This is a genomic window from Bacillus sp. REN10 (assembly GCF_016820555.1).
Taxonomy (GTDB): Bacteria; Bacillota; Bacilli; order Bacillales; family Domibacillaceae; genus Bacillus_CE.
Genome location: NZ_JADHDW010000005.1, coordinates 115344 through 173014, shown reverse-complemented (window position 1 = coordinate 173014; position 57671 = coordinate 115344). Strand labels below are relative to the sequence as shown.

Here is a 57671-nt window from a genome sequence, read left to right as displayed (position 1 = left end):
GAGAGCTGGAATGAGACTAATTCGAATAGTAGCAGTCCGTTTTTTTGCTGAACGCTTTTTTGATCAGGCAGCGCAGACCGCATACTACTTACTGTTGTCTGTCGTTCCTTTTTTAATTTTTATGCTGTCTGTCATGAGCTTTTTTCCGATCAAGGAAGGAGATATTTTAGGCTTTATTGAACCTTATGCGCCGGGGAATACATATAACTTAATTAAAGAAAACGTCCAAGCCATTGTGGCAAAAGGTCAAGGGCAGACGATTTCGATTAGTTTTCTTTCCACCTTTTGGCTATCTTCGATGGCAATTCAATCACTTGTTCGCTCGTTGAACGATGCGTACAATATTGAGCGGCGACTTTCTTTTTTCACTGGGCTATTCCGAGATTTAGGAGTTACCTTGATCTTTATGTTTCTAGTGCCGTTTTCTTTTATGATTCCTCTTTTAGAGCGGCTTCTTCATTTATTACTCTCTACAGAAGTGATTGGTACGATTGAAGGGGTGGCGCCGTATTTTAAAATTTGGACGGTTGTAAAGTGGATACTGGGAACGCTGTTTTTATTTTTCTTTTTTATTCTTTTTTATAAAATTTTGCCCAATGATAAACAGCCGCTTCGATGTGTACTGCCAGGTGCTTTATTTGCCGCTATCAGTTGGCAAGCAGCATCAGTACTGTTCGGAGAATATGCCAGTTCCGTGAACTATACTCGCATTTATGGACAGCTCTCTGGGATCATTATTTTAATCTTGTGGTTTTATCTATCCGCTGTTGTGTTGCTTCTTGGAGGGTTGATGAATGCAGAGTATGAGAAGATGAAGCGACTGCCTAAACGAATAAAAGCGTGACTCCCGACATGATCGGGAGTCACGCTTTTATTTTATTGGTAGAAATACCATTGATGTTCGAATAGTAATTCTGCTGTGTTGTTAAAGTTGATACGTTGTTTTACTTCGCTAGGAGAGAAGTAGAAAGCCACTGTTTTTTTCTGTTTTGGTTTAAGAATCACGTTTTTGTATTCGCGGAATGAAGTAGATTTAGCTACAAGTGTATCGTTGATATGAAGTTCATATTTACCTTGGATGCCAAATACTTCGTTTGCTGTGTTGTTGAACAGCTGTACATTCATTTTTAAGCGACCATCTGACTGTAACTGTGTGCCAGTGACAGTTGCTTGAACACCTAAACGGAATTGTGGGTTCAATGCGCGAGCGATGAAAGCGGAATACTCTGCACGGTTCATCACTTTGTTTGGAAGGAAATTACCTTTGCTATCGCCTCTAGCTATTCCGATGTATGCCAAAGATTGAACATATTTGTAATACCATGCATTGCTTCTCACATCTTTAAAATTAGTAGATGAAGCATAGCTAAATCCAAAACTTTCGGTTAAGATTTTCGCTGTTTGGGCTCTTGTTAGTTTATCGTTTGGCTTGAAATACGTGCTTTTGCTAAAAACACCGTAGTTAGTTAATACGGCAATCGCATTGTAAGCCGGATGAGATGCTGGCACATCGCGGAATCCAGGGTTTGGAGCGGACTGCTTATCTACCCCTAAAGCTCTTGCTAAAATAACAGCTGCTTGCCAACGAGTGACAGGATCATTCACACCGAACTTCCCGTTTTTATATCCTTGAATAATGCCTTTTCTTACAAGGAAATCAATTTCTTTTTTTGCCCAATATGTACTTGGGACATCTCGGAAAGTGGTGGAAGCAGCTGCTTCAAATGTTGCTTCTTCATCGCTATAAACAGATGTACCGCTTAAATTTCCTTGGAAAGTTGCCGCTGAAGGAGCAGTTACAGGAATGAAAAGCATGATGGCTAAAGCGGCCATTAATAAAGATTTAAAGCCTTTCTTCAATTATAAACACCTCTCAATTTTTAGAATTATATTCACAATTACTTTAACAATAGATGCAAACTTAATCTACAAATTTTTTCAAAATAGTAATATTTAACTATTTTTATAGAGTGACAAGATGTGCGGTGGAAGTATGACGTCCGTTATTTCCTAATTAGTTGTAATTTCAATTTAGCTAATGCTTGTTTCCGCCACTTTTTTACGGCAGAAGGGGAAACATTTTCGCATGTAGCAATTTCAGCGATTGTCATATTTTCATAAAATGTACGAATCAGCCATACTTTTTCTCGATCGGAAAGGGAGAGAGTATAAGTGAGTAACATTTCGAGTTCGAGTGATTGATCTTTTTGCTGATCGGGTACGTCCTGCCATAATAGTTGGTCAGTATAGACGACTTGTTCTTCTAGCTGCTTTGCTTTTTTTAAGGCGTCCATCATCCGGCCTTTTATATAGGAGTAGGCGATCGTTGAAAACGCTCCTTTTTGTGGCTCATATTTTTCATAAGCTTCCCAAAGGGCAATTCGTCCAATTTGCTGAAATTCATCTTCATCTTTGTAAATATGCAGTGATCTCATAATATGACGGATCATTGGTGAAAATTGATGATAAATGTTCTCAAAATTCTCCACTGTGATCTTCCTTAATGGCAGCGCGCTGACCGTAAATTCCCGGGTTAACCCAAGAATAGCGGAATTTTCTTAGGGTGGCGAAGGAGTAAAATAGGGGAAAGCTAAAGAGTTCAAATGTATATTTTTACCTATTTTTACATGTTTGCTCTAGATTAAAGTTACAAAATCGTTTTTTTGCACAAGCAATACAAAAAAGCCTTGTTCTTTTTATTGAACAAGGCTTTTTGGGTTGTGATTACCAGGTAAGTAAACACCTGTGAGCGCTCTGTTTTTATGCAGAACTGACTAATGGAACAATACTCTATGACTCTGCACTTTCGTGAACTTCCTTATGGCTTAACATATAGGCAATACAGTTTCTTACACGATCTAGTTGTTTGAAATAGACATGAGGAGAACAATTTAAGGATAATTTAATCCCGTTTTTAAAATAAACGACCATTTTTCCTTTAACTGAAGCATGCGCTTGTACATGGCGCGGAAAGATCCAGCAACAGCCATACTGTTCTGGTGAAGTTGTAGGAAAGGTATAAATCAGTTCTTCGTGGCAGATCAATAATGGTGTTTTTTTTTGGTAGTTTAATTGTTTACGAGTGGCTTGAAGCCGACCTTCGTAGGTAAATAGACGGTGTAAACAAGCTTTGTTTAACAGTTGTTTCGCTGTTTCTTTGGTGTGGTACGTTCCTTTCTCATCATAAATCATCGTATGGAAACGATCTGGATGATGTTCCACAAGCAACATTGTACTTATAGATGGAATGTAACTCTCAACAAAAACCATTCGAAACGCCTCCCTCTATGTAATCGATACCATAGTAATCAATAAATGTAAATAATTACAAAAGATAGTGTTAAAAATATGTAAATTTTTAAAAGGGTATGTATTATATAAATCTAAATTGGTTTTCCAATACGATCACACCCTATCTAGTTAGAAAAACGATTATTGACTCCTACTCGCTCTGTCTCTATGAAACGATGGGGAAAGCTTGCTTTCTCCATCGTTTCATAGAGACAGGCTACCTTTCAGCATAGCTGAAAGGCGTGTGAGACCACGACGGTCTCACACGAGTAGGAACCAATAATCAACATTCTTATGTCGATGGAACAAGTTGAACATATATAGATGAATTATGCGTATATGAATAATTTATGCAGTTTGTCATTTTTTATAGGAGTATAACTGTTTATTAATCAGAAAATTCTTAATTGGTATAATTTTTGCATTAGTTTTTGGAGCGTGTTTTTTTAAGATTGCTAAGGGGGTTGTTACATGTCAGGTTCAAAAGAAATGAGCAGATCGTTAACACTTATTCCGGTAGTACTGTTTGGATTTTCATTTATGGCGTTAGCGACGGTATTTAGTACGTATGGTATTGCGGCTGAAATTTCTAATGGCATGGTGCCAGGAGCTTATGTGCTAGCGATGGTCGTCATGATGTTTACTGCTTATAGTTACGGACAAATGTCCAAAGCTATTCCATCAGCAGGCTCCGCTTATGCCTATACACAAAAATCGATCAATCCTTATGTTGGATTTATGGTTGGCTGGGCGATATTGATGGATTATTTGTTTATTCCAATGGTGAATTACCTATTGTTCAGCATTTTCTTCTCAGCGGCTTTTCCCGCGATTCCACCGTATGTATGGGTATTAGGGATGTTGTCGCTAGTGACATTTATCAATATTAAGGGAGTGAAATTGGCTGCTAAAGCGAACGCTTTTATCACGATTTTTTCTCTTCTGTTTATCGTATTGTTTATTGGTTTATCGATTAAAGAAATTCTTGGTGGAACAGGCAGTGGTACATTGTTATCGCTAGAGCCATTCTATAATTCGGACAAGCCTTTTTCTTTTGTAGTAGCAGGAGCGGCTCTTCTATGTTTCTCGTTTCTCGGATTTGATTCAGCGACGACGTTTGCTGAGGAAACAGTCAATCCGAAAAAGACTATTCCGCGTGCCGTGTTTATTATTACGTTAGTTGGTGGGTTTGTATTTGTAAGCGTTTCCTATTTTGCGCAGCTTGTATGGCCAGACTTTAGCACATTCACGAATGCAGACTCTGCTGCGCATGAAATCATTGCCCTTGTCGGTGGAAAAGTATTTACTTCCTTGTTCCTTGCTGTTTATGCAGTCACCGCATTTGGTTCAGCCATGTCGTCGCAAGCGAGTGCTTCTCGTGTTCTTTATGCGATGGGGCGGGATGGTCAGCTGCCGAAAAAATTCTTTGGAGCACTTCATGCCAAATATGAAACACCAGTGAATAATATTTTAGTCATTAGTGCCTTCTCCTTGCTTGCATTATTTTTAAGTTTAACGCTTGTGGCGTCATTTATTAACTTTGGAGCGTTTCTTGCATTTACATGTGTAAACATTGCGGTGATTGCTTATTATTTTATTCGAAAAAAAGAGCGTTCATTGATGGGGACGATTATGTATTTGATCATTCCGCTGATTGGGGCTGGTCTTGATTTATGGTTGCTTATTAATCTAGACATTCATTCAAAGGTGCTCGGCAGCATTTGGTTCGCAATTGGCTTCATTTATATGCTCTTTTTAACGAAAGGATTTAAGCAAAAGCCGCCTGAATTAAAGTTGTCATTGGATCATTCATGAGGGAGGAAAGGGAATATGATGAAAGCAGATATGATTTTATTGAGTGAGGCTGTTTTTACAGGAGTAAGTGATCAACCAGAGCCATTAGCCGTAGCGGTTAGAGGAAATAAAATAATAGAGGTTGGCGCTAAGGAAGAGGTACTCGCTCTTAAAGGGGATCATACCGAAGTAATAGATGTTGGGGATCAACTGATCATGCCGGGTTTCCATGATGCACATATGCATATTATGCTTGGGAGTTTGTTCAGTCATTATAGTGTGTCTTTAGTGGAGGCAAAGTGTAAAGAAGAGGCGATTGCCAAAGTAAAAGCATATGCGGATGAGCATCCGGAAGAGGCGTGGATTGTCGGTACTGGATGGGATCATACCGCTTGGGGAGAAAAGGATTTCCCTACTCGTTATGAATTGGATCAAGTGATCGCTGATCGTCCGGTTGTTCTGTTACATGCAGAAGGGCATTACGGTTGGGTAAATTCTATTGCTCTTGAACAAGCGGGAATTACGAAAGACACAGAGAATCCGGATTATGGAATTATTTATAAAGATGAAGCGGGGGAGCCAACGGGGATTTTAATTGAAACGGCTATTTCTTTGGCGACAGATTACGCGTATGATTTCTCAAAAGAAAGACTGCGTAATATGGTGGAGCAATTTTTGCAGCATGCCGCGGAGTTGGGAGTCACTTCTGTGAATGATTTGTATGCTAGCCGAGCTCATGAAAAATTAGAAGCTTATGAGGTGTATCAACAGATTGAAGCGGAAGGGCGCCTAACGACGAGATTCCATCTGTATCCGCCATTAAATGGGGACATTGAAAAAGCGAAGAAGTTACGCGAACAGTATCGTTCTGATAAATTACGGTTGGCTGGATTAAAGCAATTTATTGATGGGGTCGTGACAGGCTACACGGCTTATATGCTTGACCCATATGAACAGCGTCCTGATACAAGAGGAGAAACGGCTTATAGAGAAGAGCAGCTAGCGCAATGGGTGGAAGAAGCGGACAAAGAGGGGTTTCAAATTCGTTTTCATTCTATTGGTGATGGCGCTGTTCGAATGGGGTTAGATTTATATGAAAAAGCACAGAAGAAAAATGGCAAGCGAGATGCTCGTCATGCCCTTGAGCATATTGAAGTGGTGGCACCAGAGGATATTCCGCGTTTCAAGGAGCTTGGCGTTATGCCTTCGATTCAGCCATATCATATGGCGTTAATGCCTCGTGAAAGTCATACGACGCAAGTGAGCGAAGAGAAACAAGCGTACATTTATCCGAATGCTTCTCTCGTACGCTCTGGAGCGGTTGTTTCCTACAGCAGTGACTACCCGATCGTGCCGCTTGAACCGATGATTGAGATTTATCATGCCGTGACGCGTAAAGATTTTACATTGCAAGATACGTGGAATGAGCAAGAAAAAGTGACGATGGCTGAAGCGTTAAAAGCTTACACAAGTGCTTCCGCCTACAGTGTTTTCCGTGAACATGAGCTTGGAACATTAGAAAAAGGAAAATTAGCGGATATCATCGTCCTAGATCGCAACTTATTTACGATACCAGAAGACGAAATTCCAGAAACGAAAGTCGAGCTGACATTAGTAGATGGGGAAGTTGTTTGGCGTCAGTCACAAGTAGCTGTGCAGAAATAAGTCAAATGATTGGGCTGTTTCAAAAGATCATACTAAAAAAGCCGACCAAATTTGGTTGGCTTTTCGAGTTTAGTGTATCGTTATTCGTTGTGCTAAATCGTTCCAGCATAGTGTTGGTCGTGACAATTTTTTAGGTCGAGTTCTCCAGATAGGATGGCAGGGAGGGTCTCATCAAGACCGACGTTAGCTTTGCGAATAATGCGGATGTCGCTTTTATGTAGTGCTTGTTCGGTGAGGTTCCCTTTGTAAGAAATAATTTCTCGTCGATCATCACTGGTAGTAAGGATATAGGGGATGGCTTGTTCCAACGGTTTGTCCAACCAGTACCGAGTAAATTTTGAAGCGAGATCATCTTTTTCAAACATCCCTAGGAACTCCCCTTGGCGAATTAATAGAAGGTAATCAGCGAACTTGCGAATATCGTGAAGCTGGTGGCTTGTAAATATAATCGTTCGTTCCAGATGTTCATCCATTAACTGCACCATTTCGTCAATCACTAATTTTTGCGCCATTAAATCAATTGCGGCCATCGGTTCGTCAAAAATCATTAAATCCTGTGGTTGAGCTAACGTTAAAGCAAGCGTTAATTTTTTTTGCACACCTTGCGAAAGCTTATCAAATCTCTTATTTAATGGAATGTTTAGCTTATCAACATAGTGAGAGAATCGTTCCTCATCAAAAGAGGAAGAAAAACGAGCAATAAGTTTTTTTATTTCCGATCCTTTTAAGCCACTGCATCCAGAGACTGTTTGAGGCTGATAAGCGATTCGTTCTTTCCAACTGCTGTCCCCTAAAATTCGATCCTGATCAAAAAGCTGGATATGGCCGCTGTCTTCTTTTGCTAGTCCCATAATCATTTTTAATAGTGTACTTTTGCCAGCGCCGTTATCGCCAATAATGGCGACAGAGCTTCCGGCCGGAATGGCGACGTTCATAGGTCCAAGTTTGAATTCCCCAATTTGTTTACATACTTGCTCTAATTTAATGCTGTTCATATTAACCTCTCCTTTCTTTAATGATCAGAGTGAACATGTGCTCAATATCCTGTATGGAATAATCATGTTGCAATCCTACTTCAATGGCCCGTTCGATTGCTTGATTTACTGTTTTTTCTTTTACTTCTTCTTTTACCGCTAGTGCTACATCTGCCACAAAAGTTCCTCTCCCTCGAATCGTTTCAATGAATCCTTTTTGTTCCAAATCATTATAGGCTCTTTTCGTAGTAATCACGCTGCATCCTAGTTCCTTCGCTAGCACTCGTATGGAAGGTAAAGCGGTTCCGGCGGGCAATTGCCCTCCAGAGATCAACGCCTTCACTTGAGCTTCAATTTGATGATAAATCGGTTCCCGACTGTCTTGGGAAATGTGAATGGGCAATGTCATGGAGCATTTTCTCCTTTACAAATAATCTATGGTTCGGACTTTTTTAACGGAGTACCGATACCAGTAAAGATAGCTTCCGATTGTGAAAAGTGTGGCCAATACTAGTGTAACGATTGGGTAATTCTTGATGAGAAAAATAGAGCCTTCGACTAAGCTTATTCTTATATAAAAATAGTAAGCTACAGTCATCGCTAAGATGGATCCGTAGATGATAGTTGAAAAGATGATCATTTTTGTCATGGATATGACATCCCCTACATCGCTGGCTGAGAGGAGAAAGCTCACCATTAGACCAATCAGGAGCCAAAGAAATAAGAAAATGATAGATTCCCCTATGGATAAGGTGGAACTCAGCTTCGAAGGCGTAATGAGAAATATACTAACTAAGATCAAGTTTGTAACGACTGATAGAACAAAGTTAGAAAGAAAGCGGCTTTTTAAGAGTACGTCTTCTGAAATAGGTTGCTCCTGTAAAAAGTTGAAAGAATGACAGCCCCAAAAATCTCCTGACACCCTTGTTAATTGGTATTCCTTTGAGCGTAAGGAATACGGCAGAGTGGTGATAGCGACAACAAAAACAAAATCAAACAAGATTTTTGTCGCCATGTTCTCGGAACCATTTGACAAGCCAATTAAAAAGACGAAGTAACCAAGTGTACATATCACTAGTTTGAATGGTCCGGTCATTTTGAATAGTTCAAACCGACTCAACCACCAAGCATCACGCCAAACAGAATTCATTTAAACAACCTCCTACTGTTTATGTGTATATATTGTTATACACACATATTAAATGAATACTTTGGAAAAATCAACTATTTTTTGGTGAAGACTTCTAGCTCATTAATATACTAAAAGATCTAGAAATTCTCTCTACTGCTTTTACTTTGGGAAATATCAGATTATTTCTTCTTTTTTATGTAAAGGAGTGGTATAATCTTTCAAATAAATATTTTTCATCACGTAAGTTAAACAGTGAGCAAGGAGTGGAATTTGGATGAAGGTTTGTAAATTTGGCGGAACGTCTGTAGCGAGTGCAGAGCAAATTAAAAAAGTAGCAGCGATCGTCGGGGACGATGCGAAGCGCAAAATCGTTGTTGTGTCTGCCCCTGGAAAACGCTTTAATGATGATATTAAAGTAACGGATTTACTAATTAATTTGGCAGAGGCGTCTCTTTCAACAGGAGAAGCGGAGAAAGAGTTACAAGCGGTTGTGGATCGTTATGCAGATATTGCCAAGGGACTTGACCTTGATGAGCATATTGTCAAAGTCATTGAAGAAGATCTTCGTGGACGGTTAACAGTCAATCGCGATAATCGTGACTTATTTGTGGATCAGCTGAAAGCGAGCGGAGAAGATAATAATGCGAAGCTGATTGCTGCCTACTTTTCTAGCATTGGCATGGAAGCAGAGTATGTCAATCCGAAAGATGCTGGGTTACTTGTGAGCGATGAGCCGGGTCGTGCGCGCGCTTTGCCAGAAGCCTATGAGAATTTAAGCAGCTTGCGAAATCGCAAAGGTATTGTTGTGTTTCCTGGCTTTTTCGGCTATTCACGCGATGGTGTCATGATGACGTTTGCCCGCGGAGGTTCTGATATTACAGGGTCTATTTTAGCAGCGGCCATTGATGCGGAGTTGTATGAAAACTTTACGGATGTGGATTCGGTGTTTGCCGCTAATCCGAAAGTGGTGGACAATCCTGTGGAAATTAAGCGCATGACGTATCGGGAAATGCGTGAGCTTTCTTATGCCGGCTTTTCCGTTTTCCATGATGAAGCATTGATGCCAGCTTTCCAACGGTCTGTGCCGGTGTGTATCAAAAACACAAACAATCCTTCAGCGGAAGGAACCATGATTGTGGCGGAACGTGAATATTCGAACAGTCCAGTGATCGGTATTGCAGCAGATGGCGGCTTCTCAACGATTTATGTCAGCAAATATTTAATGAACCGCGAGCTCGGATTTGGCCGCCGTTTATTGCAAATATTAGAAGATGAGCATATTTCTTATGAGCATACGCCATCCGGCATTGATGATTTATCTGTAATTGTACGGAGTCATCAGCTAACGCCAGAGAAGGAAGCGCGAATTATTTCAAGATGCCGTGAAGAATTGTTGGTGGATGATGTACATGTGGAACATCATTTTGCGATGGTTGTACTTGTTGGAGAAGGAATGCACAACACACGCGGTTTAACGGCAAGGGCAACAACCGCGATTTCCCGTGTGGGAGCGAATATCGAAATGATTAACCAAGGATCATCCGAAGTCAGCCTTGTGTTCGGAATTAAAGAGAAAGACACAGACAATGTGTTAAAAGAGCTGTATAAAGAATTTTTTAGTACGAGTATTGTATTAGGAGTGTAACGCCTAAAAAACCAGTGTGAAAGGAAAGTCTTTCATCACTGGTTTTTTTGTGTTTGGCAGTGGGGGTTGGCGGCTATTTTCGTGCTTGCTTGGGTGATTGTTGTTAAAATATTGGCATGTTCTTGCGTGTTCACCATGTATTTGGCTGCCACATACGGTCGATATTTATCATCGACGACATACATCGGCGGAAGATGGTTAAGGGAAAGAGCCAATAAGTCGTCTAGGCAGCGGTCGCAGCGGCAAGTTAGCTTTAAGGTGTCTTTATGCTCGGCAATGATCGCTTTCACAATATCCTCCATGGCATTTTTGACGGTCATGTAATATCCTCCGTTTATAATTATTTATCCCCCATTAACGGTCTGTAAGACTCCCATCTCCACAAGGCAGAAGAAATACGGACGTGCAAGTGGGAGAAGCAGAAAACCTCGCTGATTGAACTTTCACTCTATTATATCGGAAGGAAAGAAAAACGTTAAGTTTCTGACTATTCTTTAGGATTCACCTGTTCACAGGTAATGTTACAGTAAAGCTAGCCCCTTTTTGTGGCTGGCTTTCGGCAGTGATCGTTCCTTTATGCGCTTTGATGATTTCTTTAGCAATTGATAAGCCTAAGCCGGTGCTCTGTTTGTCTGTGCGAACAGGCGTCGTGCGATACATATGTTCAAATAGTTTATCTGTATTTTCTTCTGAAAAGCCGCAGCCATTATCTTTCACCCGGAAGGAGACCGTCTTGGCATCTTTCCAAACAGAAACTTCTACCATTCCGCCAGCAGGAGTGAACTTCACAGCATTTGATAATAGATTGGAAAAGATCTGTTCGATGCGGGTAGGATCCAGTAGGACTTCATGTCGCTTGCCCTTTTCTAATGAAGAGTGATAAACAAAGGTTAACTTTTCTGCTCGAATTTGTGCTTCATACGATTGGAACAATGTGTACATGTATTCTTTAAAATCAACGCGCTGAAAATCAAAGGAAAGCTGTTTTCCTTCCATTAATACAAGTTCCTTCATATCAGCCAGTAATGTCTCCATAAACTGTACTTGATTATACAAGCTGGCTACATACCTTCGCTCATTTAACGGAATAATGCCATCTAACATGCCTTTTGCTACTATCTTTTGTACAGACAGCGGAGAAGACAGATCATGGGAAATTAATGAAATCATACGAGTTCTAGCACTTTCCGATTCTTCTAGCTCTTGATAAGCTTTTTCTAATTTTAACGTTCGTTCCTGTACTTTTTTCTCTAATTGCTTATTTAACACATTCAGCTCATTAGATAGACGCTCGGCTATCGCATAGGAATGAGAGTACCTAGCTGCGTTCAAAGTCACATGAATAATGACAAAACAGAGAAGACCTAACGGAGCAATATACATGCCCTCTAATAGATCGAGCCGAATGAATATATCATTAGTTATGCCGTAAATAATACACATCAAACCAACAACATTCCAGTATCCTTCAATGACTCCTTGTTGAATCGAACGAATGGACAGGATAAGGATGTAAATAAATGCACAAAGCACGAAAAAGGCAAAAGGCAATTTTGTGTATGTAAATATGCTCGATGGCAAAAAGGCAGACATACATGCACTAATGAAACAGACGGCAGTCACTATTTTCAAATATAATGGTTTCAACGGCTGGTGTAATACCGAGTGAAAATATTTATAAAAAGCGATAAAGAGGAGAAAGGTACTGACATGTTCAATTCGCAACATCGTTGTCCAATTTAAAAACGGGAAAAGAAGGCCAAGTTGAATATTGCCTGTCGTTGAAGTTCGAATCGCTACGGCTAAGCAAATCAGGCCAAAGTAAAGAGACGATAAATCGTTGCGGCGTTTTAAATAAAAAACCATATGATAAATGGCTAGAATCAGCATACCTCCAATAATGAAGGCTTCTTTCATCATCCGTAAATTATATTCAGTCAGTACAGTTGTTTTATCACCAAACTCAATCGCTTTCCATAAACCTGTATGATAGAACATATAATTAGCTGTTAAAATATCAATTTGCAAAACATCTTGGGTGGGTTGATAAGCAATAAAGGATGGGCGATTTTCTGGGAAGTAGTCTTTCCTGGATGTTGCAATTATCCCGTTTTTATAGAGTGTTTCTCCGTTTACTTTAAATACATAACTCGATCCGATCTCCGGAAGGTAAAAAGCGAAACGTTTTCCGACATCCTCTGGGCGTAATTTCATGGTTAAGCGGTAGTTGGCGTAACCGTTTGGAGGAATATCCTTGCCGTTTCGTTTATAATTTGTCCATTCATTTGGCACCTCCACATAAATGGGAGACTGACCACTGAAATCTTTCCATGAAAAGGCCCATTCACCATGTAGTCCGATCACTGGTGTTTTCTCAAATGAATGCTGTTGAAGGTCCAATATGCCTTTTTGTGCGTTTAAAGGGACATGAGAAGGGTGAATAAGCTGGCTGCACATAAATAATAGAAGCAATAAGATGACGGTGACGTAAATATAGGCTCTTCTTCTTTTCATGGCACAAGCTTATACCCAAAGCCTCTCACCGTTTGAATATAACGGGGCTTTTTAGGTGTGTCTTCAATTTTTTTACGCAGATTACTGATATGCACAAACACGGTATTGGCATCGCTTTCAGAATCAAATCCCCAAATAGAGTTAAACAAATGTTCTGAACTAAATACCTTATTCGGGTGCTGGGCTAAGAAGAATAGCAACTGCTTCTCTTTCGCATACAGTTCAATAGGAACTCCATCTTTTCTTACTTCTATACTTTCTAAATCGATGGTCAGATTGCCAAACGTCAACGAGTGGTTTTCTGTTTCATCCACATGTCTTCTTAAATGCACTTTGATCCGTGCAAGCAGCTCTTGAGGGTCAAAAGGTTTTGTCATATAGTCATCAGCACCGCTGTCAAAGCCTTGTAACTTAATCGCAGTCTCACTAAATCCAGAAATAAATATTACTATACCATTATATTGTTTTCGATATCGTTTCGCTAAAGCGAGACCGCTTTCTCCAGGAAGCTGGATATCAAGCAAAATCAAATCCGGTTGAAAAAGCTGGATATCTTCCCAGCCTTTTTCAGCGTTCTCGGCCCAATGAGCTTCGTATCCAGCGGCTTTTAAGTACATAAGACTTACTTCAGCAAGCGTTGCTTCATCTTCTATTAACAGGATTCGCTTGCGCCTCATTGTATGACTTCCTCTCTCGTTAAATTTTTACTATAATACTACCAAATTTTCGCAATATGACGAATGGTATATTTGAACTAAAAAGAAAAAGACTAACCTAAATAGTAAGCTATCTCTACATGAAGATAGCTCATTCAAGGTTAGTCTTTTTCTAATTTTTCTATGCCTCCAATAAAGCGAACTTATTGAGGGAGCTTGTCCAAAATACTTGATTGGTTACGGTGAAGTCTGTGAGACTCTTGATATGATTTGCGCAACTCTTTTGTTTGTAAGCGCTCTTTTATTTTCGGTAGTACAACTGCTAGCAATACGCCGTAAGTAATTAATTTCTTTGCATTCATCTTTCTTCATCCCCGTTCCTCATAGTCAGTACAATTCCTTCTCCATAAAACCTGCATAATAGAAAGGCACTATGCTTTCAGATTAGAGCTAAAAAGATCTTCTGTACGATTATAACATATTTAATCATCTAATGAAATTGAAGTAATGGAATTCAATGTAAAAAAATCATGTTTTTGAATAATGAGTGTATAAACGCGGTTTTAGGTAAATTAACATCTTTTTTACAATATATTCACAGTAAAAATACAAACTTTATCTAAAATGTGAAAAGATGTGTTTTTTGATAAGGAGGAAGTTATGAATAATAAATCTGTTTATATGTTAGCCCTTGCCGCTTGTTTATCTGTTTCAACGTTCGCATCAGAAATAGCTGCTGAAGGGACGGTGGAGTCTGAACAAACACCTGTATTAGATGCTCAAAAGAATCCCCCATTACTTATTACGGAGTTGGTACCGAATACGACGAATATACCTGGTACTTCAAGCGACGCCTATGAGTTTATTGAAATCTATAATAATAGTGATCAGTCTGTATCATTGAAAGACTATCAATTAATTTATCGCTATCCGGATGGAAGTAAACCAGATGCAGCATGGATATTTAAAGAAGATAAAACAATTCCTGCACAAGGCACGATCGTTGTTTGGGTGAAAAATGACGAAAATACTGAATTGACTCTAGCGGACTTTAACAAACAATTCAACCGTCAATTAACAGAAGATCAATTGACGACGGTGGAGTCAGCTGGAATGGCGAATGGTGCAGCGCGGACGTTAGTGATTGCGGATACATACAATAATGAATTATCGGAAGCGAGTTATTCAAAAGAGCATGTACAGGAAAATAACGGTATTCAATATCAATTATCTGCGGATCAAAAGAAGATGGCTATCATTAATCATGACCAACTAGCAACTCCAGGAGAGGTTTCAGCAGAGCAAGTGCCGCAAGAACCCGTACATACTGTGAAGGATACGAAAGCTCCTGTTATTGAACATACGTCTGTCACTTCCATTCAAGCAGGAGAAGATATTCAGTTGAATGCTCAAGTGACAGATGATCTAACAGTAAAAAATGTAAAAGTGACGTATCGTTTGAATCAAGATAGCCCTTGGAAAGAAGTCAATATGTCTACTGATACACAGTCACCTAATACCTATAAAGCGACGATTCCAAAAGAAGAGATTATAGGACAAGAAATCTTTTATCAAATCCATGCATTTGATGGGATGAATATAGCCAAAACTGCCGAATTTAAAGTAGCAGTAGAAGAACTGGCGTATGATTCGCAGCAAGTGCCGGAATTGTTGGTGACAGAAATCGTGCCTGACTCTGCTAATGTTGGCGGTTTGGACGGGTATGAATTGATCGAGGTGTATAACAATACGACAGAAACGGTGAACTTGAAAGATTATAAGATTCGTTACCGTTACCCTGCAGAAGGTCCGGGTGCTGATTTAATTTGGGGGCCAGAAAAAGAAGATCTCCTGTTGCCATCCGGAGAAACGATGGTATTTTGGATTATTAACGGAGCGAATCAAGCTAAAACAGTAGCTGATTTTAACCAGCATTATGGTGTGGATTTAATCGAGAACGAAAATATTGTTAAGGTGTTTTCTGGCGGAATGGCCAATAGCGGCGCTCGCGGGATTGCGGTTGCTACCAATACAGGAAAAGATGTTTCTGTAGCTTACTATAATGATGAAGGAACGAAAGATGATACAGTAGCTGATAAAGGGATTTTCTATACATTTCCAAAAACACCGGGTGATACAGTGATGAAGAAATACAGCAGCGGGACAGAGGCGGCGACACCGGGAACAGTAGCAGGGAATCAAGCGCCGAGTCAAAAGGTGAAGCTGCCGATTGATAACGAAACACCTGCTGTATCAGACATAACAGATCCAGCGCCTGTCTCTGAAATGAATGATATTCAATTGACATTTGATGTAAAAGATAATCGCGCTGTGAAAACCGCTCGTTTATTTTATAAAACGAACAAGGATTCCAATTATCAGTCTGTTGATTTAACAGAAAACTATGACGATAAACTATATCACCATACGATTTACTCTCCTAGTTTAATAGGAAAACAATCTGTCGAATATTATTTGGTTGTTTCCGATGGAGTTAATGAATTAAAGACGGAGCCGAAGAAGATTTCTATTTTGCAAGACCAACAGCAAACAGGAATTGGGTTGAATGTCGAAAATGATTCTTTATTAAATAAGACGGCTTTAATTAAAGCTTCTCATCCAACAGAATTTACGAAGACGAAGCTTTTCGTTGATGGAAAAGATGTCACATCAGAAACGACAACGGCTTTAGCAGAACCTGCCTATTTTGCTTTTGATGTGAAGAAAGTTAATCTTTATTTTAAAAACGGTGTCACCATCGGCGATGAAGCACTACATATTTTCGATGATACGATTGATACATATGTCACGAAAACTGTGCCAATTGATCCGAAATACTTTGAGCAAGGAAAGGATGCGGTGATCTCCATCCGCTCCGGAACGAAGGTATCTCCTTTTGATCAAGAATCGGAAGAAAACCGCGATGATTTTTATGTGAAAAATGTCCGGCTCGTTTTGCGAGATGGAACCGTTATTTATGATCCTGCTTATAACAATCCGGAGAAAGAAATTTCAGTAGGAGATGGGGCATCAGCTAAGCCTGTCATTGACTTCTCATTTAAAGTGCCAGATGAGAAATTTATTGCCAAAGCTTACAAATGGGATACGACGAAGGTGAAGGATGGTGCTCACATCGTTGAAGCTACAAACGGTACAGAGAAGTCAAAAGTGAATGTTCTTGTGGATAATCTTGCCCCTGTACTGACATCGACAGTGGAAGAAGGAAAAGAATATAAAGGTTCTTTCACCATTAATGTGGAGGCAAAAGATGAATTATCGGGTGTGAATAAAATAACGGCAGAGTTAGATGGTAAAGAGATTGCACTACCATTTGAAACATCCTCTGCCAAGTTAGAAGCAGGCAAGCATACGTTAAAAATGACAGCGGTCGATCAAATCGGCAATGAGACTACTCAAGCTGTTACATTCCACGTCGCAGAAGAAAGACCGTATAAACCAGAAGCAGTGAACCCAAAAGACGGTGCGACAAATGTTTCCACTTCTACTAAATTAAAAGTGAAGGTATCTGACCCGACAAAGGATGATCTCGACGTTGCTTTCATGAAAGGATATAAGTATAAAGCCAATGAAACGGATCACGTGTCTGTATATGAAAACAATGTGGACCGTGAACCGCCTAAAGAAATGATTCCAAGCGGAGAAACAGCTGTGTCAGAAGTTGATAAGCTAGCGGCGGCGGATCAGCAATATGTAACGACGAAGTCAACCGATCAATTTCCGTATCAGCGCTTTGAAGTAAAAGTGGATGAAGAGATGAGTGAAAACGATGAAATTGAGCTGAACTGGGAAGGAAAATCATTAATTGGCCGAAAAGTCTCCATGTATGTATGGAATTACAAAGTGAACAAATGGGAGCTAATGGAGTGGAAAGTAGCTGAAAATGATCAAAACTTTAAACTAACTGGTACAGTAAAAGGTGCTGACTACGTAAAGGATAAAAAAGTACAGGTCATGGTTCAAGATGAAATTGCTTCAACGACTCAATTTGATTATTCTTTTATTTGGATGTCCGATACGCAATATTACTCTGAAAGCTATCCTCATATTTTTAAGAAGATGACAGAGTGGACTGTTGCTCAAAAAGAAGCGATGAATATTAAATATGCATTTCATACGGGAGATCTCGTGGATGAGGCGGATCAGGAATATCAATGGAAAAATGCCGATGAATCGATGAGGTATTTAGATACAGGAAATGTTCCATACGGTGTGTTGGCTGGGAACCACGATGTTGGCCATAAAACCGGCGATTATAATGAATACGGAAAATATTTTGGAGAAGCTCGTTTTAAAGATAAAGATTATTACGGAGAATCTTATAAAAATAACCGCGGTCATTATGATCTGATCAGTTCTAATGGCAATGATTTTATTATGCTGTATATGGGTTGGGGAGTGAATGACGAGGATATTGCTTGGATGAACAAAGTGTTAGCGAAATATCCTGAAAGAAAGGCGATTCTTAACTTCCATGAATATTTACTTGTGTCAGGAAACCGCAGTCCAATTGGCGATAAAGTGTATAACGAAGTCGTTCTTCCAAATAAAAATATTATCGCCGTTTTATCTGGCCATTATCATGACAGTGAGACGTTAGTGGATGAGATTGACGACAACAAAGATGGCAAACCGGATAGAAAAGTGTATCAAATGCTAGCTGATTATCAAGGTGGTCCTGAGGGAGGACAAGGGTTCCTTCGTATTATGCAAGTGAATCCTGTTGAAAATAAAATTTACATGAAAACGTACTCCCCTTACCTGGATAAATTTAATTATTATGATACGAATGAATACCCAGGAAAAGATGAGTTTGTCATTGATACAGATTTAACACCAAAGGAAAAAGTAGTAGCTACCGACTTCTTTGAAGCAAATGTATTCACAGATCAAAAAATTGGTGAACAAACAGGGGTGAAAGATCAGCAAACACCGGAAGTTTCTTGGAATAACCTTGAAGCAAACAAAAAGCATGGCTGGTATGTGACTGTGAAAGATCAATTTGAAGGCGAGGTGCGCTCGGACGTCTGGACGTTTAGCACAAAGACAAAGGAAACAGGCGGAGGCAACCCGGGGAACGGTGGAGGAACAGCAGAACCGCCTGCTAAGCCAGAAGTGCCAAATGGAGAAGAGAAAGTCATTGAAATCACGGAAGAACAAATTCAAACGGGAGCAAATGAATTCCTTCTTGATATGACAGCAGAAAAGGCGGAGCGAATGGGCCTAGCTCTATCAAAAGAGTTAGTGGCGAAGTTAGCAACTAGCCAACAACCACTGAAGATTGTTCTTGATGGAGAGCATGAAGTAACCCTTTCACCAGAAAACCTTGCTTATCTCCAACAGAAAACCGGTGAAATGATTCATATAAAAGTGTCTAAAAAAGCGCAAGCCGTCAAAGCAGCAGCTACTCCTCAATTTAAATCTGACTTGATGGAAGTGACCGTATTAGCTGGAGAACAAACTGTGCTTGCTGATTTGCCGGTTCCTCTTTTGTTAAAGATGAAGTTAAGCGGTTCTGTGGATAAAGATAAGACGACAGGTGCTTCTTATCATGAGAAAACACAAAAGTGGGAGTATGCGGGCGGCTATTTGCAAGAAAAGCATTGGGTCATTCCGGTGAGACAAGCTTCTATGCTCACGGTGCTTTCTAATGATAAGGTCTTTAAGGATACAAATCGTCACTGGGCTAAGAAGGAAATCCATTCTCTTGCGTCCAAACTGATTACAAGCGGAAAGACGGACGATCTATTCGCTCCAGAGCAAAAGTTAACTAGAGCTGAATTTGCTGTATTACTAGTGCGTGCGATGCAAGTACCTGTGAAAGAATACGAGGGGATCTTTACAGATGTTCCGGAAAGTAAGACTTGGGCAGCTGCTCAAATTGAAGCTGCGAATCGAGCGGGAATTGTGCTAGGAAAAGAAGATGGAGCATTTGATCCAGATGCTAACATTACTCGTGAACAAATGGCGGTCATGATCACTCGTGCGATTGAGTATCAGCAAGCTGATTTGCTAGATTCATTGAAATTAAATCAGTCATTTAAAGATGATAAGCGTATCGGTGATTATGCTAAGGTTTCTGTTAAACAGGCAGTAGAGCTTGGTATTATAAACGGGTACAAAAACGGCAAGTTTGAACCGAAAAGGGAAACGACTAGAGCAGAAACAGCCGTCATGCTTTATCGAATGCTCAATAGATTAAATGAAAATCAATAAAGAACAGCCGGAGAGAAGGAAAAAATTTCTCACCGGCTTTTTTCAATTTTTCCTTCAAGTACCTAGACGTATTCGCTAAATCCTTTTATAATTTTTACAAAGAATAGTAACCAGGAGGATCTTCATGGGGAAAAAACGGTTGGCCACATCTATTTTGACAAGTGCAGCAATGGCAGTTACTTTATTTAGTTCAGTGCCTGTACAAGCTACTGAACAATTGAACCCGCAGACTACTGAACAATTAAGTCCGCCAGCGATTCAAGTAAGCTATGAAAAAGGGGAGCTCATTGTTGAATTTCATCGCTCGCTAACAAAAGCAGAGAGAGATGTAATTTATCAGCAATATGGATTAACAGAGAAGTCGGTACTAGCCAATGGGCTCTTCGTTAATGTGACAATTGAGGATTACCGCAAGTTGAAAGAAGTAGCAGAGGCACTCATGCAAGAGGAAGAGATTGCTAGTGCGGAACCGAATTATCATATGACAACTGAATATACACCGAATGATAAATATTACAATCGCCAATGGTTTCATTCAAAAGTAAATGCCCCTTCTTCCTGGAATCGCACGCGCGGGGACTCACAGTTAACCGTTGCGGTCATTGATGGCGGAGTGGAAATGAGTCATCCAGAGTTTAAAGATCGCTTAGTTAAGCCGTATAATGCAGTGACAAACAGTACGACGTTTGCGCCGGATGATCATGGCACGCATGTGGCAGGGATTATTGGCGCAGCTATGGATGGTGTAGGGACAGCAGGTGTCGCTCCCGGTGTAAAAATTATGCCAATCAATGTATTTAACGGTGAATACGCGGAAAGTTACGATATATCTAGAGCTATTATTTACGCAGCTGACCAAGGAGCAGATGTGTTGAATTTAAGCTTTGGTACTTATAGCTACAGCAGTATCGTGGAATATGCGGTGAACTATGCAACCAAAAAAGGAGCAGTAGTCGTTGCAGCTGCTGGAAATGAAGCGACGAATTTGCCATTTTATCCAGCTTCGCATTCAAATGTTATTTCAGTAAGTGCAACAAACGCGAAGGATAAAATCGCTGGTTTTTCCAATTATGGTCGCTATATTAATGTGTCTGCGCCAGGTGAAGGGATCCTTTCAACCGTCACTGAAAATGCCTATGCCTATATGGATGGAACGTCTATGGCTGCTCCAGTTGTCTCAGGGGAAGCTGCATTGATTTTATCGAAAAATCCGTTTCTTTCTCCAGGTCAAGTACGACAAGTGATTTATTCATCCGCTCGGGATTTAGGAAAAAAAGGATGGGACTCTTACTACGGAGTTGGACGAATCGATACGTACCAAGCACTGAAAATGACGAAGGAACCGATCGGAAAGATCATTCTTTCTGCTAACGAATATACAGGCGTGAAGAATATTCGCGCAGGAGTAGCCACTTATGGAAATATGAAAGGTACGATTTATGTAGAGGATGCCGCAGGAAACAATGTAAACACATTAATGAATAACCAAGCTCCGCAAAAAGGCAGCTTGGCGGTTTATTGGAATGGCAAGCTGCGAGATGGATCTTATGCCCCGTTGGGTGACTATAAAATTGTTTTCAGCGTGTCTGATGGTCGTCAAACACTCGTGAAAAAAGCAGCAGTAAAAGTGGTTCAGAACTAATCATGTGGGGCTGTCTCTGTTAGGAGACAGCCCTTTTGCGTTTATTGAGTACTTTTTTGACGATCGGATACACAACGGGTGCATATTTAATGGCTGTTTTCACGATGGACTTGATTTTCATTCATATCACCTCACTGTTATTTTCCCTGAATGGAACAGACTTAAACAATAAAATTCGCGCAACCCATCCTTAATTCCTGTTATAATGAAGGCAGATTCGGGCAAATTGATTATTAATTAAAAGCAAAGGAAGGATTTATTATATATGACGAACTTACAAGCAGGAACGATTCGCACGCTTGAGGTGAAAAATGAAGCACCATTTGGCTGGTTTTTAACAGATGGTGAAGAAAGTGTATTATTGCATCACTCTGAAATGACGGATGACTTTGATATGGATGAACCGGTTGAAGTCTTTTTATTTCAAGATCATCAAGGTCGACTGGCGGCTACGATGAAGAAACCATTGATCACACAAGATACTTACGGCTGGGTGGAAGTCGTCGGCGTAGAAGAAAAACTAGGCGTATTCGTCTCGATTGGCATTACGAAAGATATGCTTGTATCAGAAGATGATTTGCCATTTATGTTCTCGGTGCGACCGATCGTTGGTGACCGTTTATATTGTACATTGAGACTTGACCGCCGCGGCCGCTTATTTGCCAAACCAGCAACAGAAGAAGTGATGCAGGAGCAATTTACTGCTGCTTCTAGAAAGGATTTCAATAAGGATATTACCGGTATTGTCTACCGAGCAACGAAAGCTGGCACATTTATCATTACTGCTGAAGGTTATCGCGGCTTCATTCACGATTCCCAGCGCAAAGTGGAACCGCGCCTTGGCCAAAAAGTAGATGGCCGTATCATTGACGTGAAAGAGGATGGCTCTGTCAACGTATCTCTTCTCGGCCGTCGCCAAGAAGTGCAAAAGGACGATGCTGAAAATATTTACGATTACCTCGTTGAGCGCGGCGGTTCCATGCCATACAGCGACAAAAGCTTCCCAGAAGAAATCGAAAGTCGCTTCGGCCTAAGTAAAGGCGCTTTCAAGCGAGCCCTAGGCAAGCTGATGAAAGAGCGAAGAGTGTACCAAGAAGATGGCTGGACCCATATTGTAAAAGAATAAACACGAGAAAGCGGTCGGGAACGTATCCTGGCCGCTTTCTTTTGCGTATCGCATAATCGTCTAGTTCGTTAGCAGGGCTGGAATCGTTCACGATCGGGCGGAAATCGTTCACGAAAGTGAGATAATCGTTCATACACCTAAAAAAGCCGCCCGAGGGCAGCTTTTTATTCATAGTCGTTTGAGAGTTTTAACTTATCAATGATGGTAAAGAAGAGGCTGAGTAAAATGGCGACGACAGTAGCTAATGCCATTCCTTTCAGAACAAAGTTTTCGCCAAATTTTAATGATGCACCGCTTAAGCCGATCACTAGTACGACGGTTGTTAAGATCATGTTTGTCGCCTTTGAATAATCTACTTTCGATTCAACGAGCATGCGCAGACCGGAAACGGCGATGACACCGAATAATAGGAGGGAAATCCCGCCCATGACCGCTGTTGGAATGGTCGAGATCAACGCGGCCAACTTGCCGACGAAAGATAGGATGATCGCCATCACGGCTGCACCGCCGATTACCCAAGTGGAATATACTTTCGTTAACGCAAGAACGCCGATATTTTCACCATACGTTGTATTTGGCGTAGAGCCGACAAATCCAGAAATGACAGTAGAAATCCCATTACCTAATAGGGAAACGCCAAGTCCAGGCTTTTTCATTAAGTCTCGTTCAACAATGTTTTCTGTGACGACAAGATGGCCAATATGTTCAGCGATGACGACGAGCGCAGCTGGAATAATAATCGCCATACTTGCTAAGTCGAATTCTGGCTGATAAAAGTCAGGCAGAGCGAACCATTTAGCATCGCGCACCGGTTGGAAATCTACGAGTCCGTAAAAATAAGCAATGATATAGCCGGACACAATTCCGATTAAAATAGGAATGATTTTCAAAAAGCCTCTAAACATCACATTGCCGATAATGGTAATGCCGAGTGTTAATAAGGAAACAGTAATCGTAGCTGAGTCTGGTGTCCATGTTTTTGTGGGATCTGGGTTAATGAGCCCAGCCATTCCTGCGGCCACCGGAACAAGCTCGAGTCCAATTACCGCAACGATTGCCCCCATTGCAGCTGGCGGGAATACGACATCGATCCATTTCGTTCCGACAAAGTGAATGAGTAAAGCAATAAGAACAAAGATTATTCCGACAGCGATAAATCCGCCAAGGGCTGCATTGTATCCTTTGTCAGCCAAGACAAATGTTACCGGAGAAATAAAAGCAAAGCTAGAACCAAGATAGGCGGGGATCTGACCTTTACATAACACGAGATAAATTAATGTTCCAACCCCATTCATCAATAAAATGGTTGCAGGATTGACGCCGAAAAGAATCGGTACAAGAACCGTTGAACCAAACATCGCAAACAAATGTTGTAAACTAAGCGGAATGGTTGTTAATAGTGGCGGCCGTTCATCAACTTGATAAGTGCGCATAGAAACTCTCCTTTAAACGTAATATTGAACACAAATTGATCATATTATACAGCAACATGAAAGAGCTTTCTATATAAATTTATTTATTTTTTTAAAAATATAGAAGTAAATAATTCGAGAGATAAAAAAACAGCGTTGTAGGAGCGATTGTTCCTATAACGCTGTTTTTTTCATTATTTAACTCGCTTTTTTTGTTTCTTGTTTGTGTCCTTTCTTTTGGAAGAAGTCGTTCGTTTCTTTAACGATGACTTTAGAAAGGAGAAGGATACCGATTAAGTTTGGAATCATCATGAGGGCGTTAGCCATGTCAGCGAAAGCCCAAACGGTTGTTAAGCTGGCAACAGCACCGATTCCTGTTGCTGTGACATAGACGATACGGTAAGCTGAGATGTATTTTAATCCAGCGATGTACTCAAAGCATTTCTCTCCATACATGTACCAGCCGACAATAGTTGAGAATCCGAAGAAGATCACCGATAAAGAGACGATCCATTCACCGGCTGTACCGAGAACAGAAGCAAAGGCTGCCGTTGTTAAGGCTCCTCCTTCTAAATTCGCATTGTGAGCGACACCTGAAATCATTCCACCTGTTGGATCCCAGAAGCCTGTCATTAATAGTACAAGACCTGTCATCGTACAAACGATAATCGTTACAATAAATGTCCCTGTCATAGCCACAAGCGCTTGTTTCACTGGATGATCAGCACGGGCATTTCCGGCGATAAGAGCTGCTGTACCAAGACCGGCTTCGTTCGAGAAGATTCCTTTTGATACCCCATTACGAATCGCTTCTGTGACGACGACTCCTGTGAAACCTCCGACCGCTGAAATCGGGTTAAAAGCATAGTGGAAAATTAATTGGAATGAAGGGATAATTTGATCGTAATTGATTCCGATAATTAATAAAGATCCACCGATATAAAGAGCCGCCATAATTGGTACGAAAAATCCGGCGACTGTACTAATGCGTTGAATTCCACCGAAAATAATTAAAGCGGTTAAGACAACAAGAATGATTCCTGTGATCCATCCGTTAATATGAAAACTTTTCATCATAACATCGGAAATGGTATTTGATTGAACACTGTTTCCGATTCCGAGAGCAGCAAAGGCGCCAAAGATGGCAAAAGCCATCGCTAACCATTTCCATTTCCGACCGAGCCCTCGCTCGATATAATACATGGGTCCACCTGAATATTCACCATTGGCATTTTTAATACGATATTTCATTGCTAATAAAGCTTCGGCATATTTTGTAGCCATTCCTAATAAACCAACAACCCACATCCAGAAGATCGCACCTGGTCCACCTAATGTAACGGCTGTGGCCACTCCGGCGATATTCCCGTTACCGATTGTCGCGGCAAGTGCGGTCATTAAAGCTTTAAAGTTACTTACATCACCTTCTGCTTTCGCATCTTCTTCCTTTTCTTTTGAGAATGCTAGTTTGAAAGCATAAAGCAGGCGGTGAAATTGTAATCCTTTTAGAAGAAAGGTAAGAAAGACACCTGTACCGACTAATAAGATTAAGCTTGGTGTTCCCCAAAGCACACTGTTGATCTTTTGCAAAACTTCTAACATCTTAAATCCCCCTTGTTGAGATGCTTTCTTAAGATTGTAAGTTTGAAAACGTTTTCAGCATGTTAATAAGACTATTTTAACATTTTGAAAAAACTAGACAATTGTCGAAAAATGAAAAAGAAAAGTACATATTTTGTCATTTTACACAATTTCAACGTTTTTATTATATCAAAGTGTTGAAAAATCGCCATAATAACAGCATAAGTTTCAAGATTAGGAAGATTCAGTAATCTGTTAAATGTTGTTAGTTCAGGAATATGAGCCAAGTTTTTATCTGAAATAATTGAACGGATACCTTTTGGGGACAAGGATAGCGAAAAAAGGATCAAAAGCGAACGAAATATAAAAAAAATAAAAAAATGTTCGTTTTTATCAAAGTTGATTAAATCAGTTTTTGTAAGCGTTAACAAGCTGAAAACGGCATATAGCTTCACTTTCTTGCTCTTGATATGTCCTTATTTATAATTTATAATTCATTGATATTAATAAGTATAAATTTTCTGATATACAAATAAGAAACGAATGAGGGTGTTAACATGGAAAGAGTGTATAATTTTTCAGCGGGTCCTTCTATGCTTCCGCTGCCAGTGTTGGAAAAAGCTCAAAAAGAATTGGTGAACTATGCTGGTTCCGGTATGTCTGTAATGGAGTTAAGCCATCGTTCGGGCTTATTTACAGATATTATTACAAAAGCTGAACAATTGCTTCGTGAACTAATGAGCATTCCGGAGAATTATAAAGTATTATTTATCCAAGGCGGAGCGTCTCAGCAATTTGCGATGGTGCCAATGAATCTATTGCGCAACAGCGGCAAAGCGGATTATGTGAACACAGGATCTTGGTCGAAAAAAGCAATTAAAGAAGCGAAGAAGTACGGTGAAGTTCGTGTGATTGCTTCTTCAGAAGATGAAAACTTCAGCTACATTCCAGCGATTGATGCAAGCATGATCGATCCGGAAGCTGATTACGTACATATCACAACTAACAATACAATAGAAGGAACAGCTTTCACAAAAATCCCTGACACAGGGAATGTGCCTCTTGTCGCGGATATGTCTTCTAACATTCTATCAGAAGAGATTGACGTATCGAAGTTTGGTTTAATTTATGCGGGAGCACAAAAAAATATCGGTCCTGCTGGATTAACAGTGGTTATTATTCGCGAAGATTTAATTGGCTTTGCGAAAGAAGATGTACCGACGATGCTTGATTATAAAACGCATAGCGATAGCGGCTCTTTATACAACACACCTCCGACTTACGGCATTTATATGGCGAAGCTCGTGTTTGAATGGTTGACAGAGCTTGGCGGTTTGAAAGCGATGGAAAAGATCAACCGCGACAAAGCGGAAATTTTATATAGCTTCCTAGAGGAGTCAGAGATGTTCCGTTCTCCAGTGAAGAAAGATAGCCGTTCCATTATGAATATTCCTTTCGTTTCTCCATCAGCTGAATTGGATGCCGCCTTTGTGAAAGAAGCAAAAGCAGCTGGCTTGGAAACGTTAAAAGGCCATCGTTCTGTGGGTGGAATGAGAGCAAGTATTTACAATGCGATGCCGGTTGAGGGTGTGCAAGCACTTGTTGATTTTATGAAAGAATTTGAAAGCAAACATAAGTAAAAGGGGAGACCATAACTGTGTATACAATTAAAACGTTAAATAATATCGCCGAATGCGGCTTAAATGTATTCAATAAAGATGCTTTTACGATCGATAATGACAGTACAAATCCAGACGCGATTGTTCTTCGCAGCTTCAATATGCACAACGTCGAAATTGACGGAAATACAAAAGCGATTGCTCGTGCGGGTGCAGGGGTGAACAATATTCCAGTAGAGGCTTGCACAGAGCGTGGAATCGTTGTGTTTAATACACCAGGTGCGAATGCCAATGCGGTAAAAGAGCTCGTGCTGACTACGTTAATGGCCTCTTCTCGTAACTTATTTGCTGGTGTGGAATGGACAAGAACGTTAGCTGGACAAGGCGATGAAGTGCCAAAGCTTGTGGAAGCGGGCAAAAAGCAATTTGTCGGAAAAGAAATTAAAGGAAAAACATTAGGTGTGATCGGTCTTGGTGCGATTGGTGCGCTTGTAGCTAACGATGCGTTAGACCTTGATATGGATGTCATCGGATTCGACCCATTCATCTCTGTTGATACAGCTTGGAATCTTTCTCGCAACGTGCAACGCGCAATGACGCTAGATCAGTTATTTGCCGCAGCTGACTATATCACGGTTCATGTACCTTTAACAGAAAATACGAAAGGCATGTTCAATGAGGAATCTTTCGGTATTATGAAGCCGGGCGTTCACATTTTGAACTTCTCTCGTGGCGAGCTTGTGAATGAGGAAGACATGGCTGTTGCTATTGAAAAAGGAATTGTTGGCAAATACATTACCGACTTCCCGAACGATAATGTGTTGAAAATGAAAAACGTTGTGCCGATTCCTCATCTTGGTGCGTCTACAAAAGAATCTGAAGAGAATTGTGCGATCATGGCTTCTCGTCAAGTAAAAGACTACTTAGAAACAGGTAATATTAAAAACTCTGTAAACATGCCGAATGCTTCTTTACCATTTGCAGGGAAACTTCGCGTAACCGCGTTCCATAAAAATGTGCCAAACATGGTGGGACAAATTACGTCTGTTTTATCTGAATACAATTTAAATATTGCGGACATGGTGAACAGAAGTAGAGGCGACTACGCTTATACGATCATTGACATCGACAATAAATTAAACGGAGATGTCATCCCTGGCTTAGAAGAAAAAGTGGGCCAAATTGATGGAATTGTAACGGTTCGTGTGATCTAATCGTTTTTCAAGACCTGGTTTTTACTCAATCTATTTATAACGAATAGATTGAGTGAGAGCCGGGTCTTTTTGTTGAATTTACATATGTTCCATCGATATAAGAATGTTGATTTGGATACGCTATTATTTTTTCTAACTAGCTACGTTGTGATCATGTCGGAAAAACCATTTAGATGTATCTAAATGAGCAGAAAGTAATAGCTATCACTATTTTTATTTAACAAAAAATATTTTTTGATGAATTTTATTACAAAAATATTAAAAAATGAAACTTTTTTATAGTTCAGTACGTTATGATAGAAGCAAGAAAAAATAACAGGAGGATTACATAGATGAAAAATAGTTGGAAACGCGTATTAGCGTTGGGGATATCAGCTGTGATGGTATTTCCAGCAGGGGCGATGGCTGCGGGCACTTCCATACATGCCGAAGATGTAAAACGTTTGCAAGAGGAAGTGAAAACGCCTTCCGCTACGGGAAAAGTGTATAAAGCAAATAAAGAAATGGATGAATTTTTTAATGCAAATACATTTGTGATCAAGTACAAAAAGCCTATTCCGAAGCAAGTGCATAATAAAGCGGGAGTGAAATTGGTTCGTTCGTTGCCGCAACTTGGCTACGATATTGTCTACATACCAAAGTCGAAAAAAGCGAGCGATGTGTTCAAAGTCTATCAAGCGGAGAAAATTGTTGCATCCGTTAGCCCAAGTGTGAAATATAAGCAATTTGCTCCAACATTAGGTGATCCGAAAAAATCGAAAATGTATCACTTGTCGATGTTAAATATCGATCAAGCGATGAAGCAAGCAGGGAAGCGCAACGTAACGGTAGCGGTGGTTGATGGTGGAGTGGATTATAAACATCCGGATTTACAAGGTCAGCTACTGCCGCCTTATAATGCGGCCGATCCATCGAAAACACCAGCGCGTGATTTACATGGAACGCATGTAGCGGGAATTATTGCTTCTAAAGCGAATAATGGACTTGGCGGCCACGGAGTGAATCCAAATGCCAAGATTTTGCCTGTCGATGTTTTTAATGGCGCATCAGGAGCGAATGATTATACGATCGCAGAAGGAATTCTTTACGCGGTTTCTAAAAAAGCTGATGTCATTAACTTGAGCCTTGGAGGCTTTATGGCCTCTCCGCTTGTGGAAGATGCGATTCAACAAGCTGTGGATGCCGGAGTGGTGGTGGTTGCCGCAGCTGGAAATGAAATGACGGATATGTATTCGTATCCGGCTTCATATCCAGGTGTCATTAGCGTAGGGAATGTGGACCGCAATAAAACGCTATCGGACAGCTCGAATTTTGGCCCATCAGTGGATGTGGTCGCACCTGGGGAAGACATTTATAGCACAGGTTTCGAATCAGGAAAGGGATCAAGTTATGCCACGTTAACAGGTACATCGATGGCTTCCCCGATGGTAGCGGGTGTTGCTTCCCTATTAAAATCAAAATATCCTAATCTGACGTCTTATGATGTAGAAAACATACTAGAGAAAACAGCGACAGATCTTGGAGCAAAAGGATATGACACAAAGTATGCAAATGGGCTCATTAATCCAGTTTCTGCTTTACGATTCGATCCGAAGAAGCTACCAGCGCAACCTGATTATTCAGAAGAAGCGGTAGTCAAAACAGCTAAGCCTTTTAAAGAGGGCGAAAACACATTTACAAGTCAAATGAAATCACCAGGCGAGATGCATTGGTACAAAGTGGATTTAAATGAAAATGAACATGTGCAAACGGTGTTAGAAGGCCATCATTCTTACGATTATGGAATGGAATTTTATTTTATCCCTGAAGGTGCGAGCGCGGAAGATGGAACCTTGACGGAGCATAATAAAAGCCGTGCAGGCGACAAAGAAGCGTATTTATATACAGCAGAAGAAAAAGGTACATTGATCATTGGTGTGAAGGATGTCAATGGGAATTATCATGCGGGCGGTCAGTCAAAGTACACATTGCATGCCGAGAAAATGACCGCGTTACAAGCGGATCCCGATACGTCTGAAAATCCAGTGAACATCACTTCTTTACCGTATACAAAAAATGATTTCACTTTATTCCCCGCAGAACAAGGTATGCCTGATTCTGATTACTTCACTTTCTCTGTCGATGAACCAAAAGTGGTTTCGGTTTCATTATCAGATATTCCAGGCGTCAATCCAACATTGAGTGTATGGATGCCTCTTGAGGAGGAAGATGGAGCAGAATTAGTAGCGACGGCTAATGACAATGGACCAAGCAAAGGAGAAACAGTATCTTTTAAAGCGGTCCCGGGAGTGACTTACAAACTGCAAGTGACAAATGAAATGATGATCATGGATGAAGGCTTTGGTTCGATTTTAAGTATGATTGGCTTAGGTGGCGGAAGCATGGACTTCGGTTCCTTTGACACATCAGCCTTCCCATATCAATTGAAGGTAGAAGAAAGACAACTTCCTGCTGATGAAGATCAATGGCCAATAACAGAAGACTTAGAAACAAGCTTACCACAAGGCGCTATTGATTCGAAAACAGAAAATCAAGAGACTGCTGGAGAAGAAACGACGGAAGAAGATAGTACAGATAAACAAATTTTGGCGAATGCTGTTCCTTATACACTTGGCAAAGAGCAGCGCGGGTATTTCCAAGTAGAAGGCGATGAAGATCATTATAAATTTGTGCCTGCCGCGGGCGGCGTGTATGAATTCGAAATTGTGAAAGGTGCGAGCCAGAGGCCAATGGCGACCATTTTGCAATATGATGAAGAAGAGGATGCTTTATTGCCAATTAACGAGGGCGGAGGCGACATACTCGGTATGATCTTAGCGTTACTAGGCGGAGCCCAGCAACCGACTAAGATGACGATTGCATTGAAAGCAGATGAAGAATATGTTCTTCGTATAGCGAATTCTATGTACAATATTTCTGGTGATCCATACGTGATTCGGACAAAGAAAGTAGCAGATCTGCCTAACGAGATGGATACGGATGAGAATAATCCTGAAAAAGCCGTGAACATCAAGTCAGGAGGAACATACAAAAACTATTTCATTCATGCAGGAGATGCCGATTACTATTACTTTAAGAATGGTGGAATGGATAAAATTCACCGCTTAAGTATTCAGTCTTCCGCTGTTACAGCTGCACAAAAAGCGAAAATTCCGTATGAATTGCGTCAACCGATTATTTTCAGCGGAGCCTTAATTGAAGATACGAATGGCAATAAAGTCATTGATGAAAATGAAATGTTAAAAGCGGTTCCGTTCGGTCCGAACTTGTTTGAAATGAAATTTGAGCCAACAGTTGATCTAGCTTTTAAAGCGAAGAAACGCGCCGGTTACTTTTTAGAAGTTCGCTCCCTTTTAGCTGGGAACCCTAATTTACTGCCGTATGAAGTGAAACTTGCTGAAATGAAAAATAGTTTAAAGGATGGCGATGGTAAAGTAGTCAACCATGTGCCGCAAAAGCCATTAAGCTTGAAAAAAGCAAAAGATCATTTATATGCGAATGGTTATATGAATGCTGAAGTACCATTTGGTGATGTTGACCACTTTGGATTAAACGTAGCGAAAGATAAGCGCTATACGATCACGCTACAAATGGAAAACGGGTTGGATGGAAAAGTGGAGATTTACAATGAAAAAGGCGGTCTTGTGGCTAGTTTTGATCAATATGGAAGCGGCGACGAAGAAATGGCTACCCTTCATTTGAAAAAAGGTAAATACTTTATCGAAGTAAGTGAAGCACAAGGAAGAGCTTCCGCCCAGCCGTACAAGCTAACAGTGAAATAAAAATATAAAAAACAGGTTCCGGAATAGTGGAACCTGTTTTTTGATGTTTTAAATCGAATGAGAGCAGTCGGCTCCGCTTTTCGTGTTGTCCAGCTGCAGGCGCTAGCGACTAGTGTACTTCCACCATCCTCCTTACGATAAGTCAACATCGATTCACTGTCGTTCATCGTGTTTCCTTTATCTCATACGGCTGGTTCCAGTCCATACGTCGCTGAACAGCGCCTTCCGCTTTTCGTTTATGACAAGATACCTGTTAGGATGAATTTGATTCGTTCTTTTGTCGATAGTTTTTTTAATGCTTTCTTTTGTAATAAGTCTTTTTGGACGGAGGTGGTAAAGTGAGCTTTTGTTGTTTGTAGTTTGCTCGGGTCAGTGATGATGATTTCTCCCTTTTTCAGTCCGTTTTTCACTTCTTGTACGCCGTTTACGAGCAGCCCTTTTTCGATAGGTCGTTTTTCAATTAATCCTTTTTTGTTAAGAACATAGACATATGATTTTTTCTTTGTTTTGACTACGCTGGACTCCGGTACAGTGATTGCTTGCAGTGCTTCGTTTGTAATGATTGTGACATTCGACTTCATTCCTGGAAGCAGATCAGCTGTTGGAGCATCTCCTGTTTGATTGAGTTGCGCCGTGAATGGATACAAGCTTTTCCGTTTCACTGATGGTTCTTGTTCCGGGAACTTTTGCAAGTTGGAGATGGTTCCTTCCATTTTTAAAGATAATGGAGTCACAGCCGCTTTGATTTTTAACCCTTCTGATACTTTCCTCATCTGCTGTTCATTTAATACGCCTTGAACAGCTGGGTTAGGTGAATGAATCGTAATCAAGGGGTTCTTCAGTTCTTCATCGATGTTTTTCACCACGCCCTCGACATCACTTTTGACTACTAGGTTACTTTTATTTGATTCAAGCTGAGAGATGAGTTTTTCGTATTTACGAACTTCCTCTTCTAAGTTTTTCTTTTCTGTTTCTTGATTAATAATTTCCTTTTCCATCATAGTAATAGCACTTAATCCGCTGTCTTCGTCTTTGTTCTCGTTATTATTCTTGTCATTTGTTTTTTTCGTTTCTCTTTCTAAATCATTTAATATGCCTTGAAATTGAGAGATTTGTTGTTCAACGAATGTAATTTTTTGTTGTGTTTCTGCTTTTTCTGCTTCAAGTTTCGTTAATTGGCGTTCAATATCGACAGAGGAATATTCGAACAGCGGATCACTGGCGTTAATCACTTGTCCTTCTTCGACTAAGAACTTTTGAAAGCTTCCTTGGTCTTGATTGAAATAGACAGGCGTTACTTCGGCCGGAGTGATGACACCTGAAGTTTGGAAGGATTCAACCACATCCTTTATCGCGATGGGATTCCATTCAGTAACCCACTGTGTGCGCTCTGCTTTACTATCTTCTTTAAAGGTTAAATATAGATTACCGGCAATAAAAAGTACGCTACCAGTAATTACAGCGTTACGTTTCAGTTTTTTTATGTTCATGCGGTCACACCTCCTTGCATTTTAAAATAGTCGCTCGACATGAATCGATGTAAATAGCGCTGAAAATACCCAAAAGACTAAGGTCACGATCATAATTAATAAAAAGATATAGCGTGGACTTTTAGGGCTGACTCTTTTTAAAAATTGATATTGAAAGAAAATCGTCCATAACTGAAACAAAGAAATAAAGCTAAAGAAATTAATAACTAGTTGGTTATCTGTTACATATTGAGCAAGAACACCTAAAGTGAATGGCGACGATTCCCTTGGGATGGCGAAAAAGAGATGTAGCCCAATTAACAGACAAAACTCTAATAAATAGATGAAGTAAACAAATGCTTGTAGAGCGATGAGTTTACGAAAATTGACTTCTAAAAATGTCCAAAATAAAAGAGTAGGAATAAAAATGATTACTAGAGGATAAATCAGTCCCCAGACAGCTGCTCCAATAGCGAAAAGCATTTTCTTCCACTCAAAAATGGCTGGAGTGTTTTTTACTATATATGTAGAAACAGGTTCTGCTTGGACACCTAAATAGCCACTTGTAAACGAAATGAATATACTAAAAAAAACCAATAAAGATAACCGGCTCCATAACCCGCGGATCTCTTCTGCTTGTTCAAGACGGTAGAAGCTATCTGTTGGTCGCAACAGCCCCTTGACTAGCTGCAATTGATAAATCATCACGAAAATCCTCCAATAAATAGAATGAATTGACATCTTTCCTTATTATATGTAATCATTTGACACTAGTCTATTATAAGCCAATGATCATTGATAATAAAGATGTTGAAAAAATATCCTTTCCAATGGATGAAATAGGGCAGGATAGTGATAAATCGTTTTTGGGGAATTGGGATGGTGGTTTGGAAGAATGTGATAGATTGAATGATTCGTTTGTTACATTAGGTCAGAATATTCTGTTAAATGAAATATTAGTGTAATGAAAGAAACATCATTGTGTAATACGCCCGTTATAATTGCATGATAGAATGTGGACTGTGCTTAACATTTAAGGAGGGTTTTTATCCGTGAAAAAAGCGATTATGTCGTTTATTATGGCCGCGCTAGTTTTTAGTGCTTCATCTGTTGAAGCAGCAACTACGACTTATACAGTAAAACATGGAGATACATTATGGAGCATTGCTCAAAAGCATCAAACAACGATTGATCAAATTAAGAAATGGAACAACTTGAAATCTAATGTACTTTATTCAGGTACGAAGTTAATTGTCTCTAATACGGATTCCTCATCTGTTGCAGCGAAACCTGCCAGTGCGAAAGTGGCGAAGGAATTGACGGTTCGAGCAAGCGCTTATACTGCTTATTGCAATGGTTGTTCAGGTATTACAGCAACGGGAATTAACTTAAGAAAAAACCCGAATGCGAAAGTAATTGCTGTTGATCCTAAAGTAATTCCGCTTGGATCAAAAGTATATGTAGAAGGATATGGCGAAGCGATCGCGGGTGATAAAGGTGGCGCGATTAAAGGAAATAGAATTGACGTACATATGCCAACGAAAAAGAAAGCGTATAGCTGGGGCGTCCGAAAAGTAAAGATTAAAGTATTAAAAAAATAGTTTTATAGTTTATAAGAAATCCGCTTGTTGCAGGGTTTCTTTTTTTTGTTTTATTAAACAATCCTGTTTAACAGAGCGAAACACTCTGAACTATTTCATAAAGATGACAAAAATAGCGAAATGTCTTCTTTGTCATCATTTCGTTATAAACCTACACAAAAGAGTAATGACTTCTTAAAAACATTACAGGGTATCCCCGTGTTACAATGAGTCATGTTAGCGAAAGGCAAGAGGCCTGATCGCGTTTATATAAATAGATTGTTAACGTTGGCCAATGGACCGAACAAAAAAATTCTTACAAGCGGCATGAATGAAACAAAGTCGCATGTTAGAACAATATGGAGGTTTTTCTATTATGAAAAAACAAATAATCGCACTTGCAGCTACTACAGTGATCGGCGGAGGCCTTTTCAGTACAGCAGCATCAGCACAATCATATACAGTACAAAAAGGGGATACACTTTGGGGAATTTCTCAACAAAATGGGACAACAGTTGAACAGTTGAAAAGCTGGAACAGTCTCTCTTCAGACTTAATCTTCCCAAATCAAACATTAGAAGTAAATGGAAGTTCAGCAACTGCTTCTGCTTCTGCGTCAGCAAGCAGCAATGGCAAATATACAGTTCAGCGTGGTGATACGTTAGGAAAGATTGCAGCGAATCATGGTCTTTCTGTTCAGTCATTAAAGGCATTGAATGGTTTATCTTCTCATTTAATTTATCCGGGGGATCAATTAGTTGTTTCTGGCAGCGCTCAAGTGCAGCAAGAGGCCGCACCAGCTGAGCAAGCATCTGCTCAACAAGCACCGGCTCAACAACAAACACAGCAAGCGCCAGCTCAGCAAGAACAAGCACAAGCATCTGCTTCCAATGTTCAAGGGCGAACAATGACAGTGACAGCAACGGCTTATTCAGCTGATTGTAACGGCTGCTCAGGTATTACAGCGACAGGTATGGATATTGGTTCCAACCGTAATGCAAAAGTGATCGCCGTTGACCCGAGCGTGATTCCGCTAGGTTCTAAAGTATATGTGGAAGGTTATGGAACAGCCGTCGCAGCAGATACAGGTGGCGCGATTAAAGGAAACAAAATCGATCTTCATATGCCATCAGAAGAAGCCGCTTATAGTTGGGGCGTTCGTACGGTAAATATCACGATTTTAGACTAAGCAAAAAGAGCACGAGGCATCATGCCTCGTGCTTCTTTTATTGTAATGCGAGTAAAACAGTGTTGGTTAAAGCATCTACACCAAGTTTTAAGGCATTTTTATTAAATGTCATATTTGGATGATGCAGTCCAGGTGCTAAGTCAGCTCCGATTCCCATCATTGATGCTTTTAAATGCGGGCGCTGAATCGTGTAGAAATGAAAGTCATCGCTTCCAGGTGTGATCAGCGGTTCTGCTAGCATACTAGCGCCCCCTGTTTGCAAAATTCCTTGGCGGAGCCATTCTTCCGCTTCAGGAGATACTTCTGCGCCAGGAGTGAAATCGAGCCATTCATAGCGAATCTTTACGTTATAAAGTTGGCTAATATGCTCGATTTTCTGTTCTACTTTTTTCTGCATGTCTTCTAAAATGTTATTTTTCTGTGCGCGTAAATCCATTCCAAATTTAGCGGAGCCAGGAATGATATTAAAATTACGGCTGCCAGCTTCAACATAAGTTATTTTGGCAGAGTAGACTTCAAACGGCGAGTATTGAATCAGTTTCAATTGTTCATTGAGCGTAGAAATAATGTCAATCGCATTGGTATTTTGGTGCGGGCGGGCGCCGTGTGCATCATGCCCCTCAATTTTTCCTTCTAAAAAGGTGACCGCTCCGTGCTGAATCGATGGTGTCAACTGGCCAAATGGAAGCTCCTCAATCGGACGCAAATGAATGCCGAATAAGTAATCGACATCGTCGACCACGCCTTTTTCCACCATTTTAAGTGCCCCGCTGCCAGTTTCTTCTGCCGGCTGAAAAATGAAGCGGACGCATCCTTTCGTGACTTGCTCTTTCAATTGTAAAATGGCGCCGATGACGATAGACATATGAGCATCATGCCCACAAGAGTGATTCGCCTGAAACGTTCCGTTCACTTCTTGCCAAAGGGCATCCATATCGGCACGAACCGCGATTACCGGCTTGCCAGTCCCAATCTCAGCAACCAGCCCTGTGCAATCATCGAAAGTGTGAACAGATACTCCTTCTGAGCGAAGCAAATCGGCAATATAAGCCGTTGTATTCGTTTCTTCCCAACTGATTTCTGGATGAGTATGCAAATGATGAAAAATATCGAGCAGGCGACTTTCTAGCCTGGTGTCGGTTTTACTCAAGTGAGACATCCCCCTTATTGAACATCAAATTTCGTCACTGTTAATTCTTGTAGTACATCTTCATTAATTGTCAGGCCAAGACCTGGTTTTTCATTCAAGTGAACATACGGCACATCATAATGAAGATCTCCGATATCTTTGCTGAATAAAATCGGTCCAGTTAATTCTGTACTTGTAATGTTTTTTCTAGAAATCGCTGTATGATAGCCAGCTGCCGATCCGATGGAAGACTCCACCATCGACCCGATTTGGCAGTCAATTCCAGCGTATTCCGCTGTTTTTGCCAGGTGGATTGAAGGGAAAATACCACCTGATTTCATCAGTTTAATATTAATCTTATCGACGGCTTCTTTTTTGATCATTTCAAGAAGCTGTTCGCCTGTTTGCAGCGATTCATCAGCCATTAATGGAATCGTTGATTGGCGTTTTAATTGAGCAAGCCCGTCAATGTCTCCGATGCGGATCGGTTGTTCAAGCCAAGAAAGTTGTAATGGCTCTAGCTGTTTCATCGCTTGAATCGCTGTTGAGTAGACGTGCCAGCCTTGGTTGGCATCCACACGAATGGGAACATTCTTTCCGACCGCTTCTCGAACAGCGGCAATTCGTGCGACATCCATTTGATTGTCGATGCCTACTTTTAGCTTCAACGACTTAAATCCAGTTTCGATGGCTTCACATGCTTTTCGCGCCATGACTTCCGGCTCTTCAATGCTTAATACTTTCGGATAGGTCAGTTCAGTGTGAGCCCGTCCGCCAATTAAATCGTACACTGGCAAATTCGTCGCTTTTCCCATTAAATCATAGCAAGCAATGTCAATCGCTGCTTTAGCCGCCGGATTCGCGATGATTCGTTTGTTCATTATATGATGGATGTCTTCGATTTGAAATGGATTTTTTCCCATCACGGCTGGTAAAAGTACATGTTTCAAAATTTCGAGTGCACCGACAAAGCTTTCTCCTGTCACGTGCTCATCCGGTACGGCTTCTCCCCAGCCGATGAGGCCGTTATCTGTTTCTAGTTTCACAATGATCGAAGGCATGTGATGGAACGTAGCGTAAGAAACAATAAACGGTGATTTTAACGGCAAATGAATGCCGTACACTTCTGCTTTTACGATATTCATTATGTGTGTCATCTCCTTTGACGTATGTATCTTTCCTTTTAAGTATAAGGGAAAATAAAGGTTTTGAAAGCAGTTTCGATTATTTTATCCCGCATTAACGGGCTGTAAGACCCCCACCTCAATATGGCGGAAGAAGCGCAGACATGTAGGCGGGGTATCAACAGCCCGTAAACGCCCGATCCGTTCAACTAACAATCAGTGGGGGTTAAAAAGATGAATCATATCTTTTTTTCATATATAGGCTCAGAAAGACAGCCGGTACGATGACCACAGCCATTCCTAAGAAAGCAAGCCCTGGTGTTTCTTTATATAAGTACCCGCCAGCAAAGGTGAGCAATGAGGTGCTAAGTCCCATCCCTAAGGAGGCGTAAATCCCTTGAGCGGCAGGGATTTCCCGGCTTGAAAACTCTTGATAAAGCAAGCGGATAAAAGCGAAATGGGCCAACCCGAATGTGAAGGAATGAAGTAATTGACTGAATAGATAAGCCCAAACATTTGGGAAAAGAAAGAGCAATGTCCAGCGAACAATCGAAGCCATGGCAGCGAAAAGAAACATGGAAGACACATGAACATGCTTCATTAAGCGGTCAGCTACTGCAAAGAAAATAATCTCTGAAATCACGGCAATATTTAATATGATGCCGCTCCACGTATTATTTACACCTAAATGCTGCAAATATAAGAAACCATAATTATAGTATGACGCATGTGCTCCTTGAATTAACACACAAATGATCATAGCGATCACAAAGCGTTTCGATTGAAAAAGGGAGCGAAACGGGACGGATGTTGTCTCCGATTTTTCTTGCAGGGAGGCCGGTGTTTTGTAAAATGCCGCAATGACGACGAATAAACAGCCGAGAAACATCACATAAATGATCGCGTCCTCGCCAAAATAGGCGGTGACCGCTCCGATGACTAATAAGCCAACTGTATAGCCGATGGATCCGAACGAGCGGCTTTTTCCGTAATGGATGCGCTCACTTTGCATCATGATCGCTCCAATGCTCTCCGTCAATGGCAGCATCAGCGGATACACCAGGCTGAACAATGTCATCGCTACAATCATCGCATAAAACGAATCAAACGGGATAAATAAATAGAGCAAGACGACACTTGAGAGCGCAAATGCTTTCATCAATAGTCCGATGGGGAATTTGCTGCTTAAAGCAGGGAAAACGAAAAAGGTTGAAAAGGAGCGAACAAGTAAACCAACGGCAATGACGGTACTCGCGGCTTCGATCGTTAATCCTTTACTTGAAATTAACCAAGCGGTCCAATAGGGCATAAAAATTCCCCAAGTGAAGAAAAAGGTGAAAAAGTTTAATGACAACCAATTTTGTGCTTTAGACACGAATAATACCTCACAATTTAAATTTTCAACTGTTTCATTATATAGGAAGACAGTAGGACTGTCATGGTCATTTGTTCGCCGTTATTTCACCGCCTAGCAAACTTTTTTTCATATTTAGCCGTTAATAAAGTAGAAACAAAAATGAGACGCGTATCGAAAGAAGGAGCTTCTGAATTGTCATGACAAAGAAAAGAAAATATCAACTCGTGGAAGATTATATGATTGCGAATCGGGAAGCGCATTACCGGGTGGCGTACAGCTATGTGAAAAGTAAAGAAAACGCCCTCGATATCATTCAAGAAAGTATTTACAAAGCGCTTCATTCCATTGACAAGCTAGCGGATATCGAGGCAATTAAACCTTGGTTTTACCGAATTTTAATCAACACAGCGCTCGATTTTATCCGCAAGCATAAAAAAATCAGCTATGTCGAAAATGAAATACTCGATCTAACGGCTCCAGCGAATGAAGATCACTATACAGATATCGACTTGCAGCAAGCGTTAGATGATCTTCCGGCGTTATATAAAACGGTGATCATTTTGAAATATTTTGAAGGATTCAAATTAGAGGAAATCGCCAAGATTCTTGATGAAAATGTCAATACCATCAAAACAAGGCTATACACAGGACTCAAAAAGCTTCGTATTCAAATGGAGGTAGAAGAAAACCAATGACACAGATTAATAAATTAAAACAACAATATGATGAAATCCTCATTCCAGAAGAGCTAGAAATGGTGGTCCATTCGGCGATTAAAAAGAGCAAACAGAAGAAAAAGCCATATAGAGGTTGGATGCTCTCAGCGGCCGCTGCTTCGCTGATTTTTGTCACTAGCTTAAATGTTAGCCCGGCTTTCGCCCGAACGATGTCAGAAGTTCCAGTTATTGGCCAGCTCGTGGAAGTGGTGACGTTCACTGAATTCAAGGTGGATGAAGAGAGCTATCAAGCAAACTTGAAAGTCCCGGCGGTTGAAGGGTTACAGAACGAACAACTACAAGCAACACTCAATGAAAAGTACTTAGCAGAAAATAAGCAGCTATATGAGAAGTTTAAGAAAGAAATGAATGGACTAGAAAAGAAAGGTGGTTCGTACTTAGGAGTAGACACTAGTTATGAAGTAAAAACAGACAATGACCAATTGCTATCCATCGCACGCTATGAAACGAATACAGCTGCCTCTGCTTCTAATGCCGTTAAATACGACACGATTGACAAAAAGAATCAATGGTTAATCACATTGCCAAGCTTATTCAAAGATGATAGCTATGTCGACATTATTAGCAAAAACATCATCAGTCAAATGCAGCAGCAAATGCAAACAGATTCAGACAAAGTATATTTTATTGATCCGAAAGAGCCAGGTGATGTATTCACCAAAATTGGGAAGGATCAAAGCTTTTACATTACTGAAGACGGAAAGCTCGTAATTGCTTTTGATGAATATGAAGTAGCACCGGGCTATATGGGCATCGTCGAGTTTGAAATTCCGTCCGACGTGCTGAAAGATATGCTAGTGAGCAAAGAATATATTAAATAAGGGGAAAGCACCTCGCAGATCGCGGGGTGTTTTTGTCGTGTGTATGGTTGAAAGGAGGGGGACGATTGCCTGATTTTTGCTTATCATTGCTCAAAAGTAATCGTGTCACTGTCGATTCCATTGTAAAATAGCAGAAATAAGGAGGGGATAGGGATGAATATTTTAGTCGCACCAGATTCATTCAAAGGGTCGCTTTCTGCTATGGAAGTAGGGAAGGCGATCGGCCGAGGGGTGAAAGCAGCTGTTTGTGAAATTTTATTAGAAAATATCATTAAACTGAATTAGCAATTTTTATTAAATCTTTTTCAGTAACTTTATCAGATACACGCTTGTCAATTCCAATTATATACTGCCAATTATTTTTCTCGAATACAAGACAATTAAACAGGCTATCGTCAAAATAAATTGCATTAGTATCATCTTCAAGTTTGTATTTTCTTTGGTTTCCTTTGCCTTTAAAGATCAATTTATTTTTTAGGGGTCTAATATCAAGTTTATAATTATTTTCACTTATATGTTCGTTAACATATTTGATCTCCAAGAAATCATTTGTTTTATATTCTCTATCCTTGTAGAATCTTCCGAATTTGTGTGTAAAAGTTATTGAAGGTGTAGTTTTAGGTAATGCTACATCCTTTTTAAAATGATTTTGAAACTCATTTATAGACTCTTCTAATGTTTTAAAACCAACTTGAGTATACTTTTCTTCAAGAGTGAAATTTATGTCTCGATTCTCTGCATTCACTTTTCCTGCACTTAATAAAAAGGGAATTATAAAGAATATAGCAATCGAATACAAAATCTTTCTATTCATAGAGATTCACATCCTCGTTATTATTTGTTCTTTAACTTGTACATAATTTTTACAATTATATTTTAATTATTCGTCTAATGATGATTAAATAAATCAACAAAAAAAGAAGAGCGCATCCGGTTATAGATGGCCTCTTCTTTCTTTATTATGAAACTCCTCCAAAACTACTTCATCTTTTTTGTATTGAAGCACTCATTAGCTATCGATGTTGAAAAATGGCTGATCAACGTATCTATCCTCTTGAAATTGCAAAATTGCAAACAAATATTGCAATTTTGCAATTTATTAAAAGGATTCTTGCAGTTTTGAAGCGAAGTAGTTGGATAGAAAGCAAGAGGAGTTCCTGTCTAAATAGTGAATAAATAGCGTATTTTTTCTGAATCTTTTAATTTTTTGCTTAATTTTGTAGTTTTGGCACGATATTTGCTTTTATTAAGACAAATGTAAACGTATTCACTACGTTAACAGGATCTTCCCTCATTGTGAAAGTGCAGATCGGAGGGATAACGAAGATGAGATGGAAATGGAAAGAGGTGTTAAAGCCTCTTCCGCTAAGGATAGGAAGAGAAGCAACGGTGCAAGAAGTGATTCAATTGTTTAATGAAGCACATCACGATATTGCCTTTGTGTTTCATGAGGGCAAGGAACTAGTTGGGTATATCACGCCTTCTATATTGTTTCGTCAGCTTGAACATGTTTCTTCTTTCGATGAGCCGATCCATTTTGAGAAAGATGTATTATTCGTTCGCGAAACGAGTTGGGTTGAATTTTGGCATCATTGCGAACTGTTTGTTGGGGTCGACGCCAAAGATGAAATTGTCGGTTATGCGACGGCTGATCAAGCGAAACAAACAGTGAGTGAGCTGCAGCTTGCTTTGTTAAACCAGAGCATTAACAGTGCAGAAATGGGAATTATCACGACAAATGACAAGTTTGAAGTCAATTTCATGAATGAAACAGCTGAGCAAATTTTAGGGTTGCCTCGGTCGATTCTCATCAACCGCAATTATAAAACCATTATGGAGACAGAAGCGAACTTAGACAACATTTTGGCTGGAGAGAGAAAGTTCGGGGTGGCCTGTTCTTTTAACTTTAAAAAGATTATGGGACATTTTTCTCCGATTGATCGTGAAGGACGAATTCAAGGAATGGTGCATGTCTTTTATTTACAGCAATTATTAGAAGAAGCCGTGAGTGAGATGCAATTTGTTCGTGAGCTAAGTGAAGAATTGCAGGCGATTTACGCCGCATCGAATGAGCAAATTATGGTGACGGATCCGTCTGGTATGATCACGAGCGTAGCGGGGGCATTTTTGCAAAGTTTCTGGAAAGGATTTTCTCAAGCGAATTTAATCGGTCAAAATGTCAATGATCTCGCACAGCAAGGTCTTCTAGAACCAAATATTGTTGATCTTTGTATGAAGGAAAAGCAGCGAATCAGCTTAGCCCAGCATAATCGTTACAATAGTAAAGTTCTATCCACGGCCACCCCGGTGTATAAAGAAGGGGAGCTTCAGAAAGTAATTGTGCTTTCGCGAGATGTGACAGCGGACGAGCCGATCGAACGCAGGCTTTTAGGAGAGGAGCATTCGCCTGTCATTCATAAAAAAATGGTATATCGTTCGAAAGTGATGACGCAGCTTGTTGAAGAAATAAAGCAAGTGGCCGCCGTCGATTCCACTGTGATTATTACGGGAGAATCCGGTGTTGGAAAAGAAGTCATCGCCAGTCATATCCATGCGTATAGTAATCGGGCGACACAGCCATTTGTGACGATCAATTGCGGAGCCATTCCTGAGAACCTGTTGGAAAGTGAATTGTTTGGGCATGAAAAGGGAGCGTTTACAAGTGCAAGCGACCGGAAGAAAGGGTTGTTTGAAGCCGCTCACGGAGGGACGATTTTTCTCGATGAAATTTCGGAAATCCCACTTCATATGCAGGTGAAATTGTTACGTGTACTTCAGGAGCGCGAAGTGGTGAGGATTGGGGGACTGATGCCGATTCCCGTGAACGTTCGCGTGCTGGCGGCGACGAACCGCCATTTAAAGAAGATGGTGCAAGATGGAACCTTCCGTGAAGACCTTTTTTACCGGCTGCATGTCGTCCCATTAGCGATTCCGCCATTGCGCAAGCGGAAAGACGACATCGCTCCATTGTCGCTGTATTTTTTGAAAGAGTTCAATGCAGCTTATCAAAAAGAAAAGAAGATGTCGAGAGAAGGGCTCCAATTATTAGAAAGTTATCAATGGCCAGGCAATATTAGAGAATTGCAAAATGTGATGGAACGATTAGTGGTTACTTCCAAACAAGCAGAGATTTCTGGAAACGATGTCTTTCGAGCCATTTGGGATACGGATGGAGAAGAGGTTGGCCGGATTACGGTCAAAGGGATCATGCCGTTAAAGGAAGCGGTGGAGGAAATTGAACATCAGTTAATCCAATTAGCCGTTGGAAAATACGGTACCGCTGCGAAAGCCTCTAGCGTGCTTGGAGTCAGTGCTTCGACCATTAGCCGCCGAATGAAAAAGACATCAAAGTAAAGGAGTGACCCAGATGCTAATCTTTCCTGAAACCCGATTTGATTTTTGTGGTGATGAGTATATTTACGCAGAGATTTCAAAGGAAATGAGAATAGAAAGTAATTTTAAAGCCATTTCGATTACGAATGAGCTAAGAAAACGGCAAATCCCAGGTATTGTAGAAATTTATCCGGCGAATGCGTCTTATTTAATTCGCTACAATCCAAACGAGGTGTCTCCTCATGATTTGCTTGCTTATTTACAAGAGGTTGATCGCGAAAAAAGCAAGCGCTCGGAGTTGAACTTCGATAGCCGTTTAATTGAAATTCCTGTTTGGTATGACGATCGTGTGACAAAGGAAGCGATTGAAAAGGATCAGCATCGTCATCAGCAGCCGGAGCAATCCAATTTTGAGTTTGTGATGAAGATCAATGGGTTCACGGATAAGGAGCACTTTATTGAATCCCATTCCGCTAATCCCTATTTTGTCACTTCGCTTGGTTTCAAGCCTGGTACTGCCTGGACTTTTCCGCTTGGAGTAGAAAACGACCAAGTGATTCAAGCACCAAAGTATATGAGTCCAAGAGCCAAAACACCGAGAGAAGCAGTAGGTGTCGGCGGAGCATTCACTGTTGTGTACCCGACGCAATCACCAGGCAGCTATCAGTTGATCGGTTTGTCCGCTGTTCCTGTGTATGACCCGACGCAAAGCTTGGAGATGTTTCAAGAGTCATTTTTTCTAGCAAGGCCAGGAGACTTGTGGAAGTATCGGCCGGTGAGTGAAGCAGAATACCGTAACATTCGTGAAGAAGTCGATAAGCATACGTATCAATACAAGGTAAAGCATGTACCTTTTTCCGGAGCGGAATATGATGAAAAACGGGCGGCCTATATCTCACAAATAATGGAGGGATTTTAAATGGGATTGCGCATCGTAGAAGCAGGCATCCGAACGACCATCCAAGATATGGGGCGATTTGGCTATTACCATCTGGGCGTACCGCCATCTGGAGCAGCCGATAAATATTCTTATTTGCTCGGAAATATCATGCTTGGAAATCCTCGTCACTTTGCTGCGCTAGAAATGATGGTGAAAGGGGCTGTCGTGGAATTTCAGAAAAAAACAGTCGCGGTTGTGACTGGTGCACCAGCGGATGTTCAGTTAAATGGAGAGCAGATTCCGTTATGGCAGCCATTTATTGTTCAGCCTGGAGATGTTCTGTCGATCGGTTGGATTCGTGAAGGCATTTTTGCTTATTTGTCTGTATCAGGTGGGCTGGCGACGCCAGAAATGCTTGGGAGCCGATCTAGTTGTTTGGCCAGTGAATTTTCTGGTGTGTTAGGAAGGCCTTTGTTAAAAGGAGATCTCCTTTTGTTACATGAACCGCTGCCAGGGGCGATTCGACAAGTGGGAAAAATGTTACCGATGGAAGCGCAACCTTCTTTTTCAAAGGAGCTGAATATTCGTCTTGTCATGGGGCTTACTTGTGACAGAGTGAGCGACGAAGGACTGGTCGGTCTTTTAAATCAAGCATGGGTGATTGAAACAGAGTCTAATCGAGTTGCTTATCGGTTACATGGCGGTCGAGTGAATTATAAAGAGGAAGAACCGCCCTTTGGGTCTGGAAACAGTTTTGGCAATATTGTCGACATTCCTTACCCGATCGGAGGAGTCATTGTACCGAACGAAGAGGAGTTAATCATCTTGATGACTGACGGTACAGGTGGGGGTGGGTATGTGACGGTTGGAACGGTCATCCGCCCGGACTTGAATGTACTTGCTCAAGCACGACCTCAATCGAAGGTGCGCTTTCATGCCGTGACGATTGACCAAGCGTTTCAGATCAGGCGTGAAATAGAGCAGAAGGTGGAGAAGATGAAAGAGACTATTCAGCAGGCTTAGCCCTTGCTTGAATAGTTGAATGAAATAAATTCTGAATATTCCGTAATTTTAAGGGGGTGATGGACAAAGGGGGAATAAGGGTGTTTCGAAAATAGGATGAAACGGTTAAAAAAAATAAATGAATGAAATAAAAATATTGGAGGCGAATTAGGTGAGTAAATATCATGTAGCGGTTGATGTTGGGGGTACGTTTACGGATGTGTTTGTGTTTGACGAGGAAACGGGAGAAATCTATGTAACGAAAACCTCTTCCACGCCGGCCAACCCAGAAAAAGGAATGTTAGATGGGATTATTAAAGCGCAGTTAACGGGGGATCAAATTGCGATGTTTTCCCACGGAACAACAGTAGGAACGAATGCGTTAATCGAAAGAAAGCTTCCGAAAGCAGCGTTAGTGACAACGAAAGGCTTTCGCGATGTACCGGAAATTCGCCGTGGGACAAAGCTAGATTTATGGGATGCGTACAATGATGTCGCTGATCCATATATTAAGCGACGCGACCGCTTTGAATTGGCAGAGCGCGTCGATTATTCTGGTGAAATGATGGAGGAAGTAAATGAAGAAGAAGTGCGCGCACTGGCGCAAAAATTAAAAAGACGCGGTGTTCAATCGATTGCGATTTGTTTTATGAATGCGTACGTCAACGGTGCCAATGAACAGCGGGCAAAGGAGATTTTCCAAGAAGAATTGCCGGATGTGTATATTTGTACATCTTCTGACACGTTACCAGAAATTTTCGAGCATGAGCGTATGAGTACAACGATCGTGAATGCGGTGCTTGGACCAACGATTTCTAAATACATTAAAACCCTTGAAAAAGAAATGAAAAATATTGGATACGATGGCGACATTCTCGTTCTTCACTCAGGAGGAGGGGTTATGACATCGGAAACGGTTCCTCGTTATGCGGCTCGCTTAGCCAGCTCAGGCATTGCAGCTGGTGCGATCGCAAGCAAACATATTGCTAATATGTGCGGCTTTAAAAATGCGATCGGTTTAGATATGGGTGGAACAAGTACCGACATTTCTTTAATGTACGACAATGATCTTCGCATTACGAAAGATTGGTACATTGAATACGGTTATCCAATCGGTTTCCCTAGTATTGAAATTTTGACAATCGGAGCTGGTGGCGGAAGCTTGGCATGGGTGGATGAAGGCGGCTCTTTAAGAAATGGTCCGCAAAGTGCGGGAGCCGACCCAGGACCTGCATGTTATGGCCGTGGTGGTACAGAACCAACCAATACAGATGCGAACCTCGTTCTTGGCCGTTTAAGTACAAAATTATTAGATGGTCAAATGACAATTGATCGTGATGCGTCTGTAGAAGTAGTTGAAAAAATCGCGAAAAAATTCAACTATGATGTTAATGAAGCAGCTGATGCCATTATTAAAGTAGCCAATGCGAATATGTGTGACGCTCTTCGTCTCATCTCTGTTCGTCGCGGTTATGATCCGCGTGATTTTGCTCTCGTTGCTTTTGGTGGAGCAGGAGCCCTTCATGGAGCTCACTTAGCCAAAGAAATGGACATTCCAAACGTGATCGTTCCAGCACATCCAGGCGTAGCAGCTGCGATGGGATGTTTACTAGTAGATGTTCGTCATGACGTAACGAAAACATACTTGAGCAATGTAGAAGACATTTCTAAAGATGATCTTGAAAACGAATTCATCGCTATGGAGAAAGAAGCGATCCAATTACTTGAAGAAGAAGGAATCGAACCAGAAAATATGAACCTGATCCGTTATGTGGATATGCGTTATGTTGGACAGTGGAGAACCCTTTCGGTATCAGTCGATCGCCCATTAACTTCTCTTGAATATGCCGTTGAGCGTTTCCACCAAGAGCATGAGCGTGAGTTCGCTTTCTCGGATAAAGAAACAGGTATTGAAATTTACGGCTTGCGTGTAGAAGCGATCGGAACAGTGAAAAAACCAGAGTTCCCGAAAGAAGAGCCAACGGGTTCCCTTGAAGCGGCATTAAAAGAATCTCGTGAAGTGTATTTTGAAGAAGCTGGCGGATTTGTGGAAACAAAAGTATATAATCGTAAACTGATTCCAGTTCTTTCTGAATTTAGTGGTCCGGCGATTATTGATCAACTGGACGCAACGATTGTTGTGCCACCTGATTTCACAGTAAAAGTGGATGAATACCGCAACATCATTATGACCTATCAAAGCCAAAGTGGAAACGAAACGAAAGCAGCAGCAAAAAAACAACCGACGTTAAATTAATAAGGGAAAATTAGAAGGGGTGGAATCATGAGTACAGTATTTGAAAGCAAACTAGATCCGGTAACGTTTGAAGTATTAAAAAATGGGTTTGTCAACTTAGTTGACCAAATGTCTGAGCAAGTATTGAGAACATGTTATTCATTTGTGATCTATAACCGTGACTTCAGCGCCGCATTATGCGACGCCGAAGGAAACACGGTGATGCAAGGAACACAAGATATTTCCGTACACGTTGGAACACTTCATTTAACGGCAAAAGCGGTCATCGAAGACTTCGGTGATGATATTCACCCTGGGGATGTGTTCATCGTCAATGATCCGTATCGCGGAGGAACTCACTTCAGTGACACACGTATTATTCGTCCGGTTTTCCACGAGGGTCAATTGATTGCTTTCATGCAATTAAACGGTCACTGGGCGGATATGGGCGGATCGGTTCCAGGTTCGTTTGATGTGAATTCGAAAGATCATTACGGTGAAGGAATGCGTATTCCGCCACTACGTATTTGGAGCAAAGGCGAATATCTTCATGACGTAGCCAATGTGCTTGTTTCTAACATGCGTGTACCAGAAGAACGTTTAGGAGATTTGCGTTCGCAATCAGAAGCAACGAAGACAGGTGAAAGACAGTTGCTTGCTCTTGTTGAAAAGTATGGTCTTGATACGATTTTAACCGCATTTAGAGAAGTGCAAGATTACGTTGAACGGCTAACTCGTGTGAAAGTCGCAGAACTTCCTGATGGGGAATGGGAAACAACAGATTATATCGATATGGACCCGGCTGTCGGTGAAGGTTTGATTCCGATTAAAGTGAAGATGACGATCAAAGGCGATGAAATTTTCTATGATTTAACGGGATCCCATAGCTATATCGGCTGTTTCTTGAACGCTGGATTCGGTGCTTCTTTATCGGCTGCTTATGCGGGAACGAAAACATTCTTCCCGGATGTGCCGCTAAACTCTGGTTTCTATCGTGCGGTGCACGTTCATTTGCCAGAAAATTCAGTCGTTAATGCTGGCTGGCCGGTAGCCGTGACAGGCTTCTGTTCGGGGGCATATGAGAAAATTATGAATGCTTGCTTTGAGCTTTGGTCGCATGTGATGCCAGAGCGAGCTCTTGCTTGTTCATTCAATCTGGAATATTTGCTCATTGGCGGTTGGGACAAACGGGAAGGCTATGATAACTACTTTATGTGGTACGACTGGATGGCTGGCGGACATGGGGGCCGCAGCTCAAAAGATGGAGCCAATGCGTTATCTCCAGTATTTGGTGTCGGATTAAGTATCCAGCCATGTGAAGGACAAGAGCGTTTATCTCCAGTTATTACAACGAAGCATGAAATTGTGACGGACTCGGCCGGACCAGGAAAATTCCGCGGTGGATGCGGGATTGAAAAAGGCGGTATTTTAACAGATGCGAACGAAACCGTGATGTCTTATTGCTGCGACCGCTCCCGTTCTGTTACTTGGGGGATCTTTGGTGGACTTCCTTCCACTCCGCACGGTGCATGGTTAAATAAAGATACGGAAGAGGAAAAATTTTTAGGAACGATCTTCTCTAACGTCAAATTGAAACAAGGTGATCAATTTACACGTCCATCCGCTGGCGGCGGTGGATTGGGTGATCCGCTAGAGCGTGATCCGAAAGCTGTGCTAGAAGATGTGATTGACGAGTACGTTTCTATAGAACGTGCAAGAAAAGATTATGGTGTGGTGATTCGTGAAATTGATCGTGACATCGATCTATTTGAAATTGACGAAGCAGCCACTGAAAAAGAGAGAGCGTTTATTCGTCATTCTCGTCTTGACTGGTTGAAAGAAGATGTAGATTCCGTTATGGAACAATACAATAACGGTGACATCGATCATCTTGATCTCATCCGTCGTTACGGAGTTATCATTGACCTTGAGACAAATGAAGTATTAAGAAAAACAACGGAACAAAACCGTGAAATGCTACAAAAGCGTTCAGTTGCTTACTGGGCATAAAACATGCTGCTGGTGAAAAGAATTCCTTTTCACCAGCAGTTTTTTATTTTCATGATATAGGACCTTTTGCTTTTTATCTTCAATAAGTTTCAAATATTCGGTATATTGTACTTAGCCTTTTTACGGATGGAGGGGTTCAATGCGACCGATTATATTAGGAGTGTTATCTGCTTTTTTCTTTGCTTTTACGTTTGTGTTAAACCGATTAATGGAAGTAGGTGGAGGCCATTGGATGTGGAGTGCCTCGTTGCGTTATATGTTTATGGTTCCACTGTTGATTGCGGTTGTTGCGATGAGAAAGGGGCTGCGTCCGTTATTTCAAGAAATGAAGAGGCATCCTTCTAGCTGGTTATTGTGGAGCATCGTCGGTTTTGGATTTTTCTATGCACCATTATGCTTTGCTGCGGCTTACGGTCCGGGCTGGTTGATTGCGGGAACGTGGCAAATGACTATTATTTCTGGTTCCTTGCTGGCACCGCTATTTTTCATCACTATTTCGACGCCAGCCGGCACGAAAAAACAGCGTGGAACGATTCCGGTGCGCGGGCTAGCGATGTCACTTATTATTCTATTAGGTGTTATTTTCATGCAAATGGAACATGCGCGCAATCTTTCATGGCAAGCGGTGATCTCATGTACATGGCCGATTGTGATCGCTTCCTTTGCGTATCCGCTTGGGAACCGAAAAATGATGGACATGTGTTCCAATCGGTTAGATGCCTATCAGCGCGTGCTTGGGATGACGTTGGCAAGCTTGCCTTTTTGGTTGCTTTTATCCGCCTATGCAGCCGTGACAGTGGGGTGGCCAAGCGAAAGTCAAGTGATGCAATCGGGGCTTGTTGCTCTTTTTTCTGGTGTGTTTGCAACAGTGCTATTTTTCGCCGCGACAGATCTTGTTCGAGATAATATGCAAAAATTAGGAGCGGTTGAAGCCACGCAATCGTTTGAAGTGCTATTTGCGGTGATTTTGGAAGTGCTGCTGTTATCAGCCCCGCTACCAACCGCGATTTCTTGGATGGGCATGCTATTGATTATTATTGGGATGATTTTGCATAGCTACGTATCCCATATGAAAAAGCCTGTCTCCATACAGTAAATGTTCCTTGTTTCTTGTTATAATAAGTAAGTCAGAAAGAGTCATAAAAAAACTCCGAGGTGAAATAATGAAGAAATACATATGGATGATTGGATTGCTATTGTTGACGTTCAGCTTAGCTGCCTGCAATCGCATGCCTTCACCAGAAGAACGTCTCAATGAATATGTGAAACTATGGAATCAGCAAAAATTCAGCACTATGTACAAAAGTTATGTTTCACAGCTTGTGAAGGAACAGGTGAAGGAAAAAGATTTTAGCGAGCGCTATCAAAACATTTATAAAGATTTAGAAGTAAAAAATTTAAAAGTAACCTCCCTTGCGAAAGAAGAGAAAGATTGGGGAGACAAAAAACGAGCAGAAATTCCAATCAAAGTGGAAATGGATACGCTCGCCGGACCAATTCGGTTTGAGAAGAAAGCCGTGTTAAAGTTGAAAGAAACAGAAGAAGGTGAAAATTGGTTCGTGGATTGGGACCCTTCTTATATTTTTCCTGAACTAGAAGCAGGGGATAAAATTCGCATCGACACATTAAAAGGAATGCGCGGGCAAATCTTTGACCGCAACGGCAATTCTTTAGCGATTAATGGCCGCGGATATATGGCCGGTGTCATCGCTGGGAAAATAGAGGAACAGGCGGGAGTAAAAGCAAAAGTGGCGGAGCTTCTGCAAATTAAGCCGGAATTTATTGATGAGCAGTTAAAGCAAAGTTGGGTACAGCCAGGTTACTTCGTTCCGTTAAAAAAACTAGCTTATAACGAGCAAGATAAAGTGGCGAAGCTTGGTGAACTGGCGGGAACGACGGTAGAGGAAATTGCTGTCCGAGAATATCCATATAAAGAAGCGACCGCTCATTTAACCGGATACATAGGCTCTATTAATGGAGAAGAGCTGAAAAAGTTGAAAGACAAAGGGTATTCAGAACATGATCAAATTGGAAAACGTGGGTTAGAGCAATTATTAGAAGATGAACTGAAAGAAAAGAGTGGCCATCGAATTTATATTGAAAAAGCCAAAGCAGAGCCGGTGACGTTAGCTGAAACACCTGCTCAAAATGGAAAAGATGTGAAAGTCGCGATTGATGCGGAACTGCAAAAAGAGGTGTATGAACAGCTGAAAGGGATGCCAGGTACCGCCGCAGCTGTTGATCCTCAAACGGGTGAAGTGTTGACACTCGCAAGTTCACCGGCGTTTGATCCAAATGAATTTGTGCTTGGTGTGACGAATGAACGCTATCAACAGTTGGAAAATGATCCGAAAAAACCGTTGCTCAATCGATTTGCCGCTACGTATTCCCCAGGCTCGACGATCAAACCATTAACAGCTGCGATCGGTTTGCAGGCGAAAACATTGGATCCGAAACAAGCACGCAACATTACAGGACTTCAATGGCAAAAGGATGCCTCGTGGGGGAACTATCGTGTGACGCGAGTGAAAGATACGGGACGACCAGTGAACTTGCAAGAGGCGCTGATCTACTCCGATAATATTTATTTCGCGCAAACAGCCCTTGAAATAGGTCCGGAGAACATGGTTAAAGGCATGAAAGCATTCGGCTTTGCTGAAAAGCTTCCGTTTGACTATCCGATTCGCACATCGCAAATTTCCAATAATGGCGATTTAAATAAAGAGCTACTGTTAAGCGATACAGGCTATGGACAAGGAGAAGTATTAACGAGTATGCTTCATCTTGCTTCCGCTTACGGGGCTATGGTGAATGATGGAACGATGATGAAACCGAAGCTGTTCGCGGGAGAGAAGCCGGAAGTGTGGAAGAAAACGCTGTTCACAGCAGAAGAAGCAGCTATGTTACAGAAGGATTTACGGCTTGTCGTTCAAAAAGGAACGGCGAAGGCAGCGGATGTGCCGAACTTAGCGTTAGCTGGAAAAACAGGTACAGCTGAATTGAAAACCGAACAGGGTACTCGCGGGAAAGAAAATGGCTTGTTTGTTGCTTATGATCAAAAGCACCCTGCGTTTATGTTAGCACTGATGGTGGAAGGGGCAGAAGGACAGGGAGGAAGTAAGTTAGCCATCGAAGCGAGCCGGAATGTCTTTTTACAAGCTACTCAATAAGAACTTACAGACGAGCATCAGCAAAGATTTGTTGATGCTCGTCTTTTTTTGTATAGTAAATGAAGCATCTAAAGAAGAGAAAGGTTGTCCATGATGAAAAAAGTAACAGTGGCTGGGATGGGGTATGTCGGCATCGTCACTTCTGTTGTCCTCGCACATTTAGGTTGTGAAGTGACATGCTTAGATACCGATTCCTGCAAAATTGATCAATTAAAAAAGAAACAATTACCGATTTTCGAGCCTGGCTTACAAACGGCTTTATATACATATGATCACCAGTTGACGTTTACGAATCAATCACAGGAGGCTATGGCGGATGCTGAATTGATTGTCATTGCGGTAGGAACGCCGGCTTTGCCGAATGGGGAAGCGGATTTGCGAGCGCTCCATACATTGGCTGATGACATTGGAAAATACGCGACACAGCCAGGTTTGATTGTGGCGGTGAAAAGTACTGTTCCGCCGGGAACCAGCCAACAATTGAAAGGGTGGATTGAGCAAGCGCAAGAGAAGGAGTTTTCTTTTTCTGTCGCATCGACTCCTGAGTTTTTGCGTGAAGGAACGGCGCTTGCCGATGCTTTTAAAGGAGATCGTCTCATTATTGGGGCGGAAAATAAAGAAGCAGCCCAAACGCTGGAATCGCTGTATCAGCCACTAGGTATTCCTATTTTTATGACCGACTTACATAGTGCCGAATTGATTAAATATGCTTCTAATGCCTTTTTAGCAGCGAAAATAAGTTTCATTAATGAGATGGCTCGTCTTGTAGAGAAAGTAGGAGGAAATATTGCCGACGTAGCGACAGGGATGGGAATGGATCAGCGTATCGGCAGCCAATTTTTGCAGGCGGGCGTTGGCTACGGAGGCTCCTGCTTTCCAAAAGATATTCAAGCTTTGTTGCATGTAGCGAATAAGCATGAGGTCCAGCTGCCGATGGTGGAAGCGGCGAAACGAGGGAATGAACGGCAGATTGATTACTTTATCAATAAAGTAAAAGCGGTCGCGTCCCCGTTAGCAGGCAAGCAAGTGGCGGTGCTCGGACTAGCGTTTAAACCGAATACAGATGATATGAGAAATGCGCCATCGATTTCAATCATTGAGGCGATGCTAAACGAAGGAGTAAAGGTGATAGGGTATGATCCTGCCGCTACAGTGAATGCGCGTTTGATTTTCACCGACCGTATTCATTACGCGACTTCTATTGAAGAAGCCCTTCAGAACAGTGACGCAGCGCTCATTTTAACAGAATGGCCTGAGATCAAAGACATGTCTCCTCGGTCATTTCAACAATTATTGAAAAGCCCTTTAGTCATTGATGGAAGAAATTGTTTGTCTGCTACTGACATGCGAGCAGCGGGAGTACAGTATTATTCCATCGGCCAAAACGAGCGCATGTAATAGAGAGAAGCGTACTTTCCTTTCCTCGATAGGAAGTACGCTCTTTTCTGTAGGATGAGGTGAATTGGGTTTTTATTCTTTTTGAATATATCTTTTTTCATATTAAAATGGTTAATTAAGTAAATTGAAGAAAAGATTAATAGGTAAAAAGATTCTTAAGGAAGTACGCTTATTAAGTCTATTAGAATAAAGTCGATATAAAGCAAAAGTACTTTGTTTAGAAAGCTTCGTGTGAGAGGAGAGTCGAAATGAAAAAAACTCTATTCACTTTATCAACAGCAGCGGTTCTTTCAACTGGTGTTGTGACAGTGGCAGAAGCAGCAGAGAATCATGTGGTCAAGGCCGGAGAAACGCTTGAGAGTATTGCAAACGCGTACAATGTGGATGTAGAAGTGTTAAAGAAAATGAACGGGCTGAACAATGATCAATTATATGCCGAACAAACAGTAAAAGTTAGTGAAGAGGAGATCGAGCAGGAAGGTGCGAATCATCCTGTTTACGTCGTCAAAGAAGGAGATACGCTTGCTTCTATTGCCAAGCTTTATCAAATGGATGTTGACCAGCTGAAGGAACTGAATCAATTAACGACAAATATTCTTCATCCGGGTCAGCCATTGAAGGTGATAGGTGAACCTGCGCCAATGGAACAACCAACAACTGAGGAAGTAGCTCCAAAATTAGTGACTGCTTCCAATGTCACGAAACCATCGTCTGGAACAAAAATGTACACGGTTCAAAGTGGTGATTCGCTATCAGCCATTGCGAAAATTTATCATATGAGCGTGGCTCAGTTGCAACAGTTGAACGGCTTACAGTCAACGAATATTTATGCCGGTCAACCGTTAATTGTTAGCGGCCAACCGTTATCTACGACGGTTCATCAAAAGAGTGAGCCGGAATTATCGATGAAAACGTCTGCGTCGACGTATACGGTTCAAAGCGGTGACTCCTTAAGTAAAATTGCCGCCCGCTACAAAATAAGCGTCACGCAGCTGATGCAATTAAACGGCTTGCAGTCACACAATATTTATGTCGGCCAAAAGTTGAAAGTGAGCGGAAAACCATCTTCATCGAAGCCGCCTGTTGCCAAGCCGCCTGCATCTTCTAGTACATATATTGTTCAAAGCGGTGATTCCTTGAGCAAGATTGCCGCTCGCTACAAAATGAGCGTCACGCAGTTAATGCAGTTAAACGGCTTGCAGTCATACAATATTTATGTCGGCCAAAAGTTGAAAGTGAGCGGAAAACCGTCTCCATCGAAACCGCCTAGTAAGCCGCCTGCTTCATCTAGTGTATACATCGTGCAAAGTGGCGATTCCTTAAGTAAAATTGCAGCGATGCACAAAATGAGTGTCGAGCAACTGATGCAACTAAACAGTTTGCAATCGCCTATGATTTATGTGGGGCAGAAATTGAAGGTGAGCGGGAAACCATCTTCATCGAAACCAAAGCCGCCAACATCCAAACCCAAACCGCCAGCATCTAACAATACATATGTGGTGAAAAATGGCGATTCTTTAAGTTTAATTGCTATTTTGCATGACATGAGTGTCGAGCAGTTGAAGCAGTTAAATGGTTTAACTTCAGATATGATTCATGCGGGCCAAACGTTAAAAGTAAGAAATGACGGAGGACAATCGCCTGTAGTAAATAAGCCGCAGGAACCGGCCAATGAGTCTTTTTCGGTTGCTCGTTTACTTGCTGAAGCGAAAAAGCACATGGGTGTTCCGTACGTGTGGGGAGGGGTACAGCCATCTGGTTTCGATTGCAGCGGGTACATTTATTATGTTTTTAATCAAGCGGGGAAGAAGATCCCAAGAACGAATACAGAAGGGTATTATAGCCGCTCTTATTTCGTATCTAATCCGCAGCCTGGAGACCTTGTGTTCTTTAATAACACATATAAACAAGGAATATCGCATATGGGGATTTACATTGGAGGCAATCAATTTATT

At 41.2% G+C, this 57671-nt stretch carries 42 protein-coding genes (1 of these 42 only partly in view); 24 read left to right on the top strand and 18 right to left on the bottom strand.

Annotated features, from left to right (window positions below; translation table 11 throughout):
* Positions 1-10: 10 nt before the first annotated feature.
* Complete coding sequence (locus IRB43_RS10115; protein WP_203363345.1) at positions 11-844, top strand: YihY/virulence factor BrkB family protein; 834 nt, start codon at positions 11-13, stop codon at positions 842-844.
* 32 nt (positions 845-876) lie between these two features.
* Here IRB43_RS10115 and IRB43_RS10110 read toward each other — a convergent pair whose 3' ends face one another.
* From IRB43_RS10110 to IRB43_RS10100, 3 genes are all read right to left on the bottom strand, one after another.
* On the bottom strand, positions 877-1860 hold the full coding sequence (locus IRB43_RS10110) for an S-layer homology domain-containing protein (RefSeq protein WP_203363344.1): 984 nt from the start codon (positions 1858-1860) through the stop codon (positions 877-879).
* A 143-nt stretch (positions 1861-2003) separates the two neighbouring features.
* A complete protein-coding gene (locus tag IRB43_RS10105) occupies positions 2004-2489 on the bottom strand; it encodes a sigma-70 family RNA polymerase sigma factor (RefSeq protein ID WP_343070849.1) in 486 nt (161 codons plus the stop codon).
* A 301-nt stretch (positions 2490-2790) separates the two neighbouring features.
* Complete coding sequence (locus IRB43_RS10100) at positions 2791-3270, bottom strand: competence protein ComK (protein WP_203363343.1); 480 nt, start codon at positions 3268-3270, stop codon at positions 2791-2793.
* A gap of 492 nt (positions 3271-3762) precedes the next feature.
* On the opposite strand from IRB43_RS10100, the gene IRB43_RS10095 reads away from it, so the two are divergent.
* On the top strand, positions 3763-5106 hold the full coding sequence (locus IRB43_RS10095) for an APC family permease (protein ID WP_203363342.1): 1344 nt from the start codon (positions 3763-3765) through the stop codon (positions 5104-5106).
* A gap of 15 nt (positions 5107-5121) precedes the next feature.
* A complete protein-coding gene (locus tag IRB43_RS10090; RefSeq protein WP_343070848.1) occupies positions 5122-6750 on the top strand; it encodes an amidohydrolase in 1629 nt (542 codons plus the stop codon).
* A 92-nt stretch (positions 6751-6842) separates the two neighbouring features.
* Here the strand turns inward: IRB43_RS10090 and IRB43_RS10085 are convergent, their stop codons facing one another.
* Genes IRB43_RS10085 through IRB43_RS10075 form a run of 3 tightly spaced genes read right to left on the bottom strand, consistent with a single transcriptional unit; the run spans position 6843 to position 8874 of the window.
* Positions 6843-7745, bottom strand: coding sequence for an ATP-binding cassette domain-containing protein (locus IRB43_RS10085; protein ID WP_203363341.1), 903 nt, complete (start codon positions 7743-7745; stop codon positions 6843-6845).
* Position 7746: 1 nt separating this feature from the next.
* Entirely contained in the window at positions 7747-8133 is a 387-nt protein-coding gene (locus IRB43_RS10080; RefSeq protein WP_203363340.1) for a GntR family transcriptional regulator, read from the bottom strand.
* Positions 8134-8148: 15 nt separating this feature from the next.
* Positions 8149-8874 carry a hypothetical protein gene (locus IRB43_RS10075; protein ID WP_203363339.1) on the bottom strand — a complete coding sequence of 242 codons (726 nt, stop codon included), beginning with the start codon at positions 8872-8874 and terminating at the stop codon, positions 8149-8151.
* Positions 8875-9130: 256 nt separating this feature from the next.
* On the opposite strand from IRB43_RS10075, the gene IRB43_RS10070 reads away from it, so the two are divergent.
* Entirely contained in the window at positions 9131-10501 is a 1371-nt protein-coding gene (locus tag IRB43_RS10070; protein ID WP_203363338.1) for an aspartate kinase, read from the top strand.
* A gap of 35 nt (positions 10502-10536) precedes the next feature.
* Here IRB43_RS10070 and IRB43_RS10065 read toward each other — a convergent pair whose 3' ends face one another.
* From IRB43_RS10065 to IRB43_RS10050, 4 genes are all read right to left on the bottom strand, one after another.
* Positions 10537-10821 carry a late competence development ComFB family protein gene (locus IRB43_RS10065; RefSeq protein WP_203363337.1) on the bottom strand — a complete coding sequence of 95 codons (285 nt, stop codon included), beginning with the start codon at positions 10819-10821 and terminating at the stop codon, positions 10537-10539.
* Between the two features lie 181 nt (positions 10822-11002).
* Positions 11003-13015: a sensor histidine kinase gene (locus IRB43_RS10060; protein WP_203363336.1), complete on the bottom strand. Its 2013-nt coding sequence runs from the start codon at positions 13013-13015 to the stop codon at positions 11003-11005.
* On the bottom strand, positions 13012-13692 hold the full coding sequence (locus IRB43_RS10055; RefSeq protein WP_203363335.1) for a response regulator transcription factor: 681 nt from the start codon (positions 13690-13692) through the stop codon (positions 13012-13014). The genes IRB43_RS10060 and IRB43_RS10055 overlap by 4 nt, the downstream gene beginning before the upstream one ends.
* Positions 13693-13874: 182 nt before the next feature.
* Positions 13875-14033 (bottom strand): hypothetical protein, encoded by a 159-nt coding sequence (locus IRB43_RS10050; RefSeq protein ID WP_203363334.1) that lies wholly within the window; start codon positions 14031-14033, stop codon positions 13875-13877.
* Between the two features lie 298 nt (positions 14034-14331).
* On the opposite strand from IRB43_RS10050, the gene IRB43_RS10045 reads away from it, so the two are divergent.
* From IRB43_RS10045 to IRB43_RS10035, 3 genes are all read left to right on the top strand, one after another.
* Positions 14332-19905: an S-layer homology domain-containing protein gene (locus IRB43_RS10045; RefSeq protein WP_203363333.1), complete on the top strand. Its 5574-nt coding sequence runs from the start codon at positions 14332-14334 to the stop codon at positions 19903-19905.
* Positions 19906-20029: 124 nt separating this feature from the next.
* A complete protein-coding gene (locus tag IRB43_RS10040) occupies positions 20030-21547 on the top strand; it encodes a S8 family serine peptidase (RefSeq protein WP_203363332.1) in 1518 nt (505 codons plus the stop codon).
* Between the two features lie 265 nt (positions 21548-21812).
* The gene (locus IRB43_RS10035; protein ID WP_203363331.1) at positions 21813-22673 is read left to right on the top strand and encodes a CvfB family protein; all 861 of its coding nucleotides are present in this window, start codon (positions 21813-21815) and stop codon (positions 22671-22673) included.
* 164 nt (positions 22674-22837) lie between these two features.
* On the opposite strand, the gene uraA is transcribed toward IRB43_RS10035, so the two are convergent.
* Positions 22838-24106 (bottom strand): uracil permease, encoded by a 1269-nt coding sequence (gene uraA / locus IRB43_RS10030; protein WP_203363330.1) that lies wholly within the window; start codon positions 24104-24106, stop codon positions 22838-22840.
* 177 nt (positions 24107-24283) lie between these two features.
* Positions 24284-25687 (bottom strand): alanine/glycine:cation symporter family protein, encoded by a 1404-nt coding sequence (locus IRB43_RS10025; RefSeq protein WP_203363329.1) that lies wholly within the window; start codon positions 25685-25687, stop codon positions 24284-24286.
* A 536-nt stretch (positions 25688-26223) separates the two neighbouring features.
* Here IRB43_RS10025 and serC point away from each other — a divergent pair.
* From serC to IRB43_RS10010, 3 genes are all read left to right on the top strand, one after another.
* Entirely contained in the window at positions 26224-27306 is a 1083-nt protein-coding gene (gene serC / locus IRB43_RS10020) for a 3-phosphoserine/phosphohydroxythreonine transaminase (protein WP_203363328.1), read from the top strand.
* Positions 27307-27317: 11 nt separating this feature from the next.
* On the top strand, positions 27318-28499 hold the full coding sequence (locus tag IRB43_RS10015; RefSeq protein WP_203363400.1) for a phosphoglycerate dehydrogenase: 1182 nt from the start codon (positions 27318-27320) through the stop codon (positions 28497-28499).
* Between the two features lie 332 nt (positions 28500-28831).
* Entirely contained in the window at positions 28832-32281 is a 3450-nt protein-coding gene (locus IRB43_RS10010; protein WP_203363327.1) for a S8 family peptidase, read from the top strand.
* 236 nt (positions 32282-32517) lie between these two features.
* On the opposite strand, the gene IRB43_RS10005 is transcribed toward IRB43_RS10010, so the two are convergent.
* Together IRB43_RS10005 and IRB43_RS10000 are read right to left on the bottom strand one after the other, a co-directional pair.
* A complete protein-coding gene (locus tag IRB43_RS10005) occupies positions 32518-33771 on the bottom strand; it encodes an efflux RND transporter periplasmic adaptor subunit (protein WP_203363326.1) in 1254 nt (417 codons plus the stop codon).
* A 21-nt stretch (positions 33772-33792) separates the two neighbouring features.
* On the bottom strand, positions 33793-34458 hold the full coding sequence (locus IRB43_RS10000; protein WP_203363325.1) for an LTA synthase family protein: 666 nt from the start codon (positions 34456-34458) through the stop codon (positions 33793-33795).
* Positions 34459-34817: 359 nt separating this feature from the next.
* Between IRB43_RS10000 and IRB43_RS09995 the strand changes: the two genes are divergently transcribed.
* A complete protein-coding gene (locus IRB43_RS09995) occupies positions 34818-35351 on the top strand; it encodes a 3D domain-containing protein (RefSeq protein WP_203363399.1) in 534 nt (177 codons plus the stop codon).
* 355 nt (positions 35352-35706) lie between these two features.
* Positions 35707-36519 (top strand): 3D domain-containing protein, encoded by an 813-nt coding sequence (locus IRB43_RS09990; protein WP_203363324.1) that lies wholly within the window; start codon positions 35707-35709, stop codon positions 36517-36519.
* A 37-nt stretch (positions 36520-36556) separates the two neighbouring features.
* Here the strand turns inward: IRB43_RS09990 and IRB43_RS09985 are convergent, their stop codons facing one another.
* From IRB43_RS09985 to IRB43_RS09975, 3 genes are all read right to left on the bottom strand, one after another.
* Positions 36557-37678: a M20 peptidase aminoacylase family protein gene (locus IRB43_RS09985; RefSeq protein WP_203363323.1), complete on the bottom strand. Its 1122-nt coding sequence runs from the start codon at positions 37676-37678 to the stop codon at positions 36557-36559.
* Between the two features lie 5 nt (positions 37679-37683).
* Complete coding sequence (locus IRB43_RS09980; RefSeq protein ID WP_203363322.1) at positions 37684-38793, bottom strand: mandelate racemase/muconate lactonizing enzyme family protein; 1110 nt, start codon at positions 38791-38793, stop codon at positions 37684-37686.
* A 205-nt stretch (positions 38794-38998) separates the two neighbouring features.
* Complete coding sequence (locus tag IRB43_RS09975; protein WP_203363321.1) at positions 38999-40147, bottom strand: MFS transporter; 1149 nt, start codon at positions 40145-40147, stop codon at positions 38999-39001.
* 179 nt (positions 40148-40326) lie between these two features.
* Between IRB43_RS09975 and IRB43_RS09970 the strand changes: the two genes are divergently transcribed.
* The 3 genes from IRB43_RS09970 to IRB43_RS09960 all read left to right on the top strand — a co-directional run bounded on the left by IRB43_RS09970 (position 40327) and on the right by IRB43_RS09960 (position 41972).
* Positions 40327-40824, top strand: coding sequence for an RNA polymerase sigma factor (locus IRB43_RS09970; protein WP_203363320.1), 498 nt, complete (start codon positions 40327-40329; stop codon positions 40822-40824).
* Entirely contained in the window at positions 40821-41687 is an 867-nt protein-coding gene (gene rsiV / locus IRB43_RS09965) for an anti-sigma-V factor RsiV (protein WP_203363319.1), read from the top strand. Before IRB43_RS09970 ends, rsiV begins: the two co-directional genes overlap by 4 nt.
* Before the next feature lie 153 nt (positions 41688-41840).
* On the top strand, positions 41841-41972 hold the full coding sequence (locus IRB43_RS09960) for a glycerate kinase (RefSeq protein WP_203363318.1): 132 nt from the start codon (positions 41841-41843) through the stop codon (positions 41970-41972).
* On the opposite strand, the gene IRB43_RS09955 is transcribed toward IRB43_RS09960, so the two are convergent.
* Entirely contained in the window at positions 41959-42501 is a 543-nt protein-coding gene (locus IRB43_RS09955) for a carbon monoxide dehydrogenase (protein WP_203363317.1), read from the bottom strand. The two genes, IRB43_RS09960 and IRB43_RS09955, sit on opposite strands and share 14 nt — an antisense overlap.
* 512 nt (positions 42502-43013) lie before the next feature.
* Between IRB43_RS09955 and IRB43_RS09950 the strand changes: the two genes are divergently transcribed.
* The 9 genes from IRB43_RS09950 to IRB43_RS09910 form a co-directional block, all read left to right on the top strand.
* The gene (locus tag IRB43_RS09950; RefSeq protein WP_203363316.1) at positions 43014-45041 is read left to right on the top strand and encodes a sigma 54-interacting transcriptional regulator; all 2028 of its coding nucleotides are present in this window, start codon (positions 43014-43016) and stop codon (positions 45039-45041) included.
* A gap of 13 nt (positions 45042-45054) precedes the next feature.
* Positions 45055-45939 carry a 5-oxoprolinase subunit B family protein gene (locus IRB43_RS09945; RefSeq protein ID WP_203363315.1) on the top strand — a complete coding sequence of 295 codons (885 nt, stop codon included), beginning with the start codon at positions 45055-45057 and terminating at the stop codon, positions 45937-45939.
* Positions 45940-46923, top strand: a complete 984-nt coding sequence (locus IRB43_RS09940) for a 5-oxoprolinase subunit C family protein (RefSeq protein ID WP_203363314.1) — start codon at positions 45940-45942, stop codon at positions 46921-46923.
* 151 nt (positions 46924-47074) lie between these two features.
* Positions 47075-49159, top strand: coding sequence for a hydantoinase/oxoprolinase family protein (locus IRB43_RS09935; protein ID WP_203363313.1), 2085 nt, complete (start codon positions 47075-47077; stop codon positions 49157-49159).
* Positions 49160-49186: 27 nt separating this feature from the next.
* Positions 49187-51148 (top strand): hydantoinase B/oxoprolinase family protein, encoded by a 1962-nt coding sequence (locus IRB43_RS09930; RefSeq protein WP_203363312.1) that lies wholly within the window; start codon positions 49187-49189, stop codon positions 51146-51148.
* 139 nt (positions 51149-51287) lie between these two features.
* Positions 51288-52244, top strand: a complete 957-nt coding sequence (locus IRB43_RS09925; protein WP_203363311.1) for a DMT family transporter — start codon at positions 51288-51290, stop codon at positions 52242-52244.
* A gap of 67 nt (positions 52245-52311) precedes the next feature.
* A complete protein-coding gene (locus tag IRB43_RS09920; protein WP_203363310.1) occupies positions 52312-54318 on the top strand; it encodes a penicillin-binding transpeptidase domain-containing protein in 2007 nt (668 codons plus the stop codon).
* Positions 54319-54408: 90 nt separating this feature from the next.
* A complete protein-coding gene (locus IRB43_RS09915; RefSeq protein WP_238941935.1) occupies positions 54409-55716 on the top strand; it encodes a UDP-glucose dehydrogenase family protein in 1308 nt (435 codons plus the stop codon).
* A gap of 248 nt (positions 55717-55964) precedes the next feature.
* Positions 55965-57671, top strand: the 5' portion of a protein-coding gene (locus IRB43_RS09910) for a peptidoglycan endopeptidase (RefSeq protein ID WP_203363309.1). It continues 90 nt past the right edge of the window; only the first 1707 of its 1797 coding nucleotides appear in the window; it begins with the start codon at positions 55965-55967; its stop codon lies beyond the right edge, outside the window.

What these genes read in the sequence shown, in the direction of transcription:
- IRB43_RS10115 (WP_203363345.1), top strand. Translation starts at nt 11, where the DNA reads ATGAGACTAATTCGAATAGTAGCAGTCCGTTTTTTTGCTGAACGCTTT.
- IRB43_RS10100 (WP_203363343.1), bottom strand. Translation starts at nt 3,270, where the DNA reads ATGGTTTTTGTTGAGAGTTACATTCCATCTATAAGTACAATGTTGCTT.
- IRB43_RS10095 (WP_203363342.1), top strand. Translation starts at nt 3,763, where the DNA reads ATGTCAGGTTCAAAAGAAATGAGCAGATCGTTAACACTTATTCCGGTA.
- IRB43_RS10090 (WP_343070848.1), top strand. Translation starts at nt 5,122, where the DNA reads ATGATGAAAGCAGATATGATTTTATTGAGTGAGGCTGTTTTTACAGGA.
- IRB43_RS10085 (WP_203363341.1), bottom strand. Translation starts at nt 7,745, where the DNA reads ATGAACAGCATTAAATTAGAGCAAGTATGTAAACAAATTGGGGAATTC.
- IRB43_RS10080 (WP_203363340.1), bottom strand. Translation starts at nt 8,133, where the DNA reads ATGACATTGCCCATTCACATTTCCCAAGACAGTCGGGAACCGATTTAT.
- IRB43_RS10075 (WP_203363339.1), bottom strand. Translation starts at nt 8,874, where the DNA reads ATGAATTCTGTTTGGCGTGATGCTTGGTGGTTGAGTCGGTTTGAACTA.
- IRB43_RS10070 (WP_203363338.1), top strand. Translation starts at nt 9,131, where the DNA reads ATGAAGGTTTGTAAATTTGGCGGAACGTCTGTAGCGAGTGCAGAGCAA.
- IRB43_RS10065 (WP_203363337.1), bottom strand. Translation starts at nt 10,821, where the DNA reads ATGACCGTCAAAAATGCCATGGAGGATATTGTGAAAGCGATCATTGCC.
- IRB43_RS10060 (WP_203363336.1), bottom strand. Translation starts at nt 13,015, where the DNA reads ATGAAAAGAAGAAGAGCCTATATTTACGTCACCGTCATCTTATTGCTT.
- IRB43_RS10055 (WP_203363335.1), bottom strand. Translation starts at nt 13,692, where the DNA reads ATGAGGCGCAAGCGAATCCTGTTAATAGAAGATGAAGCAACGCTTGCT.
- IRB43_RS10050 (WP_203363334.1), bottom strand. Translation starts at nt 14,033, where the DNA reads ATGAATGCAAAGAAATTAATTACTTACGGCGTATTGCTAGCAGTTGTA.
- IRB43_RS10045 (WP_203363333.1), top strand. Translation starts at nt 14,332, where the DNA reads ATGAATAATAAATCTGTTTATATGTTAGCCCTTGCCGCTTGTTTATCT.
- IRB43_RS10040 (WP_203363332.1), top strand. Translation starts at nt 20,030, where the DNA reads ATGGGGAAAAAACGGTTGGCCACATCTATTTTGACAAGTGCAGCAATG.
- IRB43_RS10035 (WP_203363331.1), top strand. Translation starts at nt 21,813, where the DNA reads ATGACGAACTTACAAGCAGGAACGATTCGCACGCTTGAGGTGAAAAAT.
- uraA (WP_203363330.1), bottom strand. Translation starts at nt 24,106, where the DNA reads ATGCGCACTTATCAAGTTGATGAACGGCCGCCACTATTAACAACCATT.
- IRB43_RS10025 (WP_203363329.1), bottom strand. Translation starts at nt 25,687, where the DNA reads ATGTTAGAAGTTTTGCAAAAGATCAACAGTGTGCTTTGGGGAACACCA.
- serC (WP_203363328.1), top strand. Translation starts at nt 26,224, where the DNA reads ATGGAAAGAGTGTATAATTTTTCAGCGGGTCCTTCTATGCTTCCGCTG.
- IRB43_RS10010 (WP_203363327.1), top strand. Translation starts at nt 28,832, where the DNA reads ATGAAAAATAGTTGGAAACGCGTATTAGCGTTGGGGATATCAGCTGTG.
- IRB43_RS10005 (WP_203363326.1), bottom strand. Translation starts at nt 33,771, where the DNA reads ATGAACATAAAAAAACTGAAACGTAACGCTGTAATTACTGGTAGCGTA.
- IRB43_RS09995 (WP_203363399.1), top strand. Translation starts at nt 34,818, where the DNA reads ATGTCGTTTATTATGGCCGCGCTAGTTTTTAGTGCTTCATCTGTTGAA.
- IRB43_RS09990 (WP_203363324.1), top strand. Translation starts at nt 35,707, where the DNA reads ATGAAAAAACAAATAATCGCACTTGCAGCTACTACAGTGATCGGCGGA.
- IRB43_RS09985 (WP_203363323.1), bottom strand. Translation starts at nt 37,678, where the DNA reads ATGTCTCACTTGAGTAAAACCGACACCAGGCTAGAAAGTCGCCTGCTC.
- IRB43_RS09980 (WP_203363322.1), bottom strand. Translation starts at nt 38,793, where the DNA reads ATGAATATCGTAAAAGCAGAAGTGTACGGCATTCATTTGCCGTTAAAA.
- IRB43_RS09970 (WP_203363320.1), top strand. Translation starts at nt 40,327, where the DNA reads ATGACAAAGAAAAGAAAATATCAACTCGTGGAAGATTATATGATTGCG.
- rsiV (WP_203363319.1), top strand. Translation starts at nt 40,821, where the DNA reads ATGACACAGATTAATAAATTAAAACAACAATATGATGAAATCCTCATT.
- IRB43_RS09960 (WP_203363318.1), top strand. Translation starts at nt 41,841, where the DNA reads ATGAATATTTTAGTCGCACCAGATTCATTCAAAGGGTCGCTTTCTGCT.
- IRB43_RS09955 (WP_203363317.1), bottom strand. Translation starts at nt 42,501, where the DNA reads ATGAATAGAAAGATTTTGTATTCGATTGCTATATTCTTTATAATTCCC.
- IRB43_RS09950 (WP_203363316.1), top strand. Translation starts at nt 43,014, where the DNA reads ATGAGATGGAAATGGAAAGAGGTGTTAAAGCCTCTTCCGCTAAGGATA.
- IRB43_RS09945 (WP_203363315.1), top strand. Translation starts at nt 45,055, where the DNA reads ATGCTAATCTTTCCTGAAACCCGATTTGATTTTTGTGGTGATGAGTAT.
- IRB43_RS09940 (WP_203363314.1), top strand. Translation starts at nt 45,940, where the DNA reads ATGGGATTGCGCATCGTAGAAGCAGGCATCCGAACGACCATCCAAGAT.
- IRB43_RS09930 (WP_203363312.1), top strand. Translation starts at nt 49,187, where the DNA reads ATGAGTACAGTATTTGAAAGCAAACTAGATCCGGTAACGTTTGAAGTA.
- IRB43_RS09925 (WP_203363311.1), top strand. Translation starts at nt 51,288, where the DNA reads ATGCGACCGATTATATTAGGAGTGTTATCTGCTTTTTTCTTTGCTTTT.
- IRB43_RS09920 (WP_203363310.1), top strand. Translation starts at nt 52,312, where the DNA reads ATGAAGAAATACATATGGATGATTGGATTGCTATTGTTGACGTTCAGC.
- IRB43_RS09915 (WP_238941935.1), top strand. Translation starts at nt 54,409, where the DNA reads ATGATGAAAAAAGTAACAGTGGCTGGGATGGGGTATGTCGGCATCGTC.